Consider the following 57671-nt stretch of genomic DNA (forward strand, 5'->3'; position numbering starts at 1 on the left):
GCACTTCCGGGAACCGATGCTGGTCACCCATCGCGGGCTCAGTGGCCCGGCGATGCTCCAGATTTCCAGTTTCTGGGAGCCGGGCGACAGCCTGGCCATCGATCTGCTGCCGGCCTGCCGCATCAAGGATGACCTGCTGAACCTCCGGAAAACCCGCCCGCAGTCAACCATTGCAAACTACCTGACCCAGCACCTGCCAAAACGGTTTGCCCAGGCCTTCAACGAACTGCAGGGCTGGACCGGTCCCTTGCAGGGCTACAAGAACAGCGATATTGAGCAGGTTGCCGATGTCCTCGGCCATTGGTCGATCAAGCCGGCGGGAACCGAGGGCTACCGCACGGCAGAGGTTACCCTGGGGGGTGTGGATACACGCCAGCTCTCCTCCAAAACCATGGCGGTGCTGGAGAAGCCAAACCTGTATTTCATCGGTGAGGTGGTGGACGTGACCGGCCACCTCGGCGGCCATAATTTCCAGTGGGCCTGGGCTTCGGGTGTGGCGGCCGGCAACAGCGCCTGAGGGCACATCCGACTGCCCAAAGCGACCGTCGAACTGGTAAGCTGAGTTCATGTATTGGCATGACCGGAGAACACACAAGATAGGGGGAACGGATGCTCCAGACCCACAGTGACACCACAACCAGCAATGCCCTCGTTGTCGAAGGTGGCGCCATGCGCGGCATCTTCGCCGCCGGCGTACTCGATGCCTTTCTCGAAAAGCGGCATCAGCCTTTCACGGAAGCCTGGGGCGTCTCCGCGGGCTCAACCAATCTCATCGGCTACCTCTGCGGCCATCACGGCCGAAATCATCGAGTAATCACCGACCACGCCTGTCGGCCGGAATTCATCAACTGGGGGCGTTTCTTCCAGGGCGGGCATTTGTGCGATGTTCACTGGCTCTGGCATCAGTCTTACCAGGAAGTACCACTCGATCTGGAACGCTACCTGTCTGGCACCACCAAACTCTGGGTGGCAACCACGTCGGTGGTGACCGGTGAGGCCCGGTATTTTCCGGTCGACGACCAGAACATCCACAACGTGCTCACCGCCTCCTGCTCCATTCCCCTGGCCTACCGTGATTATCCAAGAGTGGAGGACGAGCCCATGAGTGATGGCGGAATTGCCGATTCCATTCCGGTTGCGGAGGCCTATCGCCGGGGAGCCCGGGATATCACGGTGGTGCTTTCCCGACCGCTGGGCTATGAGAAGAAGCCGTTGGCGTTTCCGGCGCTCACCAAGCGGATGTTCCGGGAGCAACCGGGGCTCGCCGAGGCCATAATCCGGCGGGGCGAAAGATACAACGAGACACTGGAATTCATTCGAAATCCGCCGGAGGACTGCCGGCTCCGGATTATCGCGCCACCGGAGGATTTTCCGGTAAGCCGGTTGACCACGGATCTGAACAAGCTGGATCTGGGGTATCAGCAAGGCCACCGCGCGGCGATGGCCTATCTGGCCGAATTGGCCCAGGAAGTAACCTAGCGAAGCACCACCAGGGGCTTTTTGGCGGTTTTCAGCATCGTGGTGGTTGTACTGCCCACCAGGAACTGACGGATGCGGGAGTGCCCATAGGCGCCCATCACCAGGATGTCGATGTCGTGTTCTTCCTGGTAGGCGTGCAACGCGGGTTCCACATCCCCGGCCCGGATCGCCAGAGTGATCTCGGATTCCAGACCTGCCAGCATTTTCTCGGCTTTCCTGAGCTGCTCCCAGCGGTCGTTGGTGTCCGGTCCAACCATCACCAGATGCAACGGCATGCCTTTCAGAACCGGGCTGCCAGCCAGCAATTCCACGCCCTTGAACGCCGTAGCGCTGCCATCGAAGGCCAGCATGGCGCTGCGGGGCTGGGTATAGTCGTCCGGCACCAGGAGAATCGGGCGGTGCATGCTGCGAATCACCGTCTCCAACTGACTGCCGATGTGGGTGTCACGCTCGGAACTGCTTTCACCGTGCAGCCCCATGACCAGCAGGCGGGTCTGATTCTCCAGCGCCAGCAGAGACTCGGTCAGGTCACCATGGCGCTGACGCTGCACCACGTCATTGATACCGGATTCGCTGACCCGCTTTGCCGCTTCGTCCAGCATGTGGTGGCCGTGTTCCAGGGCCAGCTTGGCGCGCTTGCGGTCCAGCTCTGCCAGGTCTTCGAGCAGCTGTTCACGACTGCCAAGGCCGATGCTTCCGGCCAGATCCGGCTCTGCCGGATAACGCTCTTCATCAAGCACGTGCAACAGCATCATGGGGGTTTCCATGTGCTTGCTGGCCCAGCTGGCGTAATCGCAAACTGCGGGAGCGGCCTGGGAGCCATCAATACAGGCAACTACTCGTAACATCTCAACCTCGCCTTCATGATCCTTGTGATTTTTATTCTGACTGCGATCGCTGTTGGATTCCCTGGTCTGTGTCATGTCAGTGCCCCATCAGCTGGTCAACGGCGTCCGGCTTGTCGTGCACGCCAAAGCGGTCAACGATCGTGGCACTGGCTTCATTCAGCCCGATCACCTCAACCTCCGAGCCTTCACGGCGGAACTTGATCACGGCCTTGTCCAGGGCACCCACTGCGGTGATATCCCAGAAATGCGCGCGACTCAGGTCGATCACCACATTATCGACTGCTTCCTTGAAATCAAAGGATTCCATGAATTTTTCCGAGGAGCTGAAGAACACCTGACCCACAACGCGGTAGGTGCGGGTGTCGGTGGTTTCATCCAGCTCGGAGGTCACCAGCATGTAGTGGCCCACCTTGTTGGCAAAGAACAACGCCGCCAGCAGCACGCCGGCCAGAACACCGAAGGCCAGGTTATGGGTGGCAACCACGACAATAACGGTTACCAGCATCACGATGTTGGTGGAAAGCGGATGCTCACGCAGATTACGAATCGAATCCCAGGAGAAGGTACCAATCGATACCATAATCATCACCGCTACGAGGGCCGCCATGGGGATCTGGACCAACACGCTATCCAATAGCAGCACCATAACCAGCAGGAAGAGACCGGCCGTGAGGGTGGAAAGCCGGGTCCGGCCGCCGGATTTCACGTTGATAATGGACTGGCCGATCATGGCACAGCCGGCCATACCACCGATCAGGCCGGAGCCGATGTTGGCAATGCCCTGACCCTTGCATTCACGGTTACGGTCGCTGGTAGTGTCCGTCAGGTCGTCCACGATGGTGGCCGTCATCATGGATTCCAAAAGCCCCACAATGGCCAGCGGAATCGAGTACGGCAGGATGATCATCAGGGTTTCCAGGTTCAGAGGCACATCCGGCCACAGGAATACCGGCAGGGTATCCGGCAAATCGCCCATGTCCCCAACCGTCCGGATGTCCATTCCGGTAACCACGGCAACGGCCGTCAGAACGACGATGCACACCAGGGGCGAAGGCAGAACCTTGCCCACAACGGGTAGCAGGGGAAACAGATAGATAATTCCCAGACCCGCGGCTGTCATTGCGTAAACGTGCCAGGTGACGTTGGTCAGCTCGGGCAACTGCGCCATAAAGATGAGAATGGCCAGGGCGTTCACGAAACCGGTCACCACCGAGCGAGACACGAAGCGCATCAGGCTGCCAAGCTTCAGATAACCGGCAATCAGCTGCAGCACGCCTGTCATCAGGGTTGCGGCCAGCAGGTACTGCAGGCCATGCTCTTTCACCAGCGTCACCATCAACACCGCCATGGCTGCGGTTGCGGCAGAAATCATCCCGGGGCGCCCGCCCACGAAAGCGATGATCACGGCAATACAGAAGGAGGCATACAGCCCCACTTTGGGATCGACTCCGGCAATGATCGAGAAGGCAATGGCCTCCGGAATCAGTGCCAGCGCCACAACGATACCTGCGAGTACATCGCCACGAATGTTCGAAAGCCAGTTGGCTTTAAGGGAATTCACCATGATTTCGGGGTTCCAGCTTGCTACGAATTCAAAGGTCGCGAAGCTTATCAACCCCCTTACAGGAAAGTAAGGTCGCTAGCGGTAAGTTCTTAGACGTCTAACGACCAGCGCCCTCTACTGCTATTATCAGAACATCATTGATTTACAGGAGCTTGCATAGCCCCATGGACGACGTTGCCGCCCAGTTTCTCGCTGGAAACCAGACCACCCTTAATCTCGCCGTTGCTCTTCTGCTTGGCGCCATCATCGGCCTTGAGCGGGGCTGGGACGCGCGAGAGCAGAAATCCGGCGAGCGCATTGCCGGCATCCGCACCTTTGCTCTGGTCGGCCTGCTTGGCGGTATTTCGGCGGTACTGGCGCAGGAAATAACGGAGTGGGCGTTTCCAGTGCTTCTGGTCAGTGTCGTCGCCATGGCCATCGTGGCCTACAGCGAACGCCTGGAGCATATCCGCAACTTCAGTATCACCGGTATGGTTGGCATGGTTCTAACCTTCTGTTTCGGAGCAGTGGCGGTGGCTGTGGACCCGGTTATCGCCACAGCAGCCGCTGTTGTGACCGCTATCATCCTGGACAACAAGCAGGAAATTCATGGCTGGGTGAACAAACTGAAGGAACATGAACTGGATGCCGCTCTCAAACTGCTGCTGATTTCCGTGGTCATGCTGCCGTTATTGCCGAACGAAAAGATGGGGCCGGGCGGCGTTCTCAACCCCAGGGAGATCTGGTGGATGGTGGTGATGATCGCCTCCATTTCCTTTGTCGGCTATTTCGCCATAAGGGTCGCCGGTACCCGCAAAGGCATCCTGTTTACCAGCCTATTCGCCGGGTTGAGCTCGTCCACTGCCCTCACGCTGCACTTCGCCCGCCAGGCCTCGAAAACTCCGCAGCTCAACGCCCAGTTCGCCACCGGTATCCTGATTGCCTGCGGCACTATGTTCCCCCGTATCCTGGTTTATTGCCTGGTGATCAATCCCGATCTGTTGCCCAGTCTGATCTGGCCCGTGCTGGTGATGACCGCCCTGCTCTACGGGCCCGCGCTCTTTATCTGGCGGAAAAATGACCGAGAGCTTCAGGTAAGCCAACCAACCCTCAACCAGAACCCGCTGGATTTGACCTCTGCCCTGGTTTTTGGCGCGTTGCTCACAGCCATCCTGCTTATGGGCGAGTTCCTCGGCAACTGGCTGGGTGATGCGGGCATCTATTTCCTGGCAGCCACCTCCGGCATCGCGGATGTGGACGCAATTACCCTCTCCCTGACCCGCATGTCCAACAACAGCCTGGCCATGGGAACAGCAGTCATAGGCATTGTGATCGCCGCTGCAACCAACAACCTCGTGAAATCGGCGCTGGCCGGGTTTGTCGGCAATCGCCAGATCGGGCTGCTGGTCGGGGGGCCGATGGTGCTCTCTCTGGCAGCCGGGCTTCTGGTCGCCTGGCTGCAGTAATCCCTTACCTGGCCCGACGGAACGTCAGATTGTAACGATACCCGCCCGTTAGCGGGTGCTCCCCGGCTTTGAGGGTCAGCACGCCGTGATAACACATCCGGGCCGGGCCGCCCCAGACCACAACGTCACCATGGGCAAGTGGCACGCGGATGGGGCGTTCGCTGCGTTTGAGACCACCAAACTGGAACACCATCGGCAGGCCCAGAGAAACCGACACGATGGGCTGCGTGAAGTCCTGCTCGTCCTTGTCCTGATGCAGCCCCATTCTTGCCCCGGGCTGGTATCGATTGATCAGACAGGCGTCCGGTTCAAATCCCTCAAAACCAGCGGTTTCGGCGGCGCTTCTGGCCAGTTCCCGGAAAGCCGCAGGCATGGCGGGCCAAGGCCGGCCGGATTCCGGATCCTCCGCCTGATACCGGTAACCCCTGCTATCGGTAACCCAGCCAAGATCCCCGCAGCAGCTCATGGCCGCAGACATGGCATGGCCACCAGGGGTCTTCATGTGTCTGAACGGCGCTTCTGAGGTAACCGTTTCAATGCCGGCCATGAGTGATTCGGCGTTCGGGAGCGCGAACTGCCGCAGCACCACCGCGCCATCCATCAGAGGCTCGACTGTCTGTTCCGGTGGCAGGTTAGAAAACAGGTCTTGGGTCATGACTACTGCCCCCTCATAAATGATTTAATCTAATAGCTTACGTGGCTTTTTCACAGGTCGATGAAAGCCTGTTCATGAAGCCGGGCTGAAAAACACGTATATTCTATGGGCTGATTCATTCCTGTTAAGGACTTATTAATGCTGTTTGCAATCATAATTGGCGGTCTGATTGGCTACGCCTTTGGCAAATTCCCGGGCTTTCTCATAGGTGCGGCGATTGGCGCCTTTCTCTTGAACCTTCTCAAGCGCCGCCTGATTGGCAAGCTCCAGAGCATTCAGTCCGGTTTTATTGAATCGGTTTTTGCTGTGATGGGTGCCCTCTGCAAGGCAGATGGCGTGGTATCCAGGGATGAAATTCAGATGGCCGAAGCCATGTTCATTCGCTTCCGCCTGAATGAAGAACAGAAAGCCAAGGCCAAAACCGCCTTCAACCGTGGTAAAGAGCCGGATTTCGACCTGGATGCCGAGCTTAACCAGTTCCTCCAGGCCAGCGGACGCCAACCCGCGTTTCTCCAGATGTTCCTGCAGGTTCAGGTATCAGCCGTAGCTGCGGACGGCAAGGTGCACCCGGCCGAACACGAAATGCTGGTAAAAATCGCCCGTGGGCTGGGGTTACCGGAGAGCCAGGTGGACCAGCTCGAAGCCATGCTCCGTGGGGCCCACACCAACCGGGCCGGTGCTGGCCAGCCCTCCTCCGCTGATCAGATCAGCGATGCCTACAAGGTTCTTGGGGTATCGCCTTCCGCCAGTGATGATGAGCTCAAGAAGGCCTACCGTAAGCTGATGAGTGAGAACCACCCGGATAAACTTGCGGGCCGGGGATTGCCCGAGAGCATGCGGGAGATGGCAGAGGAACGCACCCGCGAAATCAGTCATGCCTACGATGTGATCAAGGAAGCCCGGAAAAAATCTGCGTAAGGCCCTCTGCCGTCACCGGGTCAGAACCAGCGCGGTACCCGCACGCGATAATGCTCGTAGTCCTCGCCAAATTTATCCGCCAGCGCCTTCTCCTCCTCTCGGGCCTGGCGGGTGATCACCAGTACACCGGCCACCAGGCATACCAGGGAAAACACACTGGGCAAGGCCAGGAAAAAACCGAGCTGCCCAGCCATCACAGCCAGGAACAGGGGATTACGGGAACGGCCAAATGGCCCGCCTGTGAGCAGTTTGCGCTCATCCTTCCGAGGATCGATACCAGAGCGCCAATCCTCATGCATGTAGGCCTGCAGATAGTTCACGGTAGTAAATGAGCCAATCAGGAGGAGCATGCCAACCAGCAAAATCGGCCACACATAGAGCGGGCCGAACACGCCCAGCCAGGGGTCGATATCCGCAAAAATCCGCACCACGCAGACGCCGAGAATGAACGCCCGAAACACATTGAAGGTTTGCCGGTGCCACCAGGGCGCACTCCCTCGCTCACCATAGTTAATGTGCGAAAAGCGCATTCTCTGATACAGCCCGAGGCTTCGGCCAGCAAACTGCAGACCGATCATCAGAAAGAAAATGCCGAGAAAGTGGCGTACGAGGGGTTCAATAAATTCCATCAGGATCGCTTACAACGTTTTCAGGCCGACAGCTTATTATTTGAAGAGGTCTGTGAAAAGGCCCTGTGCTAGCCGCCGACCACTCACCCTACCTAAAATGACATGTCATCACGTTTTCAAATGCAGTAGAGTCGTGGAATCACTTTCAAGGAGAGTCTGGCCATGAGCGCCCCGCAGTCCTGCCACAGTTTCAGAAACGACGCGATAGGTTGCGATGACGCCACTGCCCTTGCCGAACGGGTCCGCCGCCGGGAAATATCGGTCACCGAACTCACTCAAGCCGCTATCGCTCGCGCACAGGCGGTCGAACCGCTCCTTCACGGTCTGGCCTCGGCGAATTACGACCAGGCGATCCGGACTGCTTCAAAGCTTGATGCCGCCGACCAGACCGGTTCCTTTCCCCTGTTCCGGGGTGTTCCAACACTTATCAAAGACAACACCAACGTGTTGGACATGACCACGCGGCACGGCTCCCTGGCCGTGCCCAGCGTTCCTGCATCCGATACCAGTCCATTTGCCCGCCAGTTGCTTACCCAGGGTTTTCTGTGCCTGGGTAAAAGCACCCTGCCGGAATTCGGATTCAACGCCACAACCGAGCCCGCACACGCGCCGGCAACCTGTAACCCGTGGAACCTGGCCTATTCATCCGGAGCCTCCTCAGGCGGTTCAGCGGCCCTTGTGGCGGCCGGCGTGGTACCCATTGCCCACGCGAATGACGGCGGAGGCTCCATACGGATTCCGGCCGCCTGCTGCGGCCTGGTCGGCCTTAAGCCCACACGAGGACGATTGATAGACAACGAAGCGGCGGCCTCCCTGCCGATCAACATTATCAGCGAGGGCGTAGTGACGCGCTCGGTACGGGATACCGCTAATTTTTTCGAGCAGGCCGAGACCTATTTCCGCAATCCCGGCCTGCCGCCCATTGGAAGAATGGAGGGCCCCTCCGGTCGTCCGTTGAGAATCGGACTGGTGCTGGATTCCATCAACGGTCACAAAACCGATGACATCACCCGATGGACTGTCGAAGAAACGGCGCTCAAGCTGGAAAAAATGGGCCACCGCATTGAGCCAGTGCCCGTTCCGGTGCACAGCACCTTCCCCGATGACTTTGCCCTGTACTGGGCACTGCTTGCCTTCGGCATCAGGGCCAACGGCAGGAAACTGCTTCACCCGGCCTTCGACAAACACAAAACAGACGGCCTGACCAACGGCCTCGACAGGATGTTCCGGCGACAGTTCTGGCGCCTGCCAACTGCGCTCTGGCGGCTCAAGCGTTCCTGGCACGACTATGCACATGCCATGGCCGGATTTGATGCCGTGCTCACGCCGGTACTTGGCCACACCACACCCGCCCTTGGCCATCTGAGCCCCGATGTGCCTTTTGACACCCTGTTCGAACGGCTGCGCGAGTATGTGAGCTTCACCCCTCTGGCAAACGCCACGGGCGCACCGGCAATCTCATTGCCCATGGGCCACACGCCCGATCAACTGCCCGTGTCCGTTCAGTTTATGGGGCGGCACGGAGGCGAACGCACGTTGCTGGATATCGCCTTTACTCTGGAAGCCAACCATCCCTGGCCGCTGCTTTGCGATTTCAGCCGGAACCATCTTGGTAGTGGAGAGCAAAACACCAGGGACTCACTGACCAATCCCGTTTGAAGTTGGACACTTATAAAAACAGCTGCCATATTCTTTAAAGAACTTAGACATAACCTGTTCAAGTATCCAAACCGAGAGCCAAGGCCGTTCGTAATTCGAAGAAGGACAATTTATTGAGCCCGGCCATGCGTGACAGTGAAGTCCTCGTGACCCACCACAAGGCACTGATGGAGCTGAGCCACAATACCAGCTTTATCGAGATGCCCCGCCCCCGGAAGCTGGCAGCACTCATGGAGCTGTGCACCCGGCTGTTGGGCGTGAAACGGGCGAGTGTCTGGCTTTTCCCTCCGGAACGGGACCGGATCACCTGCGAGTGGCTTCACGACACAGAGCTGCCCGGCCGCAATAGCTGCATCGCGCAGAATGGCTCAGAGTTCAACCTGTTTCGCTCAGACCACCCTGACTACTTCCGCGCCATCACCGAAGAACGAGTCATTGCCGTGGAAGACGCCCGCAATGATATCCGTACCCGTTCCTTCGACCGCGATTATCTGTCCGTGCAAAACATTCATTCCATGTTAGACGCGCCGATTTTCGACGGCGAACAGCTCAGCGGGGTTGTCTGCCTGGAGTCAAGTGTGCGCCGTGACTGGTCGGTCCCGGACATTTCGCTGTCAGCTGCCATTGCAGACACCATAAGCCTGATGAACACTCACGAGGCATGGCTGAGATCCAAGCGGGCGCTGGAATACGTCAGTCGCTACGACTCCCTCACCGGACTCGCCAACATTGATTCACTGCGTGACCGGCTGAACCACCTGGTGCGCAAGATCAAAGGCCGGGGTACCGGCAGTCTTGCACTGCTCTGGATTGACGTTGACCGCCTGAAAACCATCAACGATGGCCTTGGCCCTCAGGCGGGGGATCAGGTCATCGCCGATATCGGACAGCGCCTGAAAGAAATCCAGTTGGCGGGTAAGGACTTTCTGGCGCGCATTGGAGGGGATGAATTTGCCCTGGTTATTCGCAACTACACCCAGCCGAGCTTTCTGGACGAGGTGATCCGCGAGATCCACAGCCGTATTCGCCAGTCTATCCGGGTGTCCGATCAGGATCTGAATGTCAGTGCCAGTGTGGGCATCTGTCACTTCCCGGGCGATTGCCACGAGTCAGAAGAACTGCTCAGAGGTGCAGAGGCTGCGATGTACCACGCGAAGCGGCAGGGCGGGGACCGTTCGACCCTGTTCGATTCGGAAATCCAGATGACAGCCCGCTCCCGGTTTGCGCTCGAGAGCGAGCTGCGGGAAACACTCAGAACCAGCGGCCTCGATGTCTTCTACCAGCCAATCATGGACCGCACGGGAACACAGCTGGAAAGCGCCGAGGCCCTGGTTCGCTGGCAGCACCCGCAACGTGGCTGGCTGTCACCGATTGAATTTCTGGACGTGGCGCGCAGCGCCGGCCTGATGTATGAGCTGGGCGCCTGTGTGCTGAAAAACGTCTGCGCTCACTGGCGTGAGGCAAAAGACCGGAATACGCCATTACCAACGATATCCGTCAACCTGTCGGCAGAGCAGATATTGGTCCCAGAGTTGCCAGAGCTGGTAAAAGAGATCTGCGGTAACCAGGGCATGCCGGTCAGTGCCCTGCAGTTTGAGGTGACCGAAGACTCCATCCAGGGTGATTTCAGTGTCATCGGTCGGGTTCTGGAACAGCTGGTACACGCCGGCGCCGAGCTCGCTATCGACGACTTTGGCACCGGGTACTCATCGCTGTCCCGGCTCAAAAGCCTGCCCTTCTCCCGCATCAAGATCGACCGCTCGTTCATCAACAACCTTCCGGATGACGAAAACGATTGCGCTATCACCCTGTCGATCATTGGCCTGGCCAGGGGGCTTGGCCTTTCTGTCGTTGCAGAAGGTGTGGAGAGCGAAGCCCATGAAAGCTGGCTGTTCGAGAAAGGCTGCGACTACCTTCAGGGCTACCGTTACAGTAAACCGCTTCCCTACCCAGGGTTTATCAAGCGCTACTTTTCCGAGTGATCCCGTACGTCAAATCCCGGGAATAGCGATAGCACCTCCAGAAAACTCGCTTCCGGCGCGGCGCTAATGGTCAGTGGTTTACCCGAAACCGGGTGCTGGAATGCCATCCGGGTTGCGGCCAGCATCAACCGCCCCTGGCCGAATCGCTCTGCAAAATAGCGGTTGTGGCGGCCCCGACCGTGATTGGCATCGCCAATGATCGGGTGGTTGATGTGTTTCATATGCCTGCGCAACTGGTGCTTTCGGCCAGTTTTCGGGTTCAGTTCAACAACGGCGTAGCGACTGCTCGGGTATTTCTCGATCTCCACTGGTATCTCGGTCGTCGCCAGCGTGCGGTAATAAGTGAGAGCGTCCCGCACCGGCTGCTCTTCCCCTTTCAGCCGTCGATCCTCCGGTTCCTCTCGCAAGGGATGATCAATCTCCCCGTGTTCCGGCGGCCAGCCACGCACCATCGCCAGATAGGTTTTCGTCACCTCACCGGCCATCAGCGCCATACCCAGCGTGCGGGCAGTGTCGCTGTCCCTGGCAAACACCAGGACGCCGGAGGTAGGCCGGTCCAGTCGATGGACCGGGTAAACATGCTGGCCCTCATTTAGCGCCCGGGCATATTGCAGGGCAAACTCGGTTTCGTGTTTGTCGATAGGGCTCCGGTGAACCAACAGCCCGGCCGGTTTGTGGACAGCCAGAAGGTGTTCGTCCCGGTAAAGAACGGTTAGTGGGTTGCTCATAAGATAGATGTCATAAAAGCTTCATATTCAAGTCGGCCAATTGCATTCAAGAGCCCGCTTCTCTAGCCGATACCAAAGTAGATAACCTAATCAACTAACGCTACGTATACACTAGCGACACACCCTTACCATCGATCGCTCCCAGGAATAGCTGATGAACTGGTACTCGAAAAGCATTCTCAACCGGGTTCTTCTCGTCGTTTTGACGGCAAATCTAGTCGTCGCCGCAGTGGCGGTGATTTACCTGAACTTCTCCCTGAAAGTCAAAGATGACTTCAACAGTCTTGTAAGTACCAGGATGGTGAACGCCCTTGAAGCCCAGGATGTGCTTTCTGATTTCAAGACCCAGGTCCAGGAGTGGAAAAACGTCCTGATCCGCGGAGCCGACCCGGAACAACTGGACAAATACTGGGGCCGATTTCAGCAGCGCGAAGCATCAATACAGAGCCAGCTTGATGACCTGATTCCCCGAATTCAGGAGCCACAGGCAAAGTCACTGATGTCCGACTTCAAACAGGCACACCAGACGATGGGGCGTGCCTATCGTGAGGGATTCGAGGCGTTCACACGCTCAGGCTTTGATCCGAACGCAGGCGATGCCGCGGTACAGGGGATCGACCGTGAACCTGCCAGACTGATTGTAGATGCTGCAACCGCAGTCCGTGAAGATAGCCTTGTCCGGGCCCGAACCCTGAACACCGTTGTCACCGAGCGTAGCTGGCTGGTGGCGGGTCTTCTGATTGCCGCCATCATTCTGGGTACCATCGCGCTGATAATGATCCTGTTGTCAGGTGTGGTCCGGCCCGCACAGAAGCTCACCTCGCAGATCTCCCGACTGGGCGACGGTGATCTTTCGGATCCTGTAACCATGCAGCGGGCTGACGAATTGGGGCAATTGGCCGACGCTGCCCGAAGCCTGCACCGCTTCCTCAGCGATACCGGAAGCCAACTGAGCGAGAACGCCAGGCAACTGAACGATACCGGCGAGTTGATCCGCCAGAACGCCGACAGTGTCGTCAGCCAGTCTGACCTGGCCCACCAGCGCATTGAGCAGATTGCGACAGCCATGAACGAAATGTCTGCCACCGCGGAGGATGTGGCCAGTCACGCTGCCTCGGTAGCCACCGAAGTGAGCCAGACATCCGACGAGACGGCTACAGCGGATTCGCAGATCAACAAGGCGGTAGACAGCATGCGGCGTCTGACCGACCAGATCCGGAACTCGGCCGAAACCGTCAACCAACTCGCCAATGATGGTAAAAAGGTCGGCGACGTTATGCAGGTTATCCGGGAAATTGCAGACCAGACCAACCTGCTGGCCCTGAACGCCGCCATTGAGGCGGCCCGGGCCGGCGACGCAGGTCGCGGATTCGCGGTGGTTGCCGATGAAGTCCGGAACCTGGCTGCCAAGACCCAGGAAGCCACCGTGGAAATTGACCAGATCATTGGCGCCATCAGTGGGGCTTCGCGGGACGCCACCGAGTTCATGCAGGCCTCAGGCGTTGTAGCCCAGGAAAGCAGTGAGGCCGTTGAAGCCGTTCGCGCCACCCTGGCCGAAATCAACCGGCGCATGGGCAGCATCAACGACGCAACAACCCAGGTTGCTACAGCGGCCGAAGAACAGACCAGTGTCTGTGAAGACATCAACCGCAATGTCACGGATGTGGCCGAAACCTCCGAAGCCATGCACCAGGCTGCTGAAAACAACCTGCGCACGGTACCTGAACTGGAAGCCATGGCTGCCCGGGCCCAGGAACTGGCGGGCCGGATCAAGCATTAAGTAGTTCGGAATCGGCTGGTCAGTCTCCCGAAAGCCTGACCGGCCCGGTTACCCAGCACCAGCAATGCAGGTGTGAGCAACAGCGTCAGCACCGTAGCAAACGCCAATCCCCCCGCGATGGCACTGGACAGCTGGGTCCACCACTGGGTTGATGGCGCACCAAGGCCCAGGGAGGGCGTCAGCAGGTCCACATTGACGCCGAGGACCATGGGCATCAATCCCAGCACAGTGGTGATGGCCGTCAGCAGCACCGGCCTCAGGCGAAAGCAACCGGTTTCCAGGGCGGCCTCGTAGGCCTCAACCCCGTCCTTGCGCATCTGGTTGTAGGTATCGATCAGAATGATGTTGTTGTTTACCACGATGCCTGCCAGGGCAATCGTACCCATTCCCACCATCACAATGCCGAACGACTGACCGTTTACCAGAAGCCCGAGCAGCACCCCGGCGGTGGAGAGCACAATCGCCGAGAGAATCAGGAAGGTCTGGTACAACGAATTGAACTGGGTCACCAGTATCAACAGCATGAGGCCGATGGCTACCAGGAAGGCCGTCGCAAGGAAGTTTGATGCCTGCTGCTGATCCTCGTTCTCGCCGGCAAACTTCACCGAAATTCCCTCTGGCGGTTCCGGCATCTCGGCCTGCAGGGCCCGCAGCAGCTCATCCACGCGGCGCCCCTGTGCCAGATCGGATTTGATGGTTACCGTGCGCTGGCCATCCACCCGGACAATACTGTTGGTTTTGTCGCCCGGGCGAAGATCGACGAATTCAGAGAGCGGCACCTGGCCCCGGGAGGTATGAATGGTCTGGCGCTGCAGATGATCCAGTTCCCGCCAGTTATTCGGAACTCGCACCACGATGTCCACTTCATCCCGCACGTCTTCAGGGCGATAGGTGGCCAGTTTCAACCCGTTGGTCACCAAGCGCACGGCACTGCCGATACCCAGCACATCGGTACCGAAGCGAGCGGCGGCTTCCCGGTCAACCTGCAGCCGCCACTCAATCCCCGGAAGGCTGCGGTCGTCTTCGATGTCCACGAAACCACCGAGCTCACGCATGCGGTCTTTGATTTCGTCCACGTAGCCATTGAGACTGTTTGCTTCGCGGCTGCTCACCTGTAGCTCTATCGGTTTGCCTTCGGCAGGCCCACCTTCCTGTTTGCGGAATTCCAGCTCAACGCCCGCTATATCAGAGGTCATGTCGCGGAAGTCCTCGAGAATCGCGCTGGCCGGTCGCCGGGTGAACCAGTCGGTAAACTGGAATTGCAGAACGCCTATGACATCTGGCGCCAGTTGCGAGCTGGTCTGTACCATTGAGCGGGCGTACAGGGCCTTCACCTCGGGCATGCCACGCAACCGCTGCTCCACTTCACGCACAATGGCATCCCGCTCCCACACTGAAAGATCACCCCTCGCCCTCACCTGAACCTGGGCGGAATCCGGCTCCACACTGGGGAAGAACTCAACCCCATGGTTGAAGCGGGCGTACGCGGCGTAGATCACGGCGATCACGCAGAGCACACCAATCAACGTCAGCCCCGGTGAACGAAGTAGCAGCCCCAGTACCCGTCGATAACCCTCCATCAGGCGCCCCGAAGAATGCCCCTGCCGCGCCCGGCGCCCCCCACTGGTGCTGCCCAGCACGGGCAGGAACACCAGCGCCATGGCCAGGGAAGCAATCAGACAGATAATCACCGTCAGCGGCAGGAACTTCATGAACTCCCCGACAACGCCGGGCCAGAACAACAACGGCACAAACACCGCCAGCGTGGTTGCGGTCGACGCAATAATGGGCCAGGCCATGCGACTGGCCGCCTCGGCCCAGGCGTGCTTTACCGTCTGCCCCTCCGACAGGTTCCGGTCCGCCAGCTCCGACACAACAATGGCGCCATCCACCAGCATGCCGGCCACCAGGATCAGACTGAACAGCACCACGATGTTGAGCGTGAGCCCCATGCTCCAGATCACCAGGATGCCGGTGAGGAAGGCACCAGGAATCGTCAGCCCCACCATAACCGCCGAACGCGGCCCCATGGCGGCAATCACCACAATCAGAACCAGCACGATGGCGGTGAGCACGTTATTCAGCAGGTCACTGAGAATATCCCGGACTTCCTCGGACTGGTCCATGATGTAGCGGATTTCCAGAGAGTCCGGCAGCTCCGGTCTGGCCTGATCAATCAACTCACGAACCTGGGCAATGGTCTCGATAATGTTGGCACCCGAGCGCTTGGAGACTTCCAGCACCAGCGCCGGCTCCCCATTGATACGAGCGAAACCGGTGGGGTCCTTGAAGGTACGCTGGAGCATGGCCACATCGCCGAAGGTGACCACTGTGTCACCGTCCACCTTGATCGGCATGGACATCACATCCTCGATGGTTTCGATCACCCCGGGCACTTTCAGGGCCATGCGGCCATTGCCGGTATCCAGCGAGCCGGCCGCCACCAGCTGATTGTTGCGGGTTACCAGCGAAGCCAGCTGATCAAAATCAACGCCATAGCTCTCCAGCACCTGGGGATCGACCACGATTTCCAGCAGATCCTCCCGATCGCCACCAATCTCCACTTCCAGAACTTCCGGGATAGACTCGATGGCATCCTGGAACCGCCGGGCGATGGTTATCAGCTCCCGCTCCGACAAGGGGCCAGACAGACCCACGGACAGCACCGGGAACAGGGACACGTTGATCTCGTTTACCCTGGGTTCATCCGCTTCCTGGGGCAGCTTGGTACGTGCTGTATCCACTTTCTCCCGCACGTCCTGAAGCGCCTTGTCCGGATCAAACCCGGCATCGAACTCCAGCATCACCGAGGCATGACCTTCCGAGGCGGTACCACGCATTTCCTTGATGCCTTCAAGCGAACGCAGCTCCTGCTCCATGGGCCGCACCAGCAGACGCTCGGCGTCCTCCGGGCTGATGCCATCCAGGGTCATGGAGACATAGATCATGGGGATGGTGACGTCGGGGTTGGCTTCCTTCGGGATGGTCTGAAACGCGGCAATACCCCCGAGCAGGAGGAACAGAAGCGTCAGCAAGGTGGTCCGGCTGCGATCAATGGCTGCGAAGATCAGTGCGCGCATGCGGTCTAGCCCCTGTCTTCAGCGGCGTCGACCGGCACAACCTGTTCCCCGGTGCTGACGAAACCACCGCCGCGGGTAATCAGGCGGATCTCATCCGGCAAGCCGGTCACCCAGGCACCCTCGGTGGATACACTCAACAACTTCACTTCACCGAACTCGACACGGTTCTCACCGTTCACGTATTTCACACCGGGGCGACCGTCATCACCGAGGGACAAATAAGCGGGTGAGATAAACATCGCCTTTACCTCCGGCAATGCCACCCGCAGGCTGGCGCTGCCACCGGCCACCCGTTTGCGATCCGGATTCTCCACCGCGATCTCCACGGCAAAACTCCGGGTTTCGGGCGAGGCAGCGCTGGCCACAAAGGTCACCACGCCAGAAAGACGGCTGCCATCCAGCAAATCCACGCGAACAGACTGACCGGGCGCCACATTGCCCACCGATTGCTGGGGGATCTGCGCGGTAGCCTTCAGGCGATCCACCCTCACCAATTGAAACAGGGGGGAACCCACCTGCACCAGATCGCCGATATCCACCGATTTGCTGTTGATAGTGCCGTCAAAAGGCGCCTCGGGAGTGAGGTGGCTGATGGCCTGTCGGGCACCGGTCAGCTCCGCTTCAGCGGCAGCAAGTTCGCTTTCCAGGCTCAAAATCTGGGATTCCGAGGCAAGGTTATTGGCGCGGAGCCGGCGGGCCGCCACCAGGTCCGCTTCCAGTTTCCGAACCTGGGACTGCCAGCGCAACACCGCGGCACTCCGCCCTTCATCAGCTATCGTAAGCAGCTTCTGACCCTGCTGGACCTGCTCACCCAGACTCACAGCCAGAGACTCCACGCGGCCGGGCACCTGGGCACTCAGCATCACCGAACTCCAGGGCTCCAACTGGCCCTGCAGCATCAGGCCCGGCTCATGCAGCCGGGCCGTCAGGGTTTCCACCTGCACCGTTGTAGGCTGATCATCGCCGCTGTCCTGACGTTCCGGAGCCTCGTCACTGGCCACCTTCACCTCGCCAGTCGCCATCCAGATCACCATTGCGATCACGATCAGAAGTGACAGTCCGAGAGAACCCCATTTTGCTTTCGTCATTGAATGCTCACTGTTGCTGAATCGAGGGTGGCAGAAAAAACCGGCAATTAACGGTTGCATCCGGCTAAAAACGTGGGGTAGATTCTACACAGAATCTTTTTACGAATTCAGAGCAGACTGTCGATTTTATGAATCTCAACGCAGTGATTGTCCTTGTGAAGCTTGTCCTGGTGGTCGTGGTACCGTCCGGGGGCTTCTGCGTGGACAAGCGGGTGAGATAGCGACAAACCTGACAAGACACCAGAAACCCCCGGCACCGAAAGGTCCCGGGGGTTTCTTTTTTTACGGCAAAAGAAAAGGGAAAGACGACCATGAACGGCGCACAGCACATTCTTGACGCGTTCCACCGCCACAACATCAGCACGGTTTTCGGGTATCCGGGCGGCTGCATCATGCCGCTATACGACGCGCTGGTGGACGATGTGGGCGTGGAGCATGTGCTGTGCCGCCATGAACAGGGCTGCGCCCTGGCGGCAGACGGCTACGCCCGGGCCAGTGGCAAGCTGGGCGTCTGCATTGCCACGTCGGGCCCCGGCGCCACCAACCTGATCACCGGCGTTGCCAACGCGCACCGGGATTCCATTCCCATGCTGGTGATCACCGGCCAGGTTCCCTCGGGCCTGATCGGCACCGACGCCTTCCAGGAAACCGACGTACTGGGCATGACCCTGGGCATCGTTAAACACAGCTACCTGATCGATGATGCCAACAGCCTGCCGACCATCATGGAAGAGGCGATCGAACTGGCTCAGAGCGGTCGCCCCGGGCCGGTCTGGATTGATATCCCCAAGGACCTGTTGCTGTCCGAAGCGGCCGATGCGCCCTTCCCCCAGCCTGAAGCCCGTGAAACAGCTTCAACCGACCTGACGGAAGCCCTGGCGATGCTGCGCGCCGCCCGCAAGCCCCTGCTTTACACCGGCGGTGGCATCAGCCTGGCCCACGCCGAGGACAGCTTCCGGGCCTTTGCCGAATCCTCCGCCCTGCCCGCGGTTGTGACTCTGAAGGGCATCGGCAACCCCGGCAAACACAATCCTTATAACCTAGGCATGCTGGGCATGCACGGTTCCCGGGCAGCCAACAAGGCGGTCGACGAGTGCGACCTGCTGCTGGTTATCGGCGCGCGCCTTGATGATCGCGCCACCGGCAAACTGGATGGCTTTGCGCCCAACGCCAGGATGATCCACATTGATGCTGATGCCGCCGAAATCAACAAACTGCGCGGCGCCGATCTGGCCATCCGCGGCGACCTGAACGAGATACTGAAATCACTGGCGGACGCATTGCAGGCCGAGCCACTGGCCATCAGTGATTGGCAGAAACAGTGCCGCACCTGGCACACCACCGGTGGCTTCCATGCGGCCGACAACGATGATCCGATGGCCCCGATCACCGGCCCGGCTTTCATCCGCCAGCTCTCCCGGATTGCCCCGGACGACACCGTCATCGCCTGCGACGTTGGCCAGCACCAGATGTGGGTAGCCCAGCACTACGAATTCGACCACCCACGGCACCACCTCACCAGTGGCGGCCTCGGCACCATGGGCTTCGGCCTGCCTGCTGCCATCGGCGCCCAGTTTGCGGATCGCAACAGCACCGTCATCAACGTCACCGGCGATGGCTCGTTCATGATGAACGCCCAGGAACTGGCCACCATCCGCCGCTACAACCTGCCGGTAAAACTGATCGTCATGGACAACCAGTGCCTGGGCATGGTCCGCCAGCAGCAGGAACTGTTCTACAACAACCGCGAAAGCCAGATAAACCTGGACGACAACCCCGACTTCGTCGCCATGGCCCGGGCCTTCGACATTCCGGCCCTGCACATCGAACGCACCGACCAGATCCGCCGCGGCATCGAAACCATCCTGGCCTACAACGGCCCGATGCTGCTGCACGTTGCCATCAGCCGTGAAGAAAACGTATGGCCCATCGTCAAACCCGGCGCAAGCAACACAGACATGATCGACGAAACCGCCCGCACCGCAAAAGCCAGCAAGGAGCAAGTTGCATGAACCCGCAAAGCCAGCCATCAACGCCCAGCTACACCATCAACTGCCGCATGACCCACGAAGCCGCCGCCCTGGAGCGGCTCTGCCAGGTGGTCCGCATCCGCGGGTTCCGGATTGCCACCATGGCGGTTGAAACCGCTGGCGAGCATCTGGATATCGCACTGACTTTGGAGGGTACAAGGCCGATTGCCATGTTGCAGTCGCAACTGGAGAAGCTGCACACGGTTGCCGAGGTTGCCCTCGCGGCTGGATCTGTGGCCCGGTCTCGTTCGGCCTGAGACTTTGGGGGGTATCGTCCTTTCCTAGCCTGAGGTTTGGCGGGCGTGGTCTTTCTGTAGCCTGAGATTTGGCGGGCAGGTACGGGGGTGGGGGTATCTTTTCTTCGGGGAAAACAACTCGCTGCGCTCAGACATCTTTTCCCTGTCAGAAAAAATACCCCCACCCCCTACCGACGGGCAGCAGCGATAATTCTAAAGGGAATATTTCGTAGGATTAGCGAAGCGTAATCCGACAAAACCCGTTGGATTACGCCTGCGGCTAATCCAACCTACAAAAGCACAAAAATCCTTAAACCGGTGAACCCGTGTTGCACGTCGGCGCGGGGTGGCAGGTGGATTTTTCGCCGGAAAAAGGTGTCTGAGCGAAGCGAGTTCTTTTTCCAAGAAAAACTCCACCTGCCACCCCGCAGGCCCGCCCCTCAACCAACAGGCTACAAAGGCGGGCTCTTCCGATTTACCAGGCTTTGTAAGGCAGGAACTTCCCGTTCATAGTCACGACCACACGGTCGCCCTTCGGATTCTCTTCCTTCTCGATGTCCATGGTGAAATCGATGGCACTCATGATGCCGTCGCCGAACTTCTCATGGATGAGCTCTTTTATAGTGTCGCCGTAGACACCCACCACTTCGTACAAACGGTAAATCAGCGGATCCTGCGGAACGGCGCCGTCCCAGGCTTTTTTGGGGCAGACCTGCAGGGCTTCGGCTATCGGCTTGTCCAGGTCGAGGACTTCGCACAGGGCAAAGGCCTTGTCTTCGGTGAGGCTGTTCATACCCAGGGCCGCTGAGGTGGTGAACACCGGGGATAGGCCGATGGTTTCGGCGATGGCTTCCCAGGTCATTCCCTTGGACACTTTGGCTTCCAGGATTTTGGCGGTCATCAGTTCTTTGTTCATCATGGCTGTTTCCTCTCTTGGGTTTTAACGTCAGGCATTCACCGCACGGGCGGCAGTCTCAGATTCGGATTCGGTTTCAGAGTCGGCAGACGCTGGCGTGGACTGGGCAACGCCTTTGGCGGGTTCGACGATTTTCGGGGTGCCGTCTTTTTCCGGCAGAGCCGAGCCGCTTCGGTTGACCAGGAAGTCCACCAGGTAGTCCCGGGTTTTGTGGTAGGCCGGGTTCTGGAAGATGGTGGCCCGGGCCCGCGGGTGCGGAATGTCCACTTTCACGCTCTCAGCGATGCGGGCGTTGGGGCCGTTCGACATCAGGAAGATGCGGTCAGACAGTAGAATGGCTTCGTCCACATCGTGGGTGATCATGAACACGGTCTGGCGGGTTTCTTCCCAGATTTTCACCAGCTCGTCCTGAATCACACCCCGGGTGAGCGCATCCAGCGCGCCGAAAGGCTCGTCCAGCAGCAGGAGTTCCGGCTGGGTGGCGAAGGCCCGGGCGATACTCACCCGCTGACGCATACCGCCGGACAGCTGGGACGGCTTGCGGTTCAGGGCGTGGTCCAGGCCCACCATCTTCAGGTAGCGTTCGCTGTGCTCTTTCACCTTTTCCTTGGACCACTCCGGCCAGCGGGCGCGCACGGCGAAGACGATGTTGTTCAGGGTGGTTTTCCAGGGCAGCAGGCTGTAGTTCTGGAACACAACCCCGCGCTCAAGGCCTGGGCCTTTGATTTCCTTGCCGTTCATCACCACGTTGCCGGCGCTGGCTTCGTCCAGGCCTGCCAACACGTTCAGGATGGTGGATTTGCCGCAACCGGAGTGGCCGATGATGCAAACAAACTCACCTTTCTCCAGGGCAAAGCGGATATCCTCGAAGACGGTCAGCTCACCGCCCTGGCCGTCCGGATAGACTTTGGACAGGCCATCTACTTCCAGGAATGATTTACTCATAACAGGTCTCCATTCGGAGGGTTGAGGCCGGCACCGGAAACCGGTGCCGGACCGCTCATTCTTTGTATTCCACCAGTTTCTGGGCCTTGCCCAGGGCCAGGTCGAGCAGCATGCCCACCACCCCGATCATCAGGATGGAGAAGATCACACTGGCCAGATCCAGGTTGTTCCATTCGTTCCACACGTAGTAGCCAATGCCGGTGCCGCCCACGAGCATTTCCGCGGCCACGATGACCAGCCAGGCAATGCCAATCGAGATCCGCATGCCGGTCAGAATGGTGGGTGCTGCGGCCGGCAGGATCACCGTAATGGCGGTGCGCAGTGGGCCGAGTTCGTGGGTGCGGGCCACGTTGACCCAGTCCTGCCTCACGTTCGCCACACCAAAGGCGGTGTTCAGAAGCATTGGCCAGATCGAGCAGATGAAGATCACAAAGATCGCTGAGGCATCGGAGTCCTGGATGATGAACAGGGCCAGGGGCATCCAGGCCAGCGGCGAAATTGGCCGCAGCACCTGGATGTAAGGGTTCAGGGCCTTGTACATCAGCGGCGACATGCCGATCAGGAACCCGACGGGCAGCGCAATGGCCATGGCCGCCAGGTAGCCGGTCAATACCCGGTACACCGAATAGGCCAGCTGGATGCCGATGCCCTTGTCGTTGGCGCCGGCGTCATAGAACGGATCGGACAACTCCGCCCAGGCCAGCTTGATCACCGCCGAGGGTGGCGGCACCCGGGATTCCTGCTCCACACCACCCATCAGCATTTCGTATTCGGTCAGTCCTGTCTGGGCCTCCGGGGGCTGGGTTGCCATTTCCCAGAGCCCCAGGGCCAGAATCAGGAACGACACCGACAGCAGTGCTGCCCGGACGTTCAGGGAAGCCATGGTTACACCCTCCCGATGTCGAAGCTGCGTGCGTATTCTTCGGCACGATCAGAATCGAACGTCTTGCCCATGATGGTGTGGGTCTTGTAGGTCTTGTCCGGAGCGGTGTAACCCAGTTCTTCCATGATCTTGCCGGTCTCGCTCGCCAGGTAGACCTGCTCGGCAATGCCTTTGTAGTCCACATCACCCTCGATATAACCCCAGCGCTTCATCTGGGTGAGGATCCACACGCCCATGGAGTGCCACGGGAACGGGTCGAAGTCGATGCGGTCCGGCACGTCTTTTACCTCGCCAAGGCCATCGGCGTAGTAGCCGGTCAGCACCTGCTGAATCACCGGAACCGGCTGGTTCAGATAGTTCTTTGGCGCGATGGCTTCGGAGATTTCCTTACGGTTATCCGGATTGTTGGAGTACTGCGTCGCGTCGATGATGGCGCGCAACAGGGCGCCGTAGGTGTTCGGGTTCTGGGTCGCGAACTGCTTGCTGCAGGCAAAGGCGCAGCACGGGTGGCCTTCCCAGATGTCCTTGGTCAGCATGTGGATGAAGCCCACCTTCTCCCAAACAGCACGCTGGTTGAACGGATCCGGTGACAAGTAGCCATCCAGGTTACCGGCGCGGAGGTTGGCAACCATCTCGGGTGGCGGGACCACACGGATCTGCACATCTTTGTCCGGGTCGATACCGTTCTCGGCCAGGTAGTAACGCAGCAGGAAGTTGTGCATGGAGTACTCGAACGGCACGCCAAACTTGAAGCCTTTCCACTGTTTCGGGTCGCGCTTGTCCTTGTGGTCGACGTGCAGCACGATGGCCTGGCCATTGATGTTCTCAACGGCCGGCATGATGAACGGCTCCGGTGTGGAGCCCGCGCCCATGGTCATCGCCAGGGGCATGGGAGTAAGCATATGTGAGGCGTCGTATTCGCCAGCCAGGGACTTGTCCCGGGCCACCGCCCAACCTGCGGTCTTGGTGACGGTCACATCGAGGCCGTACCGCTCATAAAAGCCCATCGGGTGGGCCATGATGATAGGCGTGGCGCAGGTGATCGGTACAAAACCAACGTTCAGCTTGGTCTTCTCGAGCTTGCCCAGGGATTCCTTCACCGCGGCCTTGGCCTTTTCCATCGGGAACACGCTGCCCAGAACGGCCGCCGCGGTGCCCGCGCCCATCATTTTCATGAAGGCGCGCCGGCTGTGTTCGTTGTGACCAAACACCGAGCGCACCACCGCGCCTTCGATGGCGCGATCCATCATCGCTTCTGAATCCAAATGCTCGTCAGCAACTGCCTGCTGGCCGGCAGAGGGCTTGAGATCGAGGGAAATCGACGGGGTGCTGTCGCCGGGTTTGCACTCGGGGCAGCCGCAGGTCTTGGCATGAATCAGGGACTTGTCACCGTCAAACGGGTTTCCAAGGCTTTTCGTGGTCATGGCGCACTCTCCTGGGTTTGGGACCTAAGTTTTGGGTTATTTCTGCACTCTCACGGTGCAACAAAGGTGCGGCTCGGGCCCGAGGCTGGAAATGGTCGGGTCGGCTCCGCGTTCTGAGAGAGGTATCGCAGGGTTTGTGCCAAGTCCGGTTATTTTTTTAACCCATTGTTTTTAAGGCATCAGGAATGAGGAGCCTGAAAACAGGAGAGCTACGACATTTCGTATTTCACGATTTTTCGTAGCCCGGACTGCGATTTTTCGTAGTTGGCACAGGGTTTGTTTCTTCCTTCGGGAACTGACTCAGGAAATCGCCATGAACACCGAAGCCATCATTCGCCCTGAAATCACCGGCAACTGGATTGACCATCTGCCAGAGGCTGCGCTGTTGGTAGATGCAGGCAGGGACCTGATTCTGTCCGCCAACAGTGCCATGGGCCGAATGATCGGCTCCGACCGGCAATCCCTCGTCGGAACGCCATGCACCCACCTGTTCACCGACCAGCGGCCGCAACTGATTGCATTCACTGAGGAAACCCTGTTTCGCAGCCACGGCTGGAGCCGGGATTTCTTCCTCCAGTACCGGGACGGCCACACCGTGGAACTGGAAATCTCCTCATCCAGGGTCGGCGAGGCGGAAACCCAGAATGTGCTGCTGTTGTTGAGGGACCGACGCCAGCTGCGAACCCTTCGGGAGCGCCACGATGCCAACCACTACCACCGGGGCGGCCTGCTTGAATGGCGTCGGGTGGAAGAACTGTTCAAGGACATGGAGCGGGAAAACCAGCTGATCCTGCATGCCGTCGGGGAAGGCATTTACGGGGTGGATGCCGAGGGGCGAGGCACCTTCGCAAACCCCGCAGCCGAGCGCATGCTGGGGTGGCGAATTGACGAACTCATGGGGCGGGTTCTGCACCGCGTGGTGCACCACTCCCATGCCGATGGCAGCCTGTATCCCCTGAAGGACTGCCCGATATACGCCGCCTTCCGCGATGCCAGCGTGAAGCGGGTTGGCGAGGACTGGTTCTGGCGCAAGGACGGCAGCGGCTTCCCGGTGGAATACACCAGCACACCGATCCTGGACAACGGGCATCCGGTGGGCGCGGTGGTTGTGTTCCGGGATATTTCCGCCCGTCAGGAAGCCCAGAAAGAACTGCAGAAAGCGCTGGAAGAAGTAGAGACCCTCAAACACCGACTGGAAATGGAGAACGCCTATCTGCAGGAAGAACTCAGCGCCGAGTACCACTTCCACGAAATCTTCGGCCAGAGCGAGGCCATCAAAGCCATCGTGCGCCGTATCGGTATGGTGGCGCCCACCGATGCCAACGTGCTGATCACCGGCGAATCCGGCACGGGCAAGGAGCTGATTGCCCGCGCCATCCACCAGTCCAGCAGCCGACGTGACCGGCCCCTGATTCGGGTGAACTGTGCGGCCATCCCCAAGGATCTGTTCGAGAGCGAGTTCTTCGGCCACATCAAAGGTGCCTTCACCGGCGCCGTCAGCGATCGCGTGGGCCGGTTCGAGCTGGCCGACGGCGGCACCCTGTTCCTGGATGAAGTGGGCGAAATCCCGTTGGAGCTGCAGGGCAAACTGCTCCGCGTGCTTCAGGATCAGCAATTCGAGCGGGTGGGGGAAAACCGCACCCGGGCCGTGGACGTGCGCGTTATCGCCGCCACCAACCGCGACCTGAAAGCCGAAGTGCAGCAGAAAACCTTCCGGGAGGATCTGTATTTCCGTCTGAACGTGTTTCCCATCGAGTCCGTTCCCTTGCGCCGTCGTCTGGAAGACATCCCCATCCTGGCCCAGGAGTTTCTGAACCGGGCCTGCCAGAAGTTCAACCGCCCCACCCTGGCGCTGCGCGAGAGGGATGTGGAAACTCTGAAGGCCTATCATTGGCCGGGCAATGTGCGGGAACTGGAGAACGTGATCGAGCGCCAGGTGATCACCGCCGACGGCCGGCTGGACTTGGACCTGCCCGGGCCGGATTCCACCGCCCGTATAAACACAACAACGCCCCCCGCGAGACATTACAGCGGCGAATTGATGACGGAACAGGAGTTACGGGAGCTGGAGAAACAGAACCTGACCCGGGCCCTCACCATGAGCAGTGGCCGGGTCTTCGGCGAAGATGGCGCAGCGGCCATGCTGGGCATAAAACCCACCACCCTGACCTCGCGCCTGAAAAAACTGGAGATCGAACCCCGGGAATTTCAGGTCAGGCCTGAGTAATGCCCATCTGGTTCAAAGCGTAAGTCACCGCGATCCATAGCAGCATTACCAGCGGCAGATAGCGGCCAACCAGGTACATCCGCCATTCCCACCAACGGCTTTCCGTGCCCAGCACAGTCCGGATCTTCTCTGGTGGTATAAACCAGCAGAACATGGCCGCGCCCAGGACCCCTGAGAATATAATCACATTGCCGCCGGCCACCCGGTCGATCACATCCAGCACCGGCTCCCCGGCAATGTTCCACTCCAGCGGTGTGAAACTCAGCGCCGATGCTGTACCCAGCACCAGCATGACCAGGGTAACAAGACTGACGGCCTTGCCATTGCTCAGCCGGAACTCCTCCGCCACCGCAGCAATCATCACCTTCAAACCGGCCAGACTGGAGCTGAACGCCGCCATAAAGAACAGGCTGAAAAACAGCGTGCCCACCCAGTAGCCACCAACCATGTCCTCGAACACCCGGGGCATGGTCACGAACGCAAGTTGGCTGCCTTCCGTGGGCTCCATGCCAAGGCTGAACACAAACGGAAAGATCATCCAGCCTGCCAGCAAAGCCACGCTGGTCTCCGTGCCTGCGACAATCAGACAGGCCCTGGGAACATGAGTTTGCCGGGGGATAAAACTGCCGTAGGTCACCAGATAGCCCTGGCCAATCGCCAACGTGTAGAACGCCTGACCGAAGGCGAATGCCCAAAGCTTGCCATCCGCCAGCCGGCTCCAGTCCACCTGGAAAAAGAAATCCTTGGTCTGCTCCCAACCGGGCGTTCGGCTGGCGAAGACCACCAGCCCAATCATCACAATGATCAATACCGGCATCAGGATCTTCGACATCAGCTCAATGGCTGTCACATCCTTGGCCAGGATGATGGCGCCCAGCACGGTCACGGCGAAGAAGTACCAGAGCGAGTTATACCCGGCGGTAAAATCCCCGAACACCCGGAGATCGTCCGTTGCGGCATCCACTGCATAGCCCAGGGTCCAGCCGGTAATCACCAGGTAATAGCTGGTAATGGCCATGGTGATCAGAACCACAAACCAGCCATAGACCACGCCAAAGCGGTTCACCTGCCGGTAAGTCTGAACGGTACTGCCCTTGGAGAGCCGCCCGGCGGACACTTCCAGAATCATGATGGGCAGAACCACCACAATCAGCGCCAGCAGGTAGGCCACCACAAAAGCGCCACCACCGTTCTCCCCCACCATGTAAGGAAACCGCCACAGGTTCCCCAGCCCCACGGCAGCGGCCGCCATGGAGGCCACAAACGCGGGCTCTGAACTCCACTGTTTACGGGATTCCTCGATAAACTCGTGGCGCTTTCGCACGGGGTTTCCTTCTCCAATGCCGGGGAATTTCAATGCATTGAAGGCTAGCAAATCATGAGTTGGGCCGCATGACTGATATCAAGTCAGGCTTTCTGGGAAGTCTAGAACTCAAGCCTTGGGGCTGGCCGGCGATGGGGGGTACCTTTTCTTCTGGGAAAAACAACTCGCTTCGCTCAGACATTTTTTCCCGCCAGAAAAGGTACCCCCCACCACCGTCCTTCGGACTAAGGGATTGGGTTCTCGGAAGAGAGAAGAAGGGAATTTGTATTTCGCGATACCTCATGGGTATCTCGGCGCGGGTTGGCCGGTGGATTTTTCGCCGGAAAAAGGTGTCTGAGCGAAGCGAGTTCTTTTTCCAAGAAAAACTCCACCGGCCACCCCGCAAGCCCGCCCCTAAACAGGCAGGCTACAACGAGGACAACTCCACCAAATCAGATCAACTCGATAGCAACCGCAGTGCCCTCGCCACCACCAATACACAGCGAAGCCACACCACGCTTCAGCCCACGCTGCTTCAGGGCATTGATCAGGGTAACAATGATCCGCGAGCCGGATGATCCGATCGGGTGCCCCAGGGCACAGGCGCCGCCGTGGACGTTCACCTTGTCAGCCGGCAGTTTCAACTCATTGATGGCTGCAAGGGTAACCACGGCGAAGGCTTCGTTGATCTCGAAGAGATCCACGTCGTCCACGCTCCAGCCAGCTTTCTTGAGCACCTTCTCGATGGCGCCGATGGGCGCCAGGGTGAACTCGGCCGGCAGGCGGGCGTGGGTGGCGTGGGCAACGATGCGCGCCTGTGGAACCAGGCCGCGGGCATCGGCTTCGGCGGCGGAGGCCAGAACCAGCGCAGAGGCGCCGTCGCTGATGGAACTGGAGTTGGCGGCCGTCACCGAGCCGTCTTTGGCAAACGCCGGACGCAAGCTCGGGATCTTCTCGGGTTTGGCGTTGCCCGGCTGCTCGTCGATCTCGACCAGGGTTTCACCCGCGCGGCTTTCAACGCTTACCGGAACAATCTCGTCACGGAACCAGCCGTTTTCGATAGCGGCCAGGGATTTCTGCAGGGACCCGATGGCGAATTCATCCATGGCCTGGCGGCTGATGTCGTATTTGTCAGCGGTGCGCTGTGCGAAGACGCCCATCAGGCCGCCTTCGTAGGCGTCTTCCAGACCGTCCAGGAACATGCTGTCCATCACCTGGCCGTGGCCCATGCGCATGCCTCCGCGGGCCTTGGGCAGCAGGTACGGCGCCTGGCTCATGTTTTCCATGCCGCCGGCGATCATGATGTTGTTGGTACCGGCCTTGATCTGGTCATGGGCCATGATCACGGCCTGCATGCCGGAGCCGCACATCTTGTTGATGGTGGTGCAGCCGGAGCTGTCGGGAATGCCGGAAGCGCGTGAGGCCTGGCGCGCCGGGGCCTGGCCCAGGCCGGCGGGCAGCACGCAGCCCATGATGACTTCCTGGACATCCGCCGGCTGGAGGCCGGAGCGTTCAATGGCGGTCTTGATGGAGATAGCGCCCAGATCCGGCGAGCGCACGGAGCTGAGGGAGCCCATCATGCCACCCATGGGGGTTCTTGCTGAACCTGCGATTACCACATCATTGCTGTCCATTTTGTTGTCCTCCTGATTGGGTGGAGGGCCCGATCAGGGGCAGACTTTCCGGGACACGCTGTGAATACGTCCCTGTACGCTTGACTGCAGCATCCATGCTGCAGACAGTCCCGGAAAGGCTGCCCCTGCTCGGACCCCGAGCATTCGAGTTGCCTTCCTCAGGCCTTGCCCAGTACCGACCGGGCAATAATTTCTTTCATGACTTCCGAGGTGCCGCCATAAATTCGCTGCACCCGCGCGTCGATGAAGGCCCGGGAAATCGGATACTCGGTGGTGTAGCCGTAACCGCCAAACAGCTGCAGGCAACCATCGGCCACTCGGCACTGCATCTCAGTGGCGCTGTACTTGGCCATGGAGGCGGTTGGCGCGTCCAGTTCGCCCAGGTCGTACTGGTCGATGCACTGGTCCACGAACGCCTTGTTCACCCGGTAGTCAGTTTCCATGCGCGCGATTTCAAAGCGGGTGTTCTGCAGTTGGGCCAGTTTCTGTCCGAACAGTTCCCGCTCCTGGGCGTAGGCAATGGTCAGATCCAGGGAGCCACGGGCGGCAGCCACGCCAAGGGCGCCAATCACCAGACGTTCACGGGGCAGTTCCTTCATCAGGTACACAAACCCCTGCCCCTCTTCGCCAAGACGCGCGGAAGCCGGGATGCGCATGTCGGAGAAGAACAGCTCGGAGGTATCCCCGGAATGCTGGCCGATCTTGTCCAGGTTGCGGCCTTTGCTGAAGCCAGGCAGTGAGGTATCCACCAGGAACAGACTGATGCCCCGGGCGCCGGCCTTCGGATCGGTTTTCGCGGCAACGATGACCATATCAGCGTGCTGACCGTTGGTGATGAAGGTCTTGGAGCCGTTCAGGATGTAGTCATCGCCATCTTTCACCGCACTGGTGCGGATCGCCTGCAGGTCACTGCCGGCACCGGGCTCGGTCATGGCGATGGCGCCAACGGCTTCGCCGGAAACCAGCTTGGGCAACCACTGCTGACGCTGATCTTCATTGCCCATGTGGCTCAGATAGGGAGCGACAATGTCCGAATGGACCATCACGTTGGTGGATAGCGCGCCGAATCCCATGCGGGCCAGCTCTTCACCTACCACCACGGAGAACTGGAAAGGCGCACCGATGCCGCCCCACTCTTCAGGCACATCCACGCACAGCATTCCGGCGTTGCCCAGGGTGTTCCAGAGCTCGCGAGGCACCAGCCCGGACTTCTCCCAGGCTTCGTAGTGCGGCGTCACTTCTTTTTCCAGGACCTTGATAACGGAATCCCGGAACATCCCCAGTTCTTCTTTATCAACAGACACGGTCATGTATGTCTCCTGCAATTGAATGCTTCACTTGGGCGCCATGCGGAGCGCGCAGTCCAGACGAATCACTTCGCCATTGAGAATCGGGTTACGCACCATCTGATCCACCATCATGCCGAACTCTTCCGGCTTGCCGAGGCGCTTCGGGAACGGCAGCGTGGCCGCCAGGCTTTCCTGAACTTCCTCGGGCATACCCGCCATCATGGGCGTCATGAACAGGCCCGGTGCAATCGTATTTACACGGATGCCCTCGCGAGCCAGCTCACGGGCCGACTGCAGGGTTAGCGATACCACACCGCCCTTGGACGCGCTGTAGGCCGCCTGGCCAATCTGGCCCTCGTAGGCGGCCACCGAAGCAGTATTGATGATCACACCGCGTTCACCATCGGCGTTGGGTTCACGCTGGGCCATATCCGCTGCCGCGAGGCGCAGGATGTTAAAGGTACCAATCAGGTTGACCTGAATAACCTTGCTGAAGTTCTCCAGGGGCATCACACCCTCACGGCCCAGAATCTTCGAGGCTGTGGCAATACCGGCGCAGTTCACAGCGATACCGCAGGGGCCGTGGGCTTCGCGGGCAGCGTTGATGGCCGCTTCGGCGCTGTCCGGGGAACTGACATCGCATTTCAGGAAAATGCCGCCGATATCCGCGGCCACCTTTTCACCCTGTTCCTGCTGAAGGTCAAGAACCGCGACCTTGCAGCCGGCGGCGGCCAGTGCGCGGGCCGCACCCTCGCCCAGCCCGGAAGCACCGCCTGTTACAATGGCTGCCACATTTTTGAATTCCATCGTTCACTCCCCTTTTCAGGATTCTGTTTGTTAGAAATCGGACCCTAAAACTACTTTACGTTTACGTAAACTTTATCTAACCTAAGTCTAAAAAGGAAATCCCAATGGACATTAAACAGACATACAGCATCAGCGAGCTCGCCAAAGAGTTCGACGTGACAACCCGGAGCATTCGATTCTACGAAGATCAGGAGCTGCTCAGGCCCACGCGGCGCGGGCAGACACGGATCTTCAGTTCAAAGGATCGAGTGCGTCTGAAGCTTATTCTCCGCGGCAAGCGGATGGGATTTTCCCTCGCGGAAACCAAAGAATTGTTCGACCTGTGGGACGAAACCCTCAGCGGCAATGAAAAACAGCTGCTGAAGATGCTGACCATTCTGGAAAACAAACGGGCTCAGCTGGAACAGCAGAAAAACGACATTGCCCAGGCAGAAATGGAAATGGATACAGCCGAAGCCCGGTGCCGAGAAGCCCTGGCCGAGCTGCAGAAGAAAAAGAAACAGCAGGCCCCGGCCAACGAAGAAGCCAGGCAGACCGCTGAACACTAATGACAGAAATCAAAGGTAGCCAACGATGAAATCACAATACTCAGAGCTCAACTTCGGCCTCGGCGAAACCCTCGATATGCTCCGCGAGCAGATCAACGGCTTTGCTGCTTCCGAAATCGCGCCGCGCGCCGAGGAAATTGACCGCAACAACGAGTTCCCCATGGACCTGTGGCGGAAAATGGGCGACATGGGCCTGCTGGGTATCACCGTGAGCGAAGAATACGGCGGCTCCGACATGGGCTACCTGGCGCACGTCATCGCCATGGAAGAAATCAGCCGTGCTTCCGCCTCCGTTGGCCTCTCCTACGGTGCCCACTCCAACCTGTGTGTGAACCAGATTCACCGCAACGGCACCGAAGAACAGAAACAGAAATACCTGCCGAAGCTCGTCAGCGGCGAGCACATTGGCGCCCTGGCCATGTCCGAGCCCAACGCCGGCTCCGACGTCATCTCCATGAAACTGACCGCCAAAGATGAAGGTGACCACTACCTCCTCAACGGCAACAAAATGTGGATCACCAACGGCCCGGATGCGAACACCTACGTCATCTACGCCAAGACCGACACCTCCGCCGGCTCCAGGGGCGTGACCGCCTTCATCGTAGAGCGCGACGCCCCGGGCTTCAGCCGTCACCAGAAACTCGACAAGCTCGGCATGCGCGGCTCCAACACCTGTGAACTGGTCTTCCAGGACTGCAAAGTACCCAAGGAGAACGTCCTGGGTGGTGTTGGCAACGGCGCCAAAGTCCTCATGAGCGGCCTCGACTACGAACGCCTGGTTCTCTCTGGCGGCCCGCTGGGCATCATGCAAGCCGCTATGGACGTGGTCGTACCCTACATCCGCGAGCGCAAGCAGTTCGGCCAGGCCATCGGTGAATTCGAACTGGTCCAGGGCAAAGTCGCCGACATGTACACCTGGATGAACACCGCCAAGTCCTACGTCTACATGGTTGCCATGTCTGCCGACCGTGGCGCGGAAACCACCCGTAAAGACGCCGCCGGCGCGATCCTCTACTCCGCCGAAATGGCCACCAAAATCGCCCTGGACGCCATCCAGCTGCTCGGCGGTAACGGCTATATCAACGAATACCCGACAGGCCGCCTGCTGCGGGACGCAAAGCTGTATGAGATCGGTGCCGGAACGTCCGAGATTCGTCGGATGCTGATCGGCCGTGAGCTGTACCTGAACAAATAACGCGCAGCTTCAAGCCAGTAGCCGTCCTCAGCCGGATAAGCCGGGGACGGCTTGCACCCAAAGTACGACGAGGGACTGGCAGGGTGTCTTTCCGGGAATGTCGGCGGCCATGGATGGCCGACGTCAAGCGCACATGGATGTGCTCGTAGCGGTTCCCGGAAAGATTCCCTGCCAGTCCCGCCGCCCCGAACCTCGAGGCCCGAAAAAATGACAATACTTCAAAGCAAGATTAATCCCAGGTCCGAAGAGTTCCAGGCCAACCAGGAATCCATGGCCCAGGCCGTAGCCGACCTGCGCGACAAAGTTTCCACCATCCAGCAAGGCGGCGGCCCCTCCTACCAGGAGCGCCACATCGCCCGTGGCAAGCTGCTCCCCAGAGAGCGCATCAACCGTCTCCTGGACGACGGCTCCCCGTTCCTGGAAATCGGCCAGTTCGCCGCCTACAACGTTTACGATGAAGAAGTCCCCGCTGCAGGCGTCATCGCCGGCGTGGGCCGCGTCTCCGGCACCGAATGCATGATCATTGCCAACGACGCCACCGTAAAAGGCGGCAGCTACTACCCGCTGACCGTCAAAAAACACCTGCGCGCCCAGGAAATCGCCCTGCAGAACCGCCTGCCGTGCATCTACCTGGTCGACTCCGGCGGCGCCAACCTGCCCCGCCAGGACGAAGTCTTCCCGGATCGCGACCACTTCGGCCGCATCTTCTACAACCAGGCCCGTATGTCTGCCGACGACATCCCGCAGATCGCCGTCGTCATGGGCCTGTGCACCGCCGGTGGCGCCTACGTGCCCGCCATGGCCGATGAATCCATCATCGTCCGTAACCAGGGCACCATCTTCCTGGCTGGCCCGCCGCTGGTGAAAGCCGCCACCGGTGAAGTAGTGACCGCCGAAGACCTCGGTGGCGCCGACGTGCACTGTAAAATCTCCGGTGTTGCCGACCACTACGCCGAGAACGACGCACACGCCCTGGAAATCGCCCGGCGCAGCGTCTCCAACCTGAACCGTCGCAAGCCAACGGATGTGGAAATCCGCAAACCCAAGGCACCGCTGTACGACGCCGAGGAGATCTACGGCATCGTTGGCACCGACCTGCGCAAGCAGTTCGACGTGCGTGACGTCATCGCCCGCACCGTCGACGGTTCCGAGTTTGACGAATTCAAACGCTATTACGGCCAGACCCTGGTCACCGGCTTTGCCCATATCCACGGCTACCCGGTGGGCATCATCGCCAACAACGGCATCCTGTTCAGCGAAGCCGCCCAGAAAGGCGCCCACTTCGTTGAATTGTGCTGCCAGCGCAACATCCCGTTGCTGTTCCTGCAGAATATCACCGGGTTCATGGTTGGCCAGAAATACGAATCCGAAGGTATCGCCAAGCACGGCGCCAAGATGGTTATGGCCGTGGCCTGTGCCAACGTACCCAAGATCACCGTACTGATCGGCGGCTCCTTTGGCGCGGGTAACTACGGCATGTGCGGCCGCGCCTACAGCCCCGATTTCCTGTGGATGTGGCCGAACGCCCGCATCTCGGTGATGGGCGGCGAACAGGCCGCCGGCGTTATGGCCACCGTTCGCCGTGAAGGCATGGAGCGCAAGGGCCAGGAATGGAGCGCCGAGGAAGAAGCTGAATTCAAGAAGCCGATCATCGACACCTACGAACACCAGGGCCACCCGTACTACGCCAGCGCCCGCCTCTGGGACGACGGCGTCATAGACCCGGCCCAGACCCGGGAAGTGGTTGCCCTGAGCCTGTCTGCCACCCTTAACCGACCCGCCAAGCCGACACGCTTTGGCGTGTTCCGGATGTAATCGGGGAGACTGACATGACAGACAACGAATCCGCAGTTCTGCTCAAACGTCGCGACGAAGGCATTGCCGAGGTGGTTCTAAACCGCCCTGACAAACGCAACGCCTTTGACGACGTGATCATCCAGCAGCTGATCAGCACCCTCACCGAGGTGAATGCCGACAACAGCGTGAAGGTCGTTATCCTGCGCTCCGAAGGCAAGCACTTCTCCGCCGGGGCCGACCTTGGCTGGATGCGCCGCATGGCCGAGAACAGCCGCCAGGAAAACCTGGATGATTCCCGGGAACTGGCGCGGCTGATGAACGTACTCAACCACCTGTCCAAGCCCGTGATCGGCCTGGTACAGGGCGCCGCTTTCGGCGGCGCGGTGGGCCTTGCCGCCTGCTGCGACATCGTCATTGCCACCGAAAAATCCAGCTTCTGCCTCAGCGAAGTGAAGCTCGGCCTGATTCCGGCGGTGATCAGTCCCTACGTGGTGCGCGCCATCGGCGAGCGCCAGGCCCGGCGGTATTTCATCTCCGCCGAAGTGTTCACCGCAAAGCAGGCTCAGGAATACGGCCTTGTGCACATCGTCTGTGACGATGTCGACGCCATGGAAGCCCGCTGCAACGAGATGCTCCAGCAACTGGCCATGAACGGGCCCGAGGCCATGAAAGCCGCCAAGGACCTGGTATTCGCCGTCAGCCACAAACCCATCAACGACGACGTGATTGACGACACCGCACACCGCATCGCGGATATCCGGGTGGGTGAAGAAGGGCAGGAAGGGCTCAGCGCCTTCCTGAACAAGCGCAAGGCCAACTGGGTTCCGGAGGAAGAATAACAATGTTCAGCAAGATACTGATCGCCAACCGGGGCGAAATCGCCTGCCGGATCATACAAACCGCCCACCGCATGGGCATTCGCGTTGTCGCCGTCTATTCCGAGGCCGACGCCAATGCACGGCACGTGGCCATGGCTGACGAAGCCTTCCACATCGGCCCTGCACCGAGCTCCGAGAGCTACCTGCGGGCCGAAAAGATCATCGAGATTGCCAAAAAGAGTGGCGCCCAGGCCATCCACCCGGGCTACGGTTTCCTCTCGGAAAACACCGGGTTTGCCGAATCCTGTGAAGCCAACAACATTGTCTTCATCGGCCCGCCCTCCTCGGCCATCGCTGCCATGGGCTCCAAGTCAGCGGCCAAGGCCATCATGGAAAAGGCTGGCGTGCCGCTGGTGCCCGGTTACCACGGCGACGACCAGTCGGTTGAAACCCTGCGGGCCGAAGCCGAGAAATGCGGCTTCCCCTTGCTGCTCAAGGCTGTCGCCGGCGGCGGTGGCAAAGGCATGCGCGTCGTGAACAACATGGGCGAGTTTGACGATGCTCTGGCTGCTGCCAAGCGCGAAGCCCAGAACGCGTTCGGCAACCCGGACATGCTGATCGAACGTTACCTGACCCAGCCCCGGCACGTGGAGATCCAGGTCTTCTGCGACCAGGAAGGCAAGGGCGTGTACCTGGCCGAGCGTGACTGTTCCGTGCAGCGCCGCCATCAGAAAGTCCTCGAAGAAGCCCCGGCCCCGGGCCTGAGCGAAGAAACCCGCAAGGCCATGGGTGAGGCGGCCGTGCGCGCCGCCCAGGCCATTAACTACGTGGGTGCCGGCACCGTTGAATTCCTGTACGACGTCGACGGCTCCTTCTTCTTCATGGAGATGAACACCCGCCTTCAGGTCGAGCATCCGGTTACCGAAATGGTCACCGGCCAGGATCTGGTGGAATGGCAGCTGAAAGTGGCCTGGGGTGATGCCCTGCCGCTGGAACAGTCCCAGGTGAAAACCCGGGGCCACGCCCTGGAAGCGCGGATCTACGCCGAAGACCCGGACCAGGACTTCCTGCCGGCCACCGGTAACCTGCGCTACCTGAGCACCCCGGATGAAAGCGCCCATGTGCGCGTCGACACCGGCGTGACCGAAGGCGACGACATCAGCATCCACTACGACCCCATGATCGCCAAGCTGATCGTGTGGGACGAAACCCGCGACCAGGCCATCAACCGCATGGTTCAGGCCCTGGAGCACTACCGCATCGCGGGCGTGAAGACCAACATCCGGTTCCTGCACGCCCTGGCGGACGCCCAACCGTTCCGAGAAGCGGAACTGACCACCGGCTTTATCGACGATCACCGGGAACTGCTGTTCCCGAAATCGAAGCTGGATACCCATAAAGCCCTGGTACTGGCCGCCGGCTTTGTTCTGGAACAGCGCAAATCCCGTGAAGTGGTCAGCACCGACCCCTGGTCGCCGTTCGGCCGCCAGAACAGCTGGCGCATGAACTCAGAATACGCCCAGCCGCTGCAACTGCAGGTCGGTGACGAGATTCACGACCTGAAGGTACTGGAGCGTGATGACCGTTATCAGGTGTATGTGGGCGACAGCGTCTATAACCTCACCGCCCGCCTGGACGACGATTATCTGCAGGCGGTCATCAACGGCCACCGCATCAGCATCCACGGCAACCTGCACAACGACCAGCTGGTGCTGTTCTACGAAGGCGACACCTTCAACTGCACCGTGTACAAGGAAAGCTACGGCTTCGAGGAAATGGCCGGCGAAGGCAGCCTGGCCGCGCCCATGAACGGTGCCATCGTCGCCGTGCAGGCCAAAGTCGGCGACAAGGTCACCGCCGGCCAGAGCCTGGTGATCATGGAAGCCATGAAGATGGAGCACGCCATCAAGGCCCCGGCCGACGGCGTGGTCACCGAGATCTTCTTCGCCGAAGGCGACCAGGTTTCCGAAGGTGCCGAACTGATTGCCATTGAGGTGAACGACCCAGAAGCGAAACAAGAGGAGGCAGGCTAATGGCCTTTCCCAAACAGGTCCGCCTGGTTGAGATGAGCCCCCGGGACGGACTCCAGAACGAGCCCGGCCCGGTGATCGCCACCGCCATCAAAACCGGGCTGATCGACCGCCTGGCAGACAGCGGCCTGAGCCACATCGAGGCCGCCAGCTTCGTGTCCCCGAAATGGGTGCCACAAATGGGCGACGCCGCCGAGGTGATGGCCGGCATCAATCGCAAGGCTGGCGTTCGCTACTCCGCCCTCACCCCGAACCTGAAAGGGTTTGAGGGGGCACTGGCGGCGAAGGCCGACGAAGTGGCGGTGTTCGGCGCCGCGTCCGAATCCTTCACCAAAAAGAACATCAACTGCACCATCGCCGAAAGCCTCGAACGCTTCGCCCCGGTGGTGGAAGAAGCCCGCAAACACGGCATCCCAGTGCGTGGTTACGTTTCCACCGTCATGGGCTGCCCCTACGAAGGCGACATCGCCCCGGAACAGGTGGCCACCGTGGCCAAAGCCCTGTACGAAATGGGTTGCCACGAAATCTCTCTGGGCGACACCATCGGCGTGGGCACCCCGATCAAAGCCAAGCGAATGCTCGAAGCCGTCGCTGCCCACGTGCCCATGGAAAAGCTGGCGGCCCACTTCCACGACACCTATGGCCAGGCACTGGCCAACCTGTACGCGGTGCTGGAAGAAGGCGTCAGCGTCATCGATGCCTCCGTCGCCGGCCTCGGCGGCTGTCCCTACGCCAAAGGCGCCTCGGGCAACGTCGCCACCGAAGACGTGCTATACCTGCTTAACGGCCTTGGCATCAAAACCGGCGTCGATCTGGAAAAGCTTGTCGCCACAGGCGACTGGATATGCAGCCAACTGAATCGCCACAACGGCTCAAAAGTCGGCCAGGCACTAGGCGGCAACTGCCAATGATCAAATTGGCGGGTGGGAACAGCTTCCCAGGACTGTCTGCAGCATGGATGCTGCAGTCAAGCGTACACGGACGTATTCACAGCGTGTCCTGGGAAGCTGTTCCCGCCCGCCAAAGCACCAAACAGGAAGGCTAGGAGCCCAAGAATGAGCAACAAAAACGTAGTGGCCCTCGATCTCCCCATCCCGGAGATCAAAGACATGCCGGAAGACACCCAGAAGTACTTCCAGATCTGCCAGGAAAAACTGGGCATGATCCCGAACGTACTCACCGCCTACAGCCAGAACCTTAAACAGCTGGACGGTTTCACCCGCCTGTATAACGAGCTTATGCTCGGTGAGAGCGAACTCTCCAAACTGGAGCGGGAAATGGTCGCCGTGGTGGTTTCCTCCGAGAACAAATGCTTCTACTGCCTGGTTGCTCACGGCGCCGCCGTGCGGGTCCTGAGCGGCGATCCCCAGTTGGGTGAGCACATGGTGATGAACTACCGCAGCGCCAAACTCGACAAGCGCCAGCGGGCGATGCTGGATTTTGCATCCCACCTTACCCGCTCGCCGGCCACCGTCACCGAAGACGACATCCAGGCCCTGCGGGATGCCGGTCTGAGCGACCGCGGCATCTGGGATCTCAGTAACCTGATCGGCTTTTACAACATGTCCAACCGGGTGGCGATTGCCAGCGATATGCAACCGAACCCCGAATATCACAGTCAGAGTCGCTAGCAGGTAAACCACCCTGCTCGCCCTCGAATACAAAAACAATGGAGGCAGAGATATGAGCAAGACTCTACCAAGTTATACCAGCGGAACCGCGGAAGTGCCCCTGCTGGGCATGACCATCGGTGAAATGCTCGACCGCACCGCCGAGAAATACCCGGACAACGAAGCCCTGGTGTGCCTGCACCAGGACATTCGCTGGACCTACAAAGAGTTTGTTGAAAAAGTCGACGAAGCCGCCCGCGCCTTCATGGCCATTGGCGTCAAACGCGGCGACCGCGTGGGCATCTGGTCCCCCAACCGCTACGAGTGGACCGTTACCCAGTTCGCCACCGCCAAAGTCGGTGCCATCCTGGTGAACATCAACCCGGCTTACGGTGTCCACGAACTGCAATACGCCCTCAACCTGGCTGGTATAACCACCCTGGTGACGGCTGACAGCTTCAAAGCTTCCAATTACCGCGAGATGATCTACGAGCTGGCCCCGGAGCTGAAGCGAAGCTCCCCCGGCAAGCTCAAGGCCGACCACGTTCCGGAATTGCGGGCCGTGATCAACGTGCACGAAGACAAGCACGACGGCATGTGGACCTGGAAGGAATTCCTCGGCTTCTCAAGCGACGTGTCCCAGGACGATCTGGTAAAACGCCAGGGCGAACTGCAGTTTGACGACCCCATCAACATCCAGTTCACCTCCGGCACCACCGGCAACCCGAAAGGCGCTACCCTCACCCACCACAACATCCTGAACAACGGGTACTTTGTGGGCGAGAGCCAGATCCTGACCGAGAAAGACCGCCTGGTGATCCCGGTGCCCCTGTACCACTGCTTCGGCATGGTCATGGGCAACCTTGGCTGCATCACCCACGGCTCTACCATGATTTATCCCGGCGAAGGCTTCGAGCCCAAGTCCGTTTTGCAGGCCGTGCATCAGGAAAAGGCCACCGCCCTGTACGGCGTGCCCACCATGTTCATTGCCGAACTGGCCGAGCCGGAATTCGAGACCTATGACCTTTCCAGCCTGCGCACCGGCATCATGGCGGGATCCATCTGCCCGGCAGAGGTCATGAAGAAGGTCAACGGCAAGATGAACATGAAAGAGGTTCAGATTGCCTACGGCATGACCGAAACCAGCCCGGTTTCCACGCAGACCAGCTCCCTGGATCCGTTCGAGAAGCAGGTCACCACCGTGGGCCGCACCCAGCCGCACCTGGAAACCAAGATCGTTGATCCGGGCACCGGCAACGTGGTTCCGCGTGGCGAGATCGGCGAGCTGTGCACCCGTGGCTACAGCGTGATGCTGAAGTACTGGAACAACGAAGAGAAAACCCGCGAAGCCATCGACAGCGCCGGATGGATGCATACCGGCGATCTGGCCACCATGGACGAAGAAGGCTATGTCCAGATCGTTGGCCGCATCAAGGATATGGTCATCCGCGGTGGCGAGAACATCTACCCGAAAGAAATCGAAGAGTTCCTCTACACTCACCCGGCCATCGAAGAAGTGCAGGTAACCGGCATTCCCGATGACAAGTACGGCGAAGAGCTGATTGCCTGGGTGAAGCTGGCTCCAGACGCGGCGCCAGTCACAGCCGAGGACCTGCAGGCCTTCTGCAAGGGCAAGATCGCTCACTTCAAGATCCCGAAGAACTACAAGTTCGTGGACGAATTCCCGATGACCGTCACCGGGAAGATCCAGAAATTCAAGATGCGGGAGATTTCAATCGAGGAGATGGGACTGAAGAAATAACCACGGTCCCTGCTTTGGTTGAACGGACAAACCCCGGCACTTGCCGGGGTTTGTCGTTTTCCGCTCCAGCAAATCAAGGCCGAATACGTGCTTGTCAGCGCTCCACCGCCATGCTTCACTTCTGTGATTAGCATGCAACCGGAGACGCCCCTATGCCCAGCCCCGCAACCGACTACTCGAAAACAAAAATCAGCCTTCAACGTGTCTGGGTGCTATTGCTCAGCGCGGTGCTCCTTGGCGGGTGCTCCACGGTGTACTACAAAACCATGGAAAAATTCGGGTATGAAAAGCGGGACATCCTGGTGGATCGGGTTGAAGATGCCCGGGACAGCCAGAACGACGCCCAGGAAACCTTCCGTTCGTCGCTTGAGCGTTTCCAGAGTGTGGTGGACACGCCTGACACCGAGCTAAAGGAACAATATGCCGAAATCAGCGATGCCTACGAAGACAGCCTGGCGAGTGCCGAAGAGGTTAGAGACCGGATCGACAAGGTAGAAGAAGTCGCCGAGGACCTGTTCGATGAATGGGAAGACGAACTCAGCCTGTACGAGAGCGCATCACTGCGCCGCAGTAGCGAACAGCAACTGAAAGAGACCCGCGTTCAGTACGGCCAGCTGATCAGCCGGATGCACGACGCCGAGGACAGAATGGAACCGGTGCTGCAGGCATTTGAGGATCAGGTGCTGTACCTTAAGCATAATCTGAATGCCCAGGCGATCGGTTCGCTGGAAAACGAACTGGTCAGCATCCGTCAGGATGTAGATTCCCTGATTCGCAATATGGAACAGTCAATCGCGGAGTCTGAAGCCTTTATTCAACGCTTTCGCCAGGGCGGGTAATACCTCAAGGGAGCCAACGCTATGGAGCGCCAAGACGCAGATCCTGCGCTCAAGCCGGCATTGATGCAATTCGACATGGCGCTGGCAGAATTTGCCCGCGCCCGCAAATCGGACCCCAAAGCCTCCAGTCTCAGTCTCCTGGAGCGCACACGGATGCTAATGACGCTGCCAGGCGGCTTCGACGCCATCTACCGGCGCGTAAGGTCGCTCGAATCCGCTGGCATTTTCGGCACCAGCGACTGGGCCCGGCCAGCCCTGCTGCAACCGGCGCTCGCCAAACACTCTCTGAGGGAGGCGGGTGCAGTTACCACCATTGTCGAGGCGATCAGCGAACTGCGCATGCTGGCCGTCACCCGTGGCAAATACTTCCATCCCGGAATTTCTGCTGAGCAGGCACGCCACTTTCTCACCCAGGTGATGGCATTAAACCTGGACCTGCTGTCTGGCCAGCTCACCGAAGCCGATCGTGAAAGACCCAAGCAACTTGGCACCATCGTTCAGGAACTCTATCGGTACCTGATCTCCCACCTCGGTTATGAAAGCCTATTGGACAGCCTGGTGGCGGAAGTCTGGCGATTGCTGGACCAGGGGCCGGTGCAGGTCGACAGTATTCGGGAAATGATCGGGCAGATCGCCAAATGCCTTTACGACCCCGACATCAAAACCGGACGCAATGCCGATGCCACGCGGCTGGTGAAGGCCCTCTTTGCCCCCACACCTGCCAGCGCCGAGGACCCCGGCCTTGCCGTTTACGAGCAGCGTTTGAAAGACATGGACGACGTGGCGCTCTCCTCCGAAGCCACCTACTTTGCCCGCAGCATGTTCGACACCGGCCTTGCCTCTCCCTACCACGCGGTGATGCTCCGGTTCCTGCGCGCCAGCGGCCAGGACGATCTCATCCCCAACACACTGGGGCTGACCATGACCGGGCTGGACGATCTCTACTGTTACACCGATCTGGTCCATGCCCTGATTGACGAGGCCATCTACCCGGAAACCTGCCAGGCCGTCTATGGCCTGACCATGATGCTGGAGCGCGGATCGCTGTTTACACCCTCTGTGGCCCAGGCACTGTGGCGGCAAATCAAACTCAAGCCCTCTGCGGAAACCGATCAGGCTCTCAGAGAGGCGTTCGGCGATGCCCGGCCACCCCGGGTATTCCTGCTGGCCGGGGTTATCAACCTGCTGGGCCAGCCGCTGGGCGTTGGTCAGGGCAACAACCCCACCTGCCAGTCTGCCATTGGCCTCTCCATGTGGGCGTCAAACGAGGCGGATTACCTGTTGCAAGTCCTGGCCTGGGCAGCACGCGACAACGAAGTGCTGAGCCGCTTTGAAGGCCAGGAGGTTTCTTCCCGCGATCTGGAACCGGGCCTGGTTAAGGGAACGCCAGTGGATGTGGACCCGGTATCGCTCGTGCTCATCCCTCATCTCGATCGCCTCTACGGTGAGATGTGGCGCCGCTGTGAGACCCGGGACGACGACGCCCATCGCTGGATCAACCCGGAATTCTACGGCTGGTGGGTCAGCCACGGCTTCCGCGTGGTCGCCGACGTAAAAACCGGCGAGGTAAAGGACTACGAGGGATTTATCCGGCATTTCTACGCGAGCTATCACCCCTTCTACAACGGCAACATACCGGTCATTCACGCCCAGCCGGCAGGGATTGCTGTAACAGACAGCGCCGCCCGCTTTGTTGGCCGGCACGCCATCAATATCCTGCGGGTTGCCCTGAGCCCGAAGAACGAGATGCGGGTGTACTTTTTTAACCCCAACAACGACAGCGGCCAGAACTGGGGCCAGGGCATTACCTGCTCAACCCACGGCAATGGCGAGTTTCGCGGTGAAGCTTCCCTGCCCGTGGCCGAATTCACGTCTCGACTGTACGCCTTCCACTATGACCCGCTGGAACTGGGCGATCTATCGGCGATACCCGATGAGGAAGTCGCCCGGGTTATGGACCTGGGCTACACAAGCTGGGCGGCGCCGAGAGATACATCCGAGGAATAACACTCTCGGCTATCCGCCCTAATAGCTCTCGGTCTTACCGGTGACCGGCGACAGGGGCTCGCCCTCCTCGTTCTGCAGCTGATAGTCGTAGGCGGCCTGCAGACCGGTATCCTCTTCGGTCTCATCATCCGGTTCGTATTCCAGATGCCTTGGATAGAGCGGCGACAACATGGCCACGATAATGCCGATGGCGCAGAACATGGCAAAGGCATCGGCGTAACCCACCTTGCCAACAAGAATACCGACTATCGGCGAGCCAGCCGCCTGGCCCAGTGATACTGCCATGAAAGGCAGTACGGGGCCCATGGACAGCCGCCCCGGCAGCAGGCGAATGCCGGTCATCAGGTACAGCCCGGTCAGACTCATGTAGGCCAGACCAAACACCAGTGCTGAAAACGCCGAAATCATCAGGTTGTCGGGGCTGGCCGCCAACAACGCCAGGCTCGCGGCCAGTGTCATCAGCATCAGGGCCTGGGTAACCGGTGGGTTGTTCCGGTCAGCCAGATCGGCCACCACCGCGCCGCCAAGGCCGGCAATACCGACCCCCAGCCACAGCCATGCCGTGGCATCGGATGGCATGGATCCCAGATTAACCACGAGATCGGGTGCGAAAATCCAGTAGGCGGCGGAGACAAAGCCCATCATGAACGCGAACAGCGAGAGCCTGAGCAGTCGCCACCATTGATCCGCACTGATTGGCTGCGCCGGCGCAGCATTGGCGGGCACAACACGGGATACAGACGGAATGAAGAACCAGGTGGCAATCACGCCAATTACCGCCAGCACGGCAAAGGACGCGTAGGCATAGCGCCAGGCCCCGGCGAGGAACAGGATCGTCGGCACAGCAACGACGACACCGATACTGGTGCCCGCGTTCATCACCGAGCTTACCCGGCCGTGGAGCGAGCGTCTCACCAACGCCTGCATGGCGGCTGTGAGAGCCGGCATCATCAGGCCCGTGCAGATACCACAGAGAACAACACCCACCCCGAGGGAGACGGCCCCCACGGCCTGGCTGATCAGCGCCAGGCCAACAACACCAAAAATACCGGATGCCATGGCGGTATTGCGGGCACCAAGACGATTTGCCGAGAGCGGAGCCACCAGGGTAGCGAATACGAAACTGATCAGCGGCAGCGCACCGATCACACCGATCACATCCGGCGCCAGCCCCAGGTCATCCCGGATCGGGGGGACGAACAGACCGAACGCAAAGCGCGCCAGACCATAGCTGATCGCGATCAGTGCTGCGCCGAGGAGTGCAAATGACGTGCTCGAAGGAAACTTCATTCCGCTGTGCTCCTTGCGCTGTCCATCTTCGTCAGACTAGACATCAAAGCAGGATTTTTAAAGCAGCGGATGGCCTGCGCCAGCGATCAGCCTGCGGTCTGGGGCAGAAACCGGCGGTCCCAGACCCGCTCAGCGGCCTCGAACAGGCTGTCCACCGTCAGCGCGAGCATGCCAATCAGAATCGCGCCCTGCAACACGTAGGCTGTGTTGCCATTGACGAGACCGGCGATCACCGGATCCCCCAGGGTTCTGGCACCGATGGTTGAGCCAATGGCGGCCGTTGCAATGTTGATGGTTACCGAGGTCCGGATACCGGCCAGGATCACCCTGCCCGCCAGCGGCAACTCCACCTGCAACAGCACCTGAAAAGGCGACATGCCCATACCCAGCGCCGCCTGCCTCACTGTGGCATCGACACCCTCCAAGCCGGCCAGGGTATTGCGCAGAATGGGCAGCAATCCATACAGAATCAGCGCCACCAGAATCGGCGCCTCACCAAACCCGAGAACCGGCACCGCCAGGGCGAGAACCGCCACCGGCGGGAAGGTCTGGCCGATAGAGGCGATCTGGCTAACCAGCGGCAGAAAGTCGCGCCCAGCCGGGCGCGTGGCGAAGATTCCCCCGGCAACCGCAGCGACGGTTCCAACCAGGGCGGAAATCACCACCAGCATCAGATGGTTCTGGAGCAGAAAGAGAAAGCTCTCCCGCTCGTAGACCACATTCTGTTTATCCGGCTGCACCCACTCGAAAAGCGGTTCGAGAGTCGGCATGCCCGCGCTCAGGGCACAGAGGAGCACAGTCAGCAACACAGGCGGCAGCCAGACCCGCATCAGGCACCTTCCTGGATAATGCGTTCACGGGTGATGGTTCCGGTTTCCTGGCCATCGGCATTGAACACCGGCACCTGCCTCCAGTTCTGCCAGAGCATGATTGAAAGAGCCACTCGCAGGCTGTCGTCTTCCTTGAGACCGTCGGCGCCGGGTTCCGGCTCTCTGGGCTGAGGGTGAGCCTCCATCAGATCCCTCACGGTGTGCAGGCTCATCAGTTTCAAGCCGCGGTCCTGCTTGCCCACGAGGTTCTCTACAAAAACGGAGGCGGGTCGCCGGAGAATGTTCTCCGGCGTGTCGTGCTGGATAATCCGGCCCTGATCCATCACGGCAATGCGGGTCGCCAGCCGCAGGGCTTCGTCAATATCGTGGGTTACAAACACCGTGGTTTTCCGCAGCTGACTCTGGATACGCAGCATTTCCAGCTGCAGGTTCTCCCGGGTGATGGCATCCAGCGCACCGAAGGGTTCGTCCATCAGCAGAATATTGGGGTTGGCAGCCAACGCCCTGGCAACGCCCACCCTTTGAGCCTGCCCGCCGGACAATTGCTGGGGATATTTGTTGGCGTGGGTGGCCTGGTCCAGATCCAGCAGCGTCAGCAACTCATGCACGCGCTCGTCGATCCGCTCCCGTGGCCATTTCAGAAGCTGGGGTACCATGGCGATATTGCGGGCCACCGTCCAGTGTGGAAACAGCCCCGTGCCCTGAATCACATAACCCATGTTCAACCGCAGCTGCTCGGGGTTCATGGCGGTAACATCGTTACCATCCACCAGGATCTGGCCCTCACTGTGGGGCAGCAACTGGTTGATCATCCGCAGGGTAGTCGACTTGCCGCAGCCTGAGCTGCCCACCAGCACGCACACTTCGCCGGTTTCGACCGTGAGGTTTATCCGGTCCACCGCCACGGCATCTCCAAAGCGGCGGGTAACGTTTTTCAGTTCAATCATCCGGGCTTATCCCTCTCCTGTCAGGCCGTCGCCGGTGTCGGCTAGAGACTGGCCGCCAGCATGGTGAGCAGAGCATCCGCCAGCAGCGCGAGTGCAATGGTGGGCAGCGCACCAAGCAATACCAGATCCATCGCCGCCTGCCCCAGGCCCTGAAAGATAAAGCTGCCAAAACCGCCGGCGCCAATGAGCGCGGCAACCGCGGTCAGGCCAATGGCCTGGATGGTGGTAATGCGCACGCCTTCCACAATCACGGGAAGCGCCAGTGGCAACTTGAGTTTGAAGAACAGCTGTCGCTCGTTCATTCCCATACCCCGCCCGGCATCGGCGAGGCTTTCCGGCACCTCGGTAAGCGCGACGAAGGTGTTGCGCACCATGGGCAACAGACTGTAAGCCACCAAAGCCAGCAAGGCCGGAGCCCAGCCAATGCCACGAATCCCCATGGCCTGCAGTGCCGGAAAAGCGGCCGCCAGCGCACTGAGCGGTGCGATCAGTAACCCGAATACCGCCAGGCTGGGAATAGTCTGAAGAAAGCTGACCGCGCCAAGGATGGGACGGCGCCAGGCCACACTACGAATCATCTTCAGGGCCAGTAGAAAAGCCAGACCGGCGCTGATGCCGACCGCGCCAAAGGCCAGTGCCAGATGAGTCCACAGGGCCTGCTCGAACTTGTCCGGGCGGGCGTTGAATTCCCGAACCAGCGACAAACTCTCCAGCCCACCGCCTCGAAGGATCCACAGCCAGTTGCCAACGATGACGGCCAGTATCATCAGCTGCAGCCCTCGCCCGCTCCCGAGGCGCCCGAGGATTTCGATCAGCATCAGCGACAGCAAAAACAGCAAACACCAGAAACCGGCTCCGATGGACGACCGCGCATAAGGTGCGTCTTCCGGCAGGTGCCGGCCCGCAAAGACCTCGAGCAACAGGGGCAGCAGCGCCAGGGAGAGGCCTACCAGGCCCAGAAGCGGCAGGTACCGCCGGCGCAACGGCAGAAAAGACAGCAGAACGCAGCCAGCCAGAACCAGTGACACCAGGCCAGCCCAGGGCCCGCCAACGGCCGAAATGAGGCCGTGACCGGTACCCGGAACAATGCGGTTGGGTTGAATGACGCCCAGGTCCAAAAGCCAGACCAGCGCCAGGGCAAGACACCCCAGCACAGGCAGGACACGGTTCGGCATGGTGTTCGAGGCAACAGAGCTGTAAATCGACAAACCTCAGTCCTGGGCCAGGGAATCCAGGTAATCCCGGGCGACGGTATCCGCCGGTACCCCGTTCACGGCCACCTGGCCATTCAGGCGCTGCAGCGTTTCGAGATCCAGCGATTCGAAGATCGGCGTCAGCACTTCCCGGATCTGCGGATAGGCTTCCAGCACCTCGCCACGCACGATCGGCGCTGGCTGATACACCGGCTGAACGCCTGCGGTATCTTCCATTACCTTCAGATCCAGCGCATCCAGCCCGCCATCGGTGCCGTAGGTCATCGCACCGTTTACGTCGTTGTTATTCAGGGCCGCCGCGCGCAATGTCGCCGCCGTGTTGCCACCGGAAAGAATCAACAGCTGGTCGGATTCCAGCTTGAAGCCATAGGCCTCCTGGAACGCCGGCAAGGCACTGGCGGATTCCACAAACTCGGCGCTGGCCGCAAACTTGAAGGCACCGCCCTCATTGATGTAATTCGCATGATCTTCGAGTGTGGCCAGGTTATTTTCCCGCGCCAAATCGCCCCGCACGCTCATAGCCTAGGTGTTGTTTGCTTCGGCGGGTTCCAGCCAGACAATGTTATGTGCCTCTTTATCCAGGCGAGCAGCCTCCTGGTAGGCCTTATCCGCATCTTTCCAGATATCCCGATCCGCCTGATCGTGAAAGAACGCAGCATTGCCGGTGTACTCGGGGTAGATATCGATTTCGCCGGCCTTGATCGCATTGCGGACGATGCTGGTGCCACCCAACTGCAGTCTGTTTTCAACCGGAATACCCGCCCCCTCCAGGGACTGCAACACCATCTGCCCCAGTACCGAGCCCTCGGTGTCGATCTTGGAGGACACCACCACGGGATCAGCAGCCATTACCGATCCGGACATCACGAACGCTATCAATGCCGCTGTGCGGCGCAAACGGGATTTGGGAGTCACGGCCATTCCTCTCGGTTTTTGGTTACCACTATCAATCTAGAGGCCGCATCTACGAAGGCAAACGGGATTTGGTCTTGCCGGCACCGGCCCGCAGGAGGCCAGTTCCAAAATCGGGCGGAACGGACATCGTATTTGAAATCCGGAAACCCAACGGGTTAGGCTGTCTAAATAGCGAGCAGCATGGTAGTGAAGGTTATGGCACAGACCCTGGAAAAGACCCTCGAACCCACCTCCACCGTAGCGCCCCTGAACCCTGATAACGTGGCACTGCTCGAACAGGAAGGTTTAACCCTCAAGCCACTGGACCCTATCGGCGTTGAGATCTACGGATCCGACGTGCGCAACCAGCTGCCAGAGCCGGCTATCAAGGCCCTGGAAGAGGAAATGGCAAATCGCGGGTTCATCGTATTCAAGCACCAAGCCGGCCTTTCCCCCGATGAACTGATTGAAGCCTGCAAATGGTGGGGCGGGCGCGAGATCCATTCCACCCACGGCGTGCATCCCGCAACACCCGGCCGTAACCGGCACATTTTCCGCTGCTCTAACGATGGCCGCCAGGGCATTCTTGGCGTTGGCCCGCAATGGCACAACGATGGCAGTTTCGAAGCCGCCACCTTCTCCCACAGCGCCTACTACATGGCCCGTGCGCCAGAGAATGGCGGCGGCACCCACTTCGCGCACCAGGGTGCGGCCTTTGAAGCACTCCCTCCGGAGAAACAGGATTTCTGGGAAAGACTGGTGTCGGTAAACTCCGCATCCAGTGTGACCCACCCCGTGGTTCACACCCACCCGATTTCCGGTCGCAAGAGTGTCTGGCTGCATCTGGGCATGACCGGCGCCGTGCTGGAGCGCCTGCCGGAAGAAGGTCTGACGCTCGACCAGTTAAAGACTCTGCCTGCACCCGCGGACAGCTTCCACCTGCTGGACGACGCCGCCATGAAGGAACTGTTCAACGATTACAATGATCTGCTGAACGATTCCTTCGAGGGTGGCTACGGAATTCGCTACGAATACGAAACCGGCGATCTGTTATTTATCGATAACTGGGCCGTCGCCCACCGCGCCGCGCCAGAAGCGCATCTGCCGGCAGAGCAACAGGGACTGCGCATCATGGACCGGGTCACCATCAAGGCACCGAGAAACCTGTCGCCCCATTTCGGGCTGCCCCAATACATCAACATGGCCGGCCCCCACCCGTTCAACAAAGACGGCGTATGGCAGGCCGGTGGCGTGGGCTTCCGGTGGAAAGACGATATCCGCATGCAGAACTGATTCACCCGTTTTGCATGCGGCCGTGCGTCACTGCACCGGCTGACAACCGCGCACAGCGAGAGAGATATTCGTTGCCGCCTTTATCTGATCGTAGTATTTCGCGGCGGTTTTCACGCCCATATCCGCGTAGTTCCCGGCACTGGGGCTGATCAAGGTGCCCAGCTGGGCCCAAGCCGCCGCGGATTGCCGGTCACTCTCATAGGCTGAAAATGCCTGGTAGATTTCATTACAGGTAATGCCGTCTCCATCCATAGCTGCGGAAGAAACATGAGAGGACGTCTGACAGCCCGTCAAAGCGCCAACCGCCAACAAAAACCCAAGACTCTTGTACTTCATTGATCAGGTCTCCCAGGCCGTAATGGCCTCTTTTCGAAAGTATGGATAGCATGGTCTTATACATTCCAGCCCGATGCCAGACCTGCTGGTCTCAATGGAAAGATGCATTGAAAATTCCTCGCCACAAACTAAGCTATTCCTGTCTCTTCACTCTTTTGAGCATGCCCATGAAAGCGTGTCTTCATGCAGGTCTCACTCTCGCGCTATCCATTCTGCTTCTCTGGAGCCCAGCCCGAATTGGCCATGCGGAAACCGTCCTGCACGTTGCCTACGAAGATAAAACGCAATTCCCCTACTACATGGGCGACACCCAGGAGGTTCTGGAGAGACCCGGCGCAGCGGTGGAGCTGGTCAAATTGCTGGAAGAGCGGGTACCGGGGTTGCGGATCAAGTTCAGCCGATACCCCTGGAAACGATGCCTGGCCATGCTCGAAACCGGCCAGGTAGATGGTATTTTCAATGCTTCTTACAATGCTGCCCGCACCCGAATTGGCGAATACCCCTGGCGGGACGGTCAGGTTGACCCTACCCGCCGACTAACCACCATCAGCTACAATCTCTATGTCCTGCCAGATACAGAGCTGGGCTGGAGCGGCAAGGCTTTCGAAGACACGGACCTGTCAGTTGGCGCCCCATTGGGCTACTCAATCGTGAACGATCTGGAGAACCTGGGCGTTTCCGTAATCAAGGTTCGGAGTTCCAGGCAGAGCCTGCAGTTACTGACTGCCAGACGCGTTCATGCCGTTGCGCTCCAATCGGTCACCGCCGATTTTCTGTTACGCCAGAACGCCAGGCAGCTCCCGGGCATTGTCCGGATTGATCCCCCTCTCAAAACCAAGCCCTACTACCTGATGCTCTCACGGGAATTCAAAGCGGCAAACCCGGAGCTTGCAGAGCACATATGGAATGCCATCGGCGAACTCAGAGAAGAAAAGCTTGAGGCCCTGGCGCAGCCCTATCTATCCGAGTCCGGCTAGTCAGCTTTCCCACTTATTTGGCCTATTGAGAGTGAGTAAGCCCATAGTCGATGGCAGCACACACCGCCGCGGCCTGCGCGGCATTGCATTGCTCGGGGGTTACGCGGGGGCTGTCGGGGTAAACCTCGGTGGTGGTCCGGTAGGGCGCACTCGTAATACCGGCGCACAGGCCCCACTGCGTGAGCGGATACGCGATCACGCCCCGGGCGACCACCGGGGAGCCGAAGATCTCGCCGCTGTCATCGGCCGGCGCAATATGCGTCACCTGCTCCACCGCTCTGATCAATGCCTGCTGGAATTCAGGCTGTGGGTTCTCGCTGTCGTCGACCACGTAAAAGCCATCGGGAATCCCCGCCGGTTCGAACGGCTTGCCGTCGCGGGCAGCCAGCGCCGGGCGAAACTCCGATTCGTCGGTATCGGCAGTCTCGTGCAGGTCGATATGAATCAAGGCACTGTCACGAACAGGCGCTACCAATCGCATAAGGGCGGCTGACTCCTCCGCCCGACTGCCCTCGTGGAATGAACGGTTGGGATCAATCGCATTATAGTTCCAGCGATGAATGCGCTCATACGCCCAGGGACTGACACAGGGCGCAACCAGCAAGTTCACGCGGCCGGCATAATCCTCCGCGTGCTTATCCAGGAACTGCAGCGCGCCATGCACACCACTGGTTTCATACCCGTGAACGCCGCCGGTTATCAGCACCACCGGCAGATCGTTATTCCAGTCGCGGCTGCGAATCGCCATCAGCGGATAGTAATCCGGGCCGTAATCCAGAGCGCCGTACTCTTCCACATCAAAGCGCGAGCGCAGGCCCTCGATCACACTCAACACCTCCGCCTCGTAACTGCGCTGGCGGGTCTGCCGTGACAACCACTCGGCGCGTTCCGCATCGCCCCAGGGAGTGCCGGGAGTGCCAATTGGATAGGGTGTTGAAACTGTGTTCATAGCAGCGCTCCGTTAACGATTGCCCGTAACTCCTGACGGATGGGGTATGTTGATGAGGGAATCAGTTGCGTCATGAAGATCATCACCAGCTCCTCCACGGGATCGACGAAAAAGTTGGTGCTCGCAAGGCCACCCCAACCGTACTCACCGACCGATCCGTTGGTCTGGGATTTGGCGACGTCGGTTTTTACCGAAAAGCCCAGACCAAAGCCAGTGCCGGCATAAGGTGTCTCGCTGAAAGCACCGACAGACAGGCCCGGTAGGTCCTGATTGTAAGGCAGGTGGTTACGACACATGAATTCCAGAGTTTTTCGACCAATAATCCGCCGCCCGCGGAACTCGCCACCCTGGCACAGTGCCTGGGCGAAGTGGAAATAATCGTCGATGGTGGAAACCAGCCCGCCGCCGCCGGACACGAACTGAGGCTTGCGCCGGAAGGGAGACGTCTCGGGGTCATCCTGCAGCGTGAACTGATCTCCAGCCTGGTACTGATAGCAGGCAGCGAAGCGGTCAAGTTGATCATCCCGAACATGGAAGCCGGTGTCAGGCATATCCAGAGGCTCAAAAATATGCTCCCGCAGATACTCATCAAACGGCTTACCCGACAGCAACTGCACCAGATACCCAAGCACATCCGTGCTGACCGAATAGTTCCAGGCTGTGCCCGGGGAAAACTCCAGAGGCAGCTCTGCGAGGTGATCGACCAGGGCTTCCAGCGTCATACTCCGGCTGCCATCCAGCTTAAGCTCGCGATAGGCAGCATCAACGTTGGTGCGCTGCATAAATCCGTAAGTCAGGCCTGACATATGCGTGAACAGGTCGCGAATTGTCATGGTGCTGGATGCAGACGTGGTCAGGAAGTTGGGGTAAACCCCGCTTTTATAAATCCGCCGGGTTCTCCAGGCAGGAATATACTTGTGTACGGGATCATCCAGTAAAAACCGCCCCTGCTCATAAAGCTGCATCATGGCGATAGATGTGATCGGCTTGGTCATGGAATAGATGCGGAACACCGTATCCCGGCGGACCGGCTTGTTGCGTTCCACGTCCATCAGTCCCTGGGCTTTCACATAGGCAATTTCCCCTTGCCGGGCGACCAGTGTCAGCGCGCCGGGTAACTTCCCGGGCTGGACGTAGCAACGGTCAAGGTGGCTTTCAATGTTTGAAAGATGATCCGTAGACAGGCCAGCAACCTGTGAGTGTTCCGTCATAGAGGGGGCACCTACTTGCGGGTTTTCGGATTTATGCAACTAGCTTACTCTGGCAGGCCCTCAAACTCTGGCACGTCGCCAAAGTCGCCATCCCAGGGTGCTTTACTGCCTGTAAAAATGTGGGCTGTGGGTACCATGGAGATTCTGCTGTCTAAACATCCTGCAGGAACGACAACAACACCTTCAAGCTGAGTGCTCGGCAATGCTGACCCGCACAACTTACAAAAGCTCTTGTTGTGACGAGTGCCAGAGAGCGTAAAGGAGGTCACAGCGTCTTTACCGGATAACCAGGTCAATTCAGCGGACTGCGAGAACAAATTTGCCGCATGAGCAGATCCGGTATCTTTTTGGCAGTGTTGGCAATGACACAGATAGAAACTGTCGAAACTGCCTTGTACCTCAAATTTCACAGTGCCACACAGGCAGGAACCAGAATGAACAGTCATCGGTTTTTCTCTATCGCCTCTTACTGAGACACCTGAAACATCGCGAACAGGCAGCCCGGCAGTGATTATTGTTTACGTGATCTTAGTGCTGCACCGTAGGCCATTGTCGCCCAATGACGCATTTCTGATGGGTCTTCCAGCGCCTCTTCGGGTGCCAGGTAGTATGACATTCCCACCATTCTCTGTCCCTTCGGATACATGAACTGTGATAACCCACGTTCTTCAAAACAGCTGACGGACTCAGAGTCTACTTTCAGGTAGAGCATGTCGTCGGCGACAAGGCCTATCATCACATCATCGTGGTAGATGCCGTAGCCACCAAACATCTTTCTGGCGCGAATTTCACCGAATTCGGAAAAAGTTTCTTTTAGGTATTCGATGTATTCACTCACTTTTCCAGCACTCGCATATCTAAAAGCCTGTAGTGCGGCAGGGCATCCAACCATTGAACAAGAGGAATTTCGAATGCCTTATGTCAATATCAAGATCACCGATGACAACTGGGGCGTCAAAGGGGAAACCGTCACCGAACTGCGAAAACGATAACCAACTAACAGGGGAGCAGAACTCACCATGACCACCCTCCGGGAACTTCTGAACGTTGACTACCCAGTGATTCAGGCGCCCATGGCGGGCGTGCAGGACAGCGCGTTGACCATCGCAGTTTCCAAAGCGGGCGGGCTGGGTTCGCTCCCCTGCGCCATGCTCACAGGCGAAAAAATCCGCGAAGAAATCGCCAATATCCGGGCCGCAACAGACCGGCCCTTCAACCTGAATTTCTTCTGCCACACCCAGCCACCGGAAGACCCGGAGAAAGAAGCCGCCTGGCGGCAAAGCCTGCAACCCTACTACCAGGAACTGAGGCTGGAGATGAACGAAGACGCCGGCGGCCCAGGCCGCCGCCCTTTCGATGAACAAACGGCCGACCTGGTGGCTGAATTGAAGCCTGCGGTAGTGAGCTTTCACTTCGGCTTACCGGCCCCCGATTTGGTGGCCCATATCAAATCCAACGGTGTTAAAGTACTGGCCAGTGCCACTACGGTGGCCGAAGCCTTGTGGCTGGAGGAGAGAGGCGCGGACGCCATCATTGCTCAAGGGCTCGAGGCCGGTGGTCACCGCGGCCACTTTCTGTCTGACGACCTTGGTCTGCACATGGGTATCTTTGCGTTACTCCCCCGAATCACATCCAGAGTGAAGCTCCCTGTAATTGCGGCAGGCGGCATTGCCTCTTCCGAAGGTGTCAAAGCAGCCATACAACTGGGCGCCACCGCGGCCCAGGTCGGCACAGCTTACCTGCTGTGTACCGAAGCAAAAACCAGTGCCATCCACCGGGCCGCCCTTCAGTCCCAGCAAGCTTCCCACACCGAAATCACCAACGTGTTTTCCGGCCGGCCAGCGCGCGGCATCGACAACCGGCTCATTCGCGAGCAAGGCCCTATCAGTTTGCGCGTGCCTGATTTTCCCAATGCGGCGGCTGCGTTGGCACCCCTCAGATCGGAGGCGGAAAAGCTTGGCAAGGGAGACTTTTCGCCCCTTTGGGCGGGGCAGAACACCATGGGGTGCGAAGAGATCTCAGCCGGGGAAATGACGTTGAGGTTGGCGGGTTTCGAGTAATGCTTGCTGGCGAACAAATGCCTTCTGCATCTTGCCAGAAAAGGCCAAGTAAAAGACGAAGGCAACAGCCGGTTTTAAAGCCCCCTCTTGGCTTCAGCTATTACAGTCTTCATCCTCGCCTGAAGTGCCCGATGCCGGGGAACGCACAGATATAACGTTTCGCTGACCGGGTTAGCGAGAGGATGAGCTTTGATGTGCTCAGACTTCTCAAAGGCCTCAACGGCATGTGCAGGTAAGACGGTAAAACCCAAACCCATACTAACCGGCTCCAGAATCAAACCGATCTGGTTCGAGAACCCCTTTCTGGGAAACAGGTTACTGTGCTGAAACTCAGGGTAATTGGCACCAAGAAGCAAGCTGGCGTGATGACTCCCATCCGGGTGATCGATAAACCCTAGAGCCATCAGAGTGTCCCAGTCCGGTTCCTCGACAGTAGCAGGTGTTACCAACAGCAGCGATTCCTGCGCGACAGGCGTGCAACTTACCTCGGACAGGGTAGATTTCGAAGTCATGAATCCGAGATCAACAATCGACTTCGCGATCGCGTTCTCCACATCCGGATTTGGCGCAAACCGGTAATCGATAACAAGCTTCGGGTGCTTGCTCTGTAGCGCCAAGAGATGTGGATAAAGCTTCAGCCCGACACTACCCGGAGACATGATCCGCACACTGCCTGCAAAGGGCGGATCCTCTCCGACTGTCTGTTCCAGATTCGACAACGCAAAGAGGATGCCCTGCGCCTCGGTATAAAGCCTTTCGCCTGCACCCGATAGAGAAAACTGCTTACCCTGCCTCACAAGCAATTCGGTACCGAGCTGCTCTTCAAGCTTACGCACATGCTGACTAACACCCGACTGGGTCATGTGAAGGCGCTCGGCAGTTCGGGTGAAATGACCGACTTCCACCAGTGTGCAAAAGGTGCGTAACCAGGCCGTGTTTATCATTACATTACGTAATCTTTTAGAGAATAAATGATAATTTTAACTAATTAACAACCCCATGTAACCTGCTTTCAGTCTTAACAGAGGAGGGCAGCCAATGAGCAACGTGTACCTGTAGTTGCCCCCGCTAAACCGGACACCACCTCATTCGTTTGATGCCAGTTCTGCCCGGTACTCCCAGGGCGATTTCATTTTCAGCCCCTTGTGTGGGTGGCTGCGGTTATAGTCTTCGACCCATTCCGGCAACCTGGCCATCACCGTGGCGGCATCAGGGAGATCGTTCAAGTACACATAGTCGCGCTTAAACGTCTTCACGAAGGCCTCAGCCATGCCGTTGCTCTGAGGGCTTCTCACCGGTGTGGTACACACTACAAAGCCCAGAGAGGACGCGAAGGCTCGCGTTTCTTTGGCAATGTAGCAACTGCCATTGTCCGTCAGCCATTCCAGCGGATGAGGCACTCGCTCTGACTGGCCGAACCGGTATTCCAAGCTTTCCAGCAGCAGGTCCTGAACCATCTCACCGGTGATGCCACCAGTAGTCGCTACATAGCGCATCAGCTCGCGATCACAGCAG

Annotated in this window: 49 protein-coding genes and 1 pseudogene (2 of these 50 cut by a window edge); 23 read left to right on the plus strand and 27 right to left on the minus strand. The window is 59.2% G+C overall.

The genetic code is table 11. The annotated features are described in order from the left end of the window. Positions 1 to 517, plus strand: partial view of an NAD(P)/FAD-dependent oxidoreductase gene (locus KYE_RS03795; protein WP_008170557.1) — the 3' end only. Its footprint begins 677 nt before the window's first position; only the last 517 of its 1194 coding nucleotides appear in the window; its start codon lies off the left edge, out of view; the stop codon is at positions 515 to 517. A 92-nt stretch (positions 518 to 609) separates the two neighbouring features. Next, complete coding sequence (locus KYE_RS03800) at positions 610 to 1479, plus strand: patatin family protein (protein ID WP_008170559.1); 870 nt, start codon at positions 610 to 612, stop codon at positions 1477 to 1479. Here KYE_RS03800 and KYE_RS03805 read toward each other — a convergent pair. Both KYE_RS03805 and KYE_RS03810 read right to left on the minus strand, forming a co-directional pair. Next, the gene (locus KYE_RS03805) at positions 1476 to 2402 is read right to left on the minus strand and encodes a universal stress protein (RefSeq protein ID WP_008170562.1); all 927 of its coding nucleotides are present in this window, start codon (positions 2400 to 2402) and stop codon (positions 1476 to 1478) included. The two genes, KYE_RS03800 and KYE_RS03805, sit on opposite strands and share 4 nt — an antisense overlap. Before the next feature lies 1 nt (position 2403). Beyond that, positions 2404 to 3891 (minus strand): SulP family inorganic anion transporter, encoded by a 1488-nt coding sequence (locus KYE_RS03810; RefSeq protein ID WP_008170564.1) that lies wholly within the window; start codon positions 3889 to 3891, stop codon positions 2404 to 2406. A gap of 164 nt (positions 3892 to 4055) precedes the next feature. Here KYE_RS03810 and KYE_RS03815 point away from each other — a divergent pair, with 164 nt between their 5' ends. Next, positions 4056 to 5336, plus strand: coding sequence for an MgtC/SapB family protein (locus KYE_RS03815; protein WP_008170565.1), 1281 nt, complete (start codon positions 4056 to 4058; stop codon positions 5334 to 5336). 4 nt (positions 5337 to 5340) lie between these two features. On the opposite strand, the gene alkB is transcribed toward KYE_RS03815, so the two are convergent. Then, positions 5341 to 5991: a DNA oxidative demethylase AlkB gene (gene alkB / locus KYE_RS03820; protein ID WP_008170568.1), complete on the minus strand. Its 651-nt coding sequence runs from the start codon at positions 5989 to 5991 to the stop codon at positions 5341 to 5343. A gap of 138 nt (positions 5992 to 6129) precedes the next feature. Here alkB and djlA point away from each other — a divergent pair, with 138 nt between their 5' ends. Beyond that, the gene (gene djlA, locus KYE_RS03825) at positions 6130 to 6909 is read left to right on the plus strand and encodes a co-chaperone DjlA (RefSeq protein WP_008170569.1); all 780 of its coding nucleotides are present in this window, start codon (positions 6130 to 6132) and stop codon (positions 6907 to 6909) included. Positions 6910 to 6929: 20 nt separating this feature from the next. Here djlA and KYE_RS03830 read toward each other — a convergent pair whose 3' ends face one another. Beyond that, positions 6930 to 7538: a methyltransferase family protein gene (locus tag KYE_RS03830; protein WP_008170570.1), complete on the minus strand. Its 609-nt coding sequence runs from the start codon at positions 7536 to 7538 to the stop codon at positions 6930 to 6932. Positions 7539 to 7700: 162 nt separating this feature from the next. Between KYE_RS03830 and KYE_RS03835 the strand changes: the two genes are divergently transcribed. After that, positions 7701 to 9197, plus strand: coding sequence for an amidase (locus KYE_RS03835; protein ID WP_008170572.1), 1497 nt, complete (start codon positions 7701 to 7703; stop codon positions 9195 to 9197). A gap of 125 nt (positions 9198 to 9322) precedes the next feature. Then, the gene (locus tag KYE_RS03840) at positions 9323 to 11179 is read left to right on the plus strand and encodes a putative bifunctional diguanylate cyclase/phosphodiesterase (protein WP_008170574.1); all 1857 of its coding nucleotides are present in this window, start codon (positions 9323 to 9325) and stop codon (positions 11177 to 11179) included. Here the strand turns inward: KYE_RS03840 and KYE_RS03845 are convergent. Then, positions 11164 to 11907 (minus strand): pseudouridine synthase, encoded by a 744-nt coding sequence (locus KYE_RS03845; protein WP_008170576.1) that lies wholly within the window; start codon positions 11905 to 11907, stop codon positions 11164 to 11166. The two genes, KYE_RS03840 and KYE_RS03845, sit on opposite strands and share 16 nt — an antisense overlap. Positions 11908 to 12061: 154 nt before the next feature. On the opposite strand from KYE_RS03845, the gene KYE_RS03850 reads away from it, so the two are divergent. Then, positions 12062 to 13687, plus strand: coding sequence for a methyl-accepting chemotaxis protein (locus KYE_RS03850; protein WP_008170578.1), 1626 nt, complete (start codon positions 12062 to 12064; stop codon positions 13685 to 13687). On the opposite strand, the gene KYE_RS03855 is transcribed toward KYE_RS03850, so the two are convergent. Then, the gene (locus tag KYE_RS03855; protein ID WP_008170579.1) at positions 13684 to 16767 is read right to left on the minus strand and encodes an efflux RND transporter permease subunit; all 3084 of its coding nucleotides are present in this window, start codon (positions 16765 to 16767) and stop codon (positions 13684 to 13686) included. The two genes, KYE_RS03850 and KYE_RS03855, sit on opposite strands and share 4 nt — an antisense overlap. A gap of 5 nt (positions 16768 to 16772) precedes the next feature. Further along, positions 16773 to 17855, minus strand: a complete 1083-nt coding sequence (locus KYE_RS03860; protein ID WP_008170581.1) for an efflux RND transporter periplasmic adaptor subunit — start codon at positions 17853 to 17855, stop codon at positions 16773 to 16775. A 311-nt stretch (positions 17856 to 18166) separates the two neighbouring features. Between KYE_RS03860 and ilvG the strand changes: the two genes are divergently transcribed. Beyond that, the gene (gene ilvG, locus KYE_RS03865; RefSeq protein WP_008170584.1) at positions 18167 to 19867 is read left to right on the plus strand and encodes an acetolactate synthase 2 catalytic subunit; all 1701 of its coding nucleotides are present in this window, start codon (positions 18167 to 18169) and stop codon (positions 19865 to 19867) included. Further along, positions 19864 to 20142 carry an ACT domain-containing protein gene (locus KYE_RS03870; protein WP_008170585.1) on the plus strand — a complete coding sequence of 93 codons (279 nt, stop codon included), beginning with the start codon at positions 19864 to 19866 and terminating at the stop codon, positions 20140 to 20142. The genes ilvG and KYE_RS03870 overlap by 4 nt, the downstream gene beginning before the upstream one ends. 454 nt (positions 20143 to 20596) lie before the next feature. Here KYE_RS03870 and cynS read toward each other — a convergent pair whose 3' ends face one another. The 4 genes from cynS to KYE_RS03890 are packed head-to-tail and all read right to left on the minus strand — an operon-like array spanning position 20597 to position 24289. Further along, on the minus strand, positions 20597 to 21040 hold the full coding sequence (gene cynS, locus KYE_RS03875) for a cyanase (RefSeq protein ID WP_008170587.1): 444 nt from the start codon (positions 21038 to 21040) through the stop codon (positions 20597 to 20599). A gap of 27 nt (positions 21041 to 21067) precedes the next feature. Next, entirely contained in the window at positions 21068 to 21982 is a 915-nt protein-coding gene (locus KYE_RS03880) for an ABC transporter ATP-binding protein (protein ID WP_008170588.1), read from the minus strand. 55 nt (positions 21983 to 22037) lie between these two features. Further along, entirely contained in the window at positions 22038 to 22865 is an 828-nt protein-coding gene (ntrB, locus tag KYE_RS03885) for a nitrate ABC transporter permease (RefSeq protein ID WP_008170590.1), read from the minus strand. Positions 22866 to 22867: 2 nt separating this feature from the next. Further along, positions 22868 to 24289, minus strand: coding sequence for an ABC transporter substrate-binding protein (locus KYE_RS03890; protein WP_008170591.1), 1422 nt, complete (start codon positions 24287 to 24289; stop codon positions 22868 to 22870). Between the two features lie 313 nt (positions 24290 to 24602). Between KYE_RS03890 and KYE_RS03895 the strand changes: the two genes are divergently transcribed. Continuing rightward, positions 24603 to 26516, plus strand: a complete 1914-nt coding sequence (locus KYE_RS03895; RefSeq protein WP_008170593.1) for a sigma 54-interacting transcriptional regulator — start codon at positions 24603 to 24605, stop codon at positions 26514 to 26516. On the opposite strand, the gene KYE_RS03900 is transcribed toward KYE_RS03895, so the two are convergent. The 4 genes from KYE_RS03900 to KYE_RS03915 form a co-directional block, all read right to left on the minus strand. Next, on the minus strand, positions 26503 to 27840 hold the full coding sequence (locus tag KYE_RS03900; RefSeq protein ID WP_008170595.1) for a sodium-dependent transporter: 1338 nt from the start codon (positions 27838 to 27840) through the stop codon (positions 26503 to 26505). The genes KYE_RS03895 and KYE_RS03900 overlap by 14 nt on opposite strands. 431 nt (positions 27841 to 28271) lie before the next feature. Continuing rightward, positions 28272 to 29453, minus strand: a complete 1182-nt coding sequence (locus KYE_RS03905; protein ID WP_008170597.1) for a thiolase family protein — start codon at positions 29451 to 29453, stop codon at positions 28272 to 28274. Positions 29454 to 29611: 158 nt separating this feature from the next. Further along, positions 29612 to 30763: an acyl-CoA dehydrogenase family protein gene (locus tag KYE_RS03910; RefSeq protein ID WP_008170599.1), complete on the minus strand. Its 1152-nt coding sequence runs from the start codon at positions 30761 to 30763 to the stop codon at positions 29612 to 29614. Between the two features lie 24 nt (positions 30764 to 30787). After that, positions 30788 to 31549 (minus strand): SDR family NAD(P)-dependent oxidoreductase, encoded by a 762-nt coding sequence (locus KYE_RS03915; protein ID WP_008170601.1) that lies wholly within the window; start codon positions 31547 to 31549, stop codon positions 30788 to 30790. Positions 31550 to 31653: 104 nt separating this feature from the next. On the opposite strand from KYE_RS03915, the gene KYE_RS03920 reads away from it, so the two are divergent. The 10 genes from KYE_RS03920 (at position 31654) to KYE_RS03965 (ending at position 44155) form a co-directional block, all read left to right on the plus strand. Continuing rightward, a complete protein-coding gene (locus tag KYE_RS03920) occupies positions 31654 to 32097 on the plus strand; it encodes a MerR family transcriptional regulator (RefSeq protein ID WP_008170603.1) in 444 nt (147 codons plus the stop codon). Positions 32098 to 32122: 25 nt separating this feature from the next. After that, positions 32123 to 33292, plus strand: coding sequence for an isovaleryl-CoA dehydrogenase (locus tag KYE_RS03925; RefSeq protein ID WP_008170605.1), 1170 nt, complete (start codon positions 32123 to 32125; stop codon positions 33290 to 33292). Positions 33293 to 33499: 207 nt separating this feature from the next. Then, entirely contained in the window at positions 33500 to 35107 is a 1608-nt protein-coding gene (locus KYE_RS03930) for a carboxyl transferase domain-containing protein (RefSeq protein ID WP_008170608.1), read from the plus strand. A gap of 14 nt (positions 35108 to 35121) precedes the next feature. Further along, positions 35122 to 35928: an enoyl-CoA hydratase-related protein gene (locus tag KYE_RS03935; RefSeq protein ID WP_008170610.1), complete on the plus strand. Its 807-nt coding sequence runs from the start codon at positions 35122 to 35124 to the stop codon at positions 35926 to 35928. Positions 35929 to 35930: 2 nt separating this feature from the next. Continuing rightward, positions 35931 to 37940: an acetyl/propionyl/methylcrotonyl-CoA carboxylase subunit alpha gene (locus tag KYE_RS03940; RefSeq protein ID WP_008170612.1), complete on the plus strand. Its 2010-nt coding sequence runs from the start codon at positions 35931 to 35933 to the stop codon at positions 37938 to 37940. Continuing rightward, positions 37940 to 38848, plus strand: a complete 909-nt coding sequence (locus tag KYE_RS03945; RefSeq protein ID WP_008170614.1) for a hydroxymethylglutaryl-CoA lyase — start codon at positions 37940 to 37942, stop codon at positions 38846 to 38848. Before KYE_RS03940 ends, KYE_RS03945 begins: the two co-directional genes overlap by 1 nt. Before the next feature lie 144 nt (positions 38849 to 38992). After that, positions 38993 to 39568, plus strand: a complete 576-nt coding sequence (locus tag KYE_RS03950; protein WP_008170617.1) for a peroxidase-related enzyme — start codon at positions 38993 to 38995, stop codon at positions 39566 to 39568. Positions 39569 to 39620: 52 nt separating this feature from the next. After that, complete coding sequence (locus KYE_RS03955) at positions 39621 to 41309, plus strand: AMP-binding protein (protein ID WP_008170619.1); 1689 nt, start codon at positions 39621 to 39623, stop codon at positions 41307 to 41309. 152 nt (positions 41310 to 41461) lie between these two features. Beyond that, the gene (locus tag KYE_RS03960; RefSeq protein WP_008170621.1) at positions 41462 to 42148 is read left to right on the plus strand and encodes a DUF2959 domain-containing protein; all 687 of its coding nucleotides are present in this window, start codon (positions 41462 to 41464) and stop codon (positions 42146 to 42148) included. Between the two features lie 21 nt (positions 42149 to 42169). Next, positions 42170 to 44155 (plus strand): hypothetical protein, encoded by a 1986-nt coding sequence (locus KYE_RS03965; protein ID WP_008170623.1) that lies wholly within the window; start codon positions 42170 to 42172, stop codon positions 44153 to 44155. Between the two features lie 18 nt (positions 44156 to 44173). Here the strand turns inward: KYE_RS03965 and KYE_RS03970 are convergent, their stop codons facing one another. From KYE_RS03970 to KYE_RS03990, 5 genes and pseudogenes are all read right to left on the minus strand, one after another. Then, the gene (locus tag KYE_RS03970; protein WP_008170625.1) at positions 44174 to 45445 is read right to left on the minus strand and encodes a CynX/NimT family MFS transporter; all 1272 of its coding nucleotides are present in this window, start codon (positions 45443 to 45445) and stop codon (positions 44174 to 44176) included. Positions 45446 to 45531: 86 nt separating this feature from the next. Next, positions 45532 to 46275, minus strand: a complete 744-nt coding sequence (locus KYE_RS03975) for an ABC transporter permease (protein WP_008170629.1) — start codon at positions 46273 to 46275, stop codon at positions 45532 to 45534. Next, positions 46275 to 47222, minus strand: a complete 948-nt coding sequence (locus KYE_RS03980) for an ABC transporter ATP-binding protein (RefSeq protein ID WP_008170631.1) — start codon at positions 47220 to 47222, stop codon at positions 46275 to 46277. The genes KYE_RS03975 and KYE_RS03980 overlap by 1 nt, the downstream gene beginning before the upstream one ends. Before the next feature lie 41 nt (positions 47223 to 47263). After that, positions 47264 to 48397: an ABC transporter permease gene (locus tag KYE_RS03985; RefSeq protein WP_039881835.1), complete on the minus strand. Its 1134-nt coding sequence runs from the start codon at positions 48395 to 48397 to the stop codon at positions 47264 to 47266. Positions 48398 to 48433: 36 nt separating this feature from the next. Next, positions 48434 to 49300 (minus strand): annotated as a pseudogene (locus KYE_RS03990) (ABC transporter substrate-binding protein). 246 nt (positions 49301 to 49546) lie between these two features. Here KYE_RS03990 and KYE_RS03995 point away from each other — a divergent pair. Next, positions 49547 to 50623, plus strand: coding sequence for a TauD/TfdA dioxygenase family protein (locus KYE_RS03995; RefSeq protein WP_008170636.1), 1077 nt, complete (start codon positions 49547 to 49549; stop codon positions 50621 to 50623). A gap of 27 nt (positions 50624 to 50650) precedes the next feature. Here KYE_RS03995 and KYE_RS04000 read toward each other — a convergent pair whose 3' ends face one another. Then, complete coding sequence (locus KYE_RS04000; protein ID WP_008170638.1) at positions 50651 to 50959, minus strand: hypothetical protein; 309 nt, start codon at positions 50957 to 50959, stop codon at positions 50651 to 50653. Between the two features lie 167 nt (positions 50960 to 51126). On the opposite strand from KYE_RS04000, the gene KYE_RS04005 reads away from it, so the two are divergent. After that, complete coding sequence (locus KYE_RS04005) at positions 51127 to 51936, plus strand: substrate-binding periplasmic protein (protein ID WP_008170640.1); 810 nt, start codon at positions 51127 to 51129, stop codon at positions 51934 to 51936. A 22-nt stretch (positions 51937 to 51958) separates the two neighbouring features. On the opposite strand, the gene KYE_RS04010 is transcribed toward KYE_RS04005, so the two are convergent. The 4 genes from KYE_RS04010 to KYE_RS04020 form a co-directional block, all read right to left on the minus strand. Further along, complete coding sequence (locus KYE_RS04010; RefSeq protein WP_008170642.1) at positions 51959 to 52885, minus strand: M14 family metallocarboxypeptidase; 927 nt, start codon at positions 52883 to 52885, stop codon at positions 51959 to 51961. After that, complete coding sequence (locus tag KYE_RS04015) at positions 52882 to 54096, minus strand: serine hydrolase domain-containing protein (RefSeq protein ID WP_008170644.1); 1215 nt, start codon at positions 54094 to 54096, stop codon at positions 52882 to 52884. The genes KYE_RS04010 and KYE_RS04015 overlap by 4 nt, the downstream gene beginning before the upstream one ends. 44 nt (positions 54097 to 54140) lie before the next feature. Continuing rightward, positions 54141 to 54542: a GFA family protein gene (locus KYE_RS20995; protein WP_081467501.1), complete on the minus strand. Its 402-nt coding sequence runs from the start codon at positions 54540 to 54542 to the stop codon at positions 54141 to 54143. A gap of 65 nt (positions 54543 to 54607) precedes the next feature. Continuing rightward, positions 54608 to 54934 (minus strand): TfoX/Sxy family protein, encoded by a 327-nt coding sequence (locus KYE_RS04020; RefSeq protein WP_039881837.1) that lies wholly within the window; start codon positions 54932 to 54934, stop codon positions 54608 to 54610. A 181-nt stretch (positions 54935 to 55115) separates the two neighbouring features. On the opposite strand from KYE_RS04020, the gene KYE_RS04025 reads away from it, so the two are divergent. Next, entirely contained in the window at positions 55116 to 56156 is a 1041-nt protein-coding gene (locus KYE_RS04025) for an NAD(P)H-dependent flavin oxidoreductase (protein ID WP_008170649.1), read from the plus strand. 74 nt (positions 56157 to 56230) lie between these two features. Here the strand turns inward: KYE_RS04025 and KYE_RS04030 are convergent, their stop codons facing one another. Then, positions 56231 to 57100: a LysR family transcriptional regulator gene (locus KYE_RS04030; protein WP_008170652.1), complete on the minus strand. Its 870-nt coding sequence runs from the start codon at positions 57098 to 57100 to the stop codon at positions 56231 to 56233. 141 nt (positions 57101 to 57241) lie between these two features. Continuing rightward, the gene (locus KYE_RS04035) for an IS3-like element ISMaq2 family transposase (protein WP_085986432.1) occupies positions 57242 to 57671 on the minus strand; it runs 778 nt beyond the window's last position. Within the gene, positions 57242 to 57671 belong to an annotated coding region that runs on past the window's edge; the region does not span the whole gene.

This window comes from Marinobacter manganoxydans MnI7-9, assembly GCF_000235625.1.
Classification (GTDB): Bacteria; Pseudomonadota; Gammaproteobacteria; order Pseudomonadales; family Oleiphilaceae; genus Marinobacter; species Marinobacter manganoxydans.

Excerpts from the sequence above, each read along its gene's own strand:
- KYE_RS03955 (WP_008170619.1), top strand. The coding sequence starts at position 39,621 with ATGAGCAAGACTCTACCAAGTTATACCAGCGGAACCGCGGAAGTGCCC.
- KYE_RS04025 (WP_008170649.1), top strand. The coding sequence starts at position 55,116 with ATGACCACCCTCCGGGAACTTCTGAACGTTGACTACCCAGTGATTCAG.
- KYE_RS03905 (WP_008170597.1), bottom strand. The coding sequence starts at position 29,453 with ATGGACAGCAATGATGTGGTAATCGCAGGTTCAGCAAGAACCCCCATG.
- KYE_RS20995 (WP_081467501.1), bottom strand. The coding sequence starts at position 54,542 with ATGACTGTTCATTCTGGTTCCTGCCTGTGTGGCACTGTGAAATTTGAG.
- KYE_RS03810 (WP_008170564.1), bottom strand. The coding sequence starts at position 3,891 with ATGGTGAATTCCCTTAAAGCCAACTGGCTTTCGAACATTCGTGGCGAT.
- KYE_RS03860 (WP_008170581.1), bottom strand. The coding sequence starts at position 17,855 with ATGACGAAAGCAAAATGGGGTTCTCTCGGACTGTCACTTCTGATCGTG.
- KYE_RS03855 (WP_008170579.1), bottom strand. The coding sequence starts at position 16,767 with ATGCGCGCACTGATCTTCGCAGCCATTGATCGCAGCCGGACCACCTTG.
- KYE_RS03840 (WP_008170574.1), top strand. The coding sequence starts at position 9,323 with ATGCGTGACAGTGAAGTCCTCGTGACCCACCACAAGGCACTGATGGAG.
- KYE_RS03830 (WP_008170570.1), bottom strand. The coding sequence starts at position 7,538 with ATGGAATTTATTGAACCCCTCGTACGCCACTTTCTCGGCATTTTCTTT.
- KYE_RS03800 (WP_008170559.1), top strand. The coding sequence starts at position 610 with ATGCTCCAGACCCACAGTGACACCACAACCAGCAATGCCCTCGTTGTC.
- KYE_RS03950 (WP_008170617.1), top strand. The coding sequence starts at position 38,993 with ATGAGCAACAAAAACGTAGTGGCCCTCGATCTCCCCATCCCGGAGATC.
- KYE_RS03935 (WP_008170610.1), top strand. The coding sequence starts at position 35,122 with ATGACAGACAACGAATCCGCAGTTCTGCTCAAACGTCGCGACGAAGGC.
- KYE_RS03870 (WP_008170585.1), top strand. The coding sequence starts at position 19,864 with ATGAACCCGCAAAGCCAGCCATCAACGCCCAGCTACACCATCAACTGC.
- KYE_RS04010 (WP_008170642.1), bottom strand. The coding sequence starts at position 52,885 with ATGAACACAGTTTCAACACCCTATCCAATTGGCACTCCCGGCACTCCC.
- KYE_RS03890 (WP_008170591.1), bottom strand. The coding sequence starts at position 24,289 with ATGACCACGAAAAGCCTTGGAAACCCGTTTGACGGTGACAAGTCCCTG.
- ntrB (WP_008170590.1), bottom strand. The coding sequence starts at position 22,865 with ATGGCTTCCCTGAACGTCCGGGCAGCACTGCTGTCGGTGTCGTTCCTG.
- KYE_RS03985 (WP_039881835.1), bottom strand. The coding sequence starts at position 48,397 with ATGCCGAACCGTGTCCTGCCTGTGCTGGGGTGTCTTGCCCTGGCGCTG.
- KYE_RS04005 (WP_008170640.1), top strand. The coding sequence starts at position 51,127 with ATGAAAGCGTGTCTTCATGCAGGTCTCACTCTCGCGCTATCCATTCTG.
- KYE_RS03915 (WP_008170601.1), bottom strand. The coding sequence starts at position 31,549 with ATGGAATTCAAAAATGTGGCAGCCATTGTAACAGGCGGTGCTTCCGGG.
- KYE_RS03975 (WP_008170629.1), bottom strand. The coding sequence starts at position 46,275 with ATGCGGGTCTGGCTGCCGCCTGTGTTGCTGACTGTGCTCCTCTGTGCC.
- djlA (WP_008170569.1), top strand. The coding sequence starts at position 6,130 with ATGCTGTTTGCAATCATAATTGGCGGTCTGATTGGCTACGCCTTTGGC.
- KYE_RS03945 (WP_008170614.1), top strand. The coding sequence starts at position 37,940 with ATGGCCTTTCCCAAACAGGTCCGCCTGGTTGAGATGAGCCCCCGGGAC.
- KYE_RS04015 (WP_008170644.1), bottom strand. The coding sequence starts at position 54,096 with ATGACGGAACACTCACAGGTTGCTGGCCTGTCTACGGATCATCTTTCA.
- cynS (WP_008170587.1), bottom strand. The coding sequence starts at position 21,040 with ATGATGAACAAAGAACTGATGACCGCCAAAATCCTGGAAGCCAAAGTG.
- KYE_RS03940 (WP_008170612.1), top strand. The coding sequence starts at position 35,931 with ATGTTCAGCAAGATACTGATCGCCAACCGGGGCGAAATCGCCTGCCGG.
- KYE_RS03835 (WP_008170572.1), top strand. The coding sequence starts at position 7,701 with ATGAGCGCCCCGCAGTCCTGCCACAGTTTCAGAAACGACGCGATAGGT.
- KYE_RS03925 (WP_008170605.1), top strand. The coding sequence starts at position 32,123 with ATGAAATCACAATACTCAGAGCTCAACTTCGGCCTCGGCGAAACCCTC.
- KYE_RS03920 (WP_008170603.1), top strand. The coding sequence starts at position 31,654 with ATGGACATTAAACAGACATACAGCATCAGCGAGCTCGCCAAAGAGTTC.
- KYE_RS03815 (WP_008170565.1), top strand. The coding sequence starts at position 4,056 with ATGGACGACGTTGCCGCCCAGTTTCTCGCTGGAAACCAGACCACCCTT.
- KYE_RS03895 (WP_008170593.1), top strand. The coding sequence starts at position 24,603 with ATGAACACCGAAGCCATCATTCGCCCTGAAATCACCGGCAACTGGATT.
- KYE_RS03970 (WP_008170625.1), bottom strand. The coding sequence starts at position 45,445 with ATGAAGTTTCCTTCGAGCACGTCATTTGCACTCCTCGGCGCAGCACTG.
- KYE_RS03910 (WP_008170599.1), bottom strand. The coding sequence starts at position 30,763 with ATGACCGTGTCTGTTGATAAAGAAGAACTGGGGATGTTCCGGGATTCC.
- KYE_RS03805 (WP_008170562.1), bottom strand. The coding sequence starts at position 2,402 with ATGACACAGACCAGGGAATCCAACAGCGATCGCAGTCAGAATAAAAAT.
- KYE_RS03850 (WP_008170578.1), top strand. The coding sequence starts at position 12,062 with ATGAACTGGTACTCGAAAAGCATTCTCAACCGGGTTCTTCTCGTCGTT.
- KYE_RS03995 (WP_008170636.1), top strand. The coding sequence starts at position 49,547 with ATGGCACAGACCCTGGAAAAGACCCTCGAACCCACCTCCACCGTAGCG.
- KYE_RS03845 (WP_008170576.1), bottom strand. The coding sequence starts at position 11,907 with ATGAGCAACCCACTAACCGTTCTTTACCGGGACGAACACCTTCTGGCT.
- KYE_RS03960 (WP_008170621.1), top strand. The coding sequence starts at position 41,462 with ATGCCCAGCCCCGCAACCGACTACTCGAAAACAAAAATCAGCCTTCAA.
- KYE_RS03965 (WP_008170623.1), top strand. The coding sequence starts at position 42,170 with ATGGAGCGCCAAGACGCAGATCCTGCGCTCAAGCCGGCATTGATGCAA.
- KYE_RS03980 (WP_008170631.1), bottom strand. The coding sequence starts at position 47,222 with ATGATTGAACTGAAAAACGTTACCCGCCGCTTTGGAGATGCCGTGGCG.
- ilvG (WP_008170584.1), top strand. The coding sequence starts at position 18,167 with ATGAACGGCGCACAGCACATTCTTGACGCGTTCCACCGCCACAACATC.
- KYE_RS03930 (WP_008170608.1), top strand. The coding sequence starts at position 33,500 with ATGACAATACTTCAAAGCAAGATTAATCCCAGGTCCGAAGAGTTCCAG.
- alkB (WP_008170568.1), bottom strand. The coding sequence starts at position 5,991 with ATGACCCAAGACCTGTTTTCTAACCTGCCACCGGAACAGACAGTCGAG.
- KYE_RS04030 (WP_008170652.1), bottom strand. The coding sequence starts at position 57,100 with ATGATAAACACGGCCTGGTTACGCACCTTTTGCACACTGGTGGAAGTC.
- KYE_RS04000 (WP_008170638.1), bottom strand. The coding sequence starts at position 50,959 with ATGAAGTACAAGAGTCTTGGGTTTTTGTTGGCGGTTGGCGCTTTGACG.
- KYE_RS03880 (WP_008170588.1), bottom strand. The coding sequence starts at position 21,982 with ATGAGTAAATCATTCCTGGAAGTAGATGGCCTGTCCAAAGTCTATCCG.